The organism is Herbaspirillum autotrophicum (assembly GCF_001189915.1).
Classification (GTDB): Bacteria; Pseudomonadota; Gammaproteobacteria; order Burkholderiales; family Burkholderiaceae_D; genus Herbaspirillum; species Herbaspirillum autotrophicum.
The window spans coordinates 1-57,671 of the sequence record NZ_LFLS01000025.1 but is presented as its reverse complement, the minus strand read 5'-3'; the positions used below and the strand labels follow the sequence as shown (position 1 = coordinate 57,671).

The window sequence follows — 57,671 nt, the reverse complement described above, 5'->3', positions numbered from 1 at the left end:
GTGACAACGTCCCTGCAAGTTGCGCCGCAGAGGCTTCCAGTCCGCAGAATTGCAAATGTTCCAAGGCCTGCCGCCGCGCTTCGGCAAACGAGCCGGCACCACCGCCAAACAGTGCGGCGGCAGCCACGTTATCGAGCACCGACATGCGCGGAAATGGCTGTACGACCTGATAAGTACGTGCCACACCGGCACGTGCAATACGGTGCGGCGGCAAACGTGAAATATCGCGACCGTCCAGTTTGATGCTGCCGCCGGTGGAGCGCAATACACCGGTCATCAGATTGATCAGGGTGGTTTTACCGGCACCATTCGGACCGATCAGGCCAATCAGTTGACCGGCTTCAATATCCAGATCCAAATCGTTGATCGCAGTGACGCCGCCGAAGTGACGCGATACCCCGCGCAATTCCAGTAATGCACTCATCGCGCCGCTCCCTTCGACAACTTGCGCCGTACTATCTGCCACAGGCTGGTCAATCCGCCCGGCAGGCAAATCACCAGCAATACGATCAGGATGCCCAGCATGCCGCTGTGGAAATGCAGCAGATTGCGCCATACCACTTCTTCCACCGCGACAAAACTCAAAGCGCCGAGCAACGGCCCGACCAGGGTGCCGGCACCGCCCATCAATGCCATGACAATCGGTTTGACGGACAGCGTGACGTCGAACACATCGGTCGGGTCGATATAGTTGACCCACGATGCATAGATGGCGCCGGCGATACCGGGAAAGGCGCTCGACAATGTGAAGGCCACTGTTTTATGAATGCGGGCATTGACGCCGAGCGTGGCAGCAGCGGCCTCGTTCTGTGCGATACAGGCCAGCGCGAAACCGCTGCGACTGCGTACCAGCAGGAAGTTGGCAATGAATGCCGCCAAGGCACAAGCGCTCATGGCGACGAAATACACTTGCGCCTGATTCAGGACCGAACCTGACAACAAGGGTAAATTGAGTCCCATGCCGCCACCGGTCAGGTCCGGCGCATTCAGAATCAATTCGCGCAATACTTCAGCCACCACCACGGTAGCGATGGCGAAATAGTGACCGCGCAAGTGCAAGATCAGGGTGCCCAACAATGCCGCGAACAATCCCGCACCCAGACCGGCAACCAGCGCCGCCGGTGCCAAGGCCACGCCCCAGGTTTGCAACAGGCCGCCGATATAAGCGCCCAGTCCGAAAAATGCCGCAGTTGAAAATGAGGGATAGCCGGCGACACCGCCAATCATGTTCCATGAGTACGCCAGCGCTACGTACATCGCCAGCGTGGTCGCCAGTCGTAATGAGTAAGCGCCGCCATCCGCTGCCAATACCGTCGGCGCCAGCAATACCAGCGCGGCGACCGCCATCCACAGCGAATAACGCCGTACGTTGTTCCACACTGCGCTCATTCAAAACCTCGCTTGCCGAACATGCCATTGGGCTTGAAATACAGCAGCGCCAGCAATACGCAAAACGAAACCGTCGCCGTGTATTGCGGACCGAACCAAGCCGAGCCGAGGCTTTCAATCAGGCCGAACGCCAGACCGCCGGCAATCGCACCGGGCAAATTGCCGAGGCCGCCAAAGACGCAAATCGCAAATGACTTGCCGAGATAGCCGCCGGCCATCAATGGAGAGATCGGGAAGATCGCTGCCAGCAATGCCCCCGATACACCGGCCAGTGCAGCGGCAATTGCGAAACTGAGTGCATAGATATCGCGCACGCGAATACCCATCAGCGGTGCGGTAGCGATATCGGCGCGCACCGCAATGATGGCGCGTCCGAGCCGGGTCGAGCGCAACAACAGCCAGACCAGTATCACGCTGATCAGCGACATCGCTGTCGCAATCATGCGGTCCAGCGGCAGCATGATGCTGCCGAATTCGAGCACGCCCAACGGCGGATCGAACAGAATCTTGCGGTAGTCCGCGCGGAACAGCGTGATCATCGCGTCGTTCAGGATCAGGTCGAGACCAAAGGTCAGTGACAGCGTGATCAACACCGGTTTCCCCACCACCCGGTTGATCACCAGTCGTTGCGTGAAATAACCCAGCACGAAGGTGGCCAATCCCACCGGCACGGCCATCAGGAACGGATTGAGGCCATACTCGACATGCGCGAAATACGCCAGATACGCACCCAGCACGATCAGTGATCCGTGCAGGATGTTGATGATATTGAGGACACCCCACACCAGCGAAAAGCCGGCGGCGATACAACTGTACAGGCCGCCGAGCAGCAGCCCGTTGGCGATGATCTGCCAGTACATATGCTTAACGCAGGCCGAGACGGAAATCGGCAGTTTTGACTTCCGGTGGATAGACCACCGCTACCTTGCGATTCTGAATCTGGAATACCGGTGGTGTGTAGGAATTGGCGATGCCGGTCGGATCAAAACTCAGCGGGCCGAAGAAGGTGGCGAAGTTACCCTTGCGCAGTGCCGCCCGGACCTTTTCGTGGTCGATGCTGCCGGCGCGTTCAATCGCCAGTTGCAACAGCACGCCGACGCCGGCACCGGAAGCTTGTGTAAAGTCCGGATCGACCTTGTATTTGTCATGGAACAATTTGACGAAGCGTTCAGTGGAACCGAAGATATCGGTCGACTTGTAACGCAGTACCGAATGGAACCAGCTCGCCGTCGTGACATTCTCTGCCAGGTCGCCGGAAGCTGCGGCCCATTCCGAATAGGCCGGACCATTGATCATGGTCAGTGCAGGCGTGCTCACTTTTTGATCCGCCAGTTGCTTGCGCACCAGAATCAGATCATTGATATAGCCGGTGACGATGATCCAGTCCGGTTTGCTGCTGCGAATCTGGCTGATGGCAGCAGCGTGGTCCAGCGTGCCGATCTGGTAGCGTTCGAAATAGACCACTTCGAAGCCGCGCTTCTTGGCCGATTTCTCAAATTCATTTGCCAGCGACAGCGGATACAGATCATTGCGCGCCAGAATCGCGACACGCCGGATTTCCGGTCCCTTGGCGCGGACCAGCGTGGCAATCGGTTCGGTCAGGGTGCTGTTGTCGGTATAAATACCGAACAGATTCTTGTAGCCTTGATTGAATACTTCATAGGACGAGGCCGACGAGGCAATCATCGGTGTGCCGTATTTTTCAGCAACGGAGCTGACGGCCTTGGTCGCGCCCGAACCGAATGGCGAAAACAGAAAATCGACCTTGTCTTCAGCGATCAGTTTTTCCGCCAATTGCACGGCACGCGGTGTATTCGATTGGTAGTCGCCGAACACCAGTTCGACCTTGCGACGTTTGTCACCGACCTTGATGCCACCGGCTGCATTGACTTGCTCCAGCCACAAATCGTAACCCTGACGCAGCTTGGTGCCTTCCGGTGATAACGCGCCGGTGACCGGCAGCGGCGCACCGATGCGGATGACATCTGCCGCGGCTGCGGCAGCGCCATAACCGCTCAATGTTGCCGTCATTAATGCAAGGGCAGCGATCCGCTGCAAGGCACGACGCGAACGGTCGGCGAGGTGGAAAAAGCGTGCAGCGGAATTCATGATGGTGGCGGAAAGAGTAAAGGCGCGACTCTAGCGGATCATGCATGCGGAGGAAAAGAATATTTCCACGCTAACTTATCTGTTTTTTGCTGCACGCCGCAACGGGTCTGATGCGCGGACATCCTGACGTGCAGTCAAGCGACTGCACGTCATCTTCACTCAATGTTGCAACACTTCATGCAGCTTCTTGTTGTTCATGCCGAAACTGGCAATCATCACCAGACCGGCCAGCGCCAGAACGCTGCCGAGCCAGATCGTGGCCGAGATACCGAAGCCATCCACGATCACGCCGCCGCTGAACGAACCGAGCGCAATCGCAACCTGAACGATGCTGACGAACAGGGCCGATCCGGCTTCCGGCAAATCAGGCGACGACAATTGCAGCCAGATGCTCAGGCACAGCGGAATGGCACCGAAGGCGATACCCCATGCCAACACCATGACAGTGACGCCGGCCACCGATGCATGCAGCAGCGGCAACGAGAACAAGGCAACCATCAATACCGCGACAATCGAAAACAGCGAAGTTTGCAGGTGACGCGTGACGGTCGTCGAGATCGCCAGGTTGGAAACAAAGCCGACAAACCCGAAACCCAGCAACACTGTGGTGATCGCCGACAGACTGAAGCCGCTTTCGGCCAGGAATGGCGCGACATAGGTGTACGACGAAAAGTGCGCGCCGAACACCAGTGCCACCATCAACAGACTCTTGCGCGGATTGGAGCGACCCAACAAAGCGCGCATGTCACTGAAACGAATCGCTGCTTTTGACGGCAACGACGGCAACAACAAAACCTGTGCCGCCAAAGCGAATGCGGCCAGGGCGCCGGTCGCCATGAAGGAAACCCGCCATGATGACAACCCGCTGATGAAGGTCCCGAGTGGTACGCCGATCACGGTGGCAAAGGTGACGCCGCTCAAAATCATGGCGGTGGCTTTGGCAGCATGTTCCTGCTTCACCAGTCGTCCTGAGGTGGCCAGTGCCAGTGTCCAGAAACCACCGAGCGCCGCACCCAGTAAAGCGCGTCCCAACAGCATGATGCCGAAACCGGGCGCAAATGCCGAAACCAGATTGGATGCCAGCAACAATACCGACAACACCAGCAAGATCAGCCGCCGGTTGATGCGTCCGGCACCGAGCATCAAGCCCGGCGCCGAAATGGCGGCGATGATGCCGGGAATGGTAACCATCAATCCTGCGGTTCCCTGTGACACGTTCAGGTCCAACGCAATTTGCGGCAGCAGACCGACCGGCAAAAATTCGGTCGTCACAAATGCAAACGCGCCAATCGCCACCGACACGACCGATAACCACGAACGCAGCGGCGAAGCTCTGGAGACGACTTCATCTTCCCCTTCCAGCGGCAGTTCGGCCAAGCTGTCACCTGACGCGTTGAATGCAGACGGATTTTGTTCCATGTAAAACTCCTGTTGTAGATGCCAACCGGCACCGATTGCAGCGGTGCCGGCTCTATTCTGTAATTAATTTGAATACAGTTTAAGAAATAAAAAAAGACCCGATTCCCTCCCTGGATCCCTGGATCAAAAATACCCGTCGCTGAGAAATGGCCGCCTAGTGTCCGGCTCTGGGGTCAATCTTGTTGACCAGATCGGATAGCTTGCGCCCCTGCAAGGTTTTCAACACAGCCCCTTCAACATCTGCCATGACCGGATCGAGCACCTTTTCCATGCCGCAACTGACCGGACAGCAAAGGTCTTTCGAACGGGTGTTGCGTTTGAGTACCGGCCCGTCTTCCACTGCCTGATAGACGTCCGCCAGATTGATTGCCGACGCCGGCCGCGCCAGTTGCACGCCGCCGCCCTTGCCTTCCTTGGTCACCACCAGCCCCGCCTTGCCGAGCTTGCACAGCAACTCGCGCACAAAGGCGGGATTGGTATTGACGCTGGTGGCAATGGCACTGGACGGGAAATAAACCTCCCCACCCCGGGTCGCGTACTCGACGCTGACCAGAATATGTGCCGCCACCGCAAACCGACTGGATTTCATACTGTCGTTATACGCCTTACAGATAAGCGAATCAACTACATTGATTGCATATACTTATCTGATCAGCTGTGAACGATCAGTAGCTCATGAGACAAATTAGCTGTTTTGAAGTATATTTGTCCAGAAGCTGGTGAGACAAATATCAGAAGTTGTTAAGACAATTCTAAGCTTGTTGCACCAACTCTAGGAGGCGGCCATTGGGGCAATGCAGTTACTACCGGTGGATCGCCGAACTTATCTTCGCAAAACGAGCCTCGTATGTCAAAGGTCGATGCTGAACTCTTTCGGTTGCGGGCTGAAAATGACATGCTCCGAGCACTCATTTCCAAGCACGGAATTGCGATTCCACAACTAAATACAGTTTACGCAACCGCCAATACCCCCTCTACCGTCGCTAGCATCTTATCTCCGGAGGCGAAGATCAAGCTTTTCCGACGCCTTTTTCATGGAAGAGACGATGTCTACCCTGTACGCTGGGAAAGCAAAAAGACAGGTAAGCCAGGATATTCGCCTGTCTGCGCCAACGAGTGGCGCAATGGCGTATGCCAAAAACCTGTCATCAAGTGCAGCGAATGCACGAAAAGTCTCTTCGCGCCAGTCACCAACGAGGTCATCTCCAGTCACCTCAAAGGCAAAATTACTGCCGGTGTTTACCCTCTACTTGCCGATGACCGCTGTTATTTCCTAGCCATCGATTTCGATGATGCAGATTGGCGCGAAGACGCCAAGGCGGTACTGCAAACCTGCATAGAAAACGACCTCCCGGCAGCGCTGGAGATTTCGCGGTCCGGCGAGGGTGCGCATTTGTGGCTATTTTTTGCGAATCCAACCCCGGCCCGTGATGCCAGACGGCTCGGCACCGCATTGATAAGTGCAACTTGTGCTCGTACCCGGCAACTGAAGTTGGAATCGTATGATCGGCTATTTCCCAATCAGGACACAATGCCAAAGGGCGGCTTTGGCAATCTGATCGCGTTACCATTGCAAAAGCACCCTCGCGACCTTGGCCGTAGCGTTTTTGTTGATGCCAATCTGCAGCCATTGCCCGATCAATGGATATTCTTGGAAAGTATCAAGCCGCTTCCGCAAGTGCATATCGAAGCGATACTTAACAAATTGGTCGGTGATCGGCACCCTCTGGATATCGCTTACGCCGAAGTACCAGACGAGAATGCGGATACGCCATGGATAGCACCTGCCAAGCCCAATATCCAACTTACGGGCGTTATGCCAAGAGCCGTAATAGCCACGATTGCCGGCCAGATATTCATCGAAAAGGCAGGGCTGCCGCAAACGCTGATGAATCGCTTGGTCCGGTTAGCAGCATTCCAGAATCCCGATTTCTACAAAGCACAGGCCATGCGTATGTCCGCATGGGATAAACCACGCGTCATCGGTCGTGCCGAAAATCATCCAAAGCACATGGCACTACCGCGCGGCTGCATGAACGATGTCAGATCGCTACTTACCGCCAACAAAATCGATTTGCGGCTGGATGACGCTCGCTCAAAAGGCTGCGTCTTAAACGCCTCGTTTCAAGGTGTATTACGACCAGACCAGCAAGAGGCATTAGAGGCCGTTCTGCCGCACGATTTTGGCATGTTGGTCGCGCCGACAGCATTCGGGAAAACAGTGACTGCGGCAGCGATCATCGCTCGCAGGAAGGTCAGCACACTAGTGATCGTTCATCGCGCGGATCTCATGCGGCAATGGCAAGAACGCCTTGGAACTTTTGTTGTACTCGATGAGCAAAAAATCGGGTTGATCGGCGCGGGTAAGAAAAAAGCGACCGGATTGCTAGACATTGCCGTTATCCAAAGCTTGGCACGCCGGGAAGATCTGCCTGAACTATTCGGTCGATATGGGCAGATCATCGTCGATGAAGCCCACCATTTATCCGCGCAAACTTTCGAAGGTGTTTTGAAACAGGCCAATTCGCATTATGTACTTGGCCTCAGCGCAACACCGATTCGGAGTAATGGCCATCACCCTATCATGTTCATGCAGTGCGGCCCAGTCAGACACGTCGCGCAACGACCGGCACATGTTCCAGAACAACTGACGGTACGAGTTCATCATCTCCCGACGCCAACTATCCCGCCACATGCGAGCATTCAAGAGGTCATCCGGCTCCTGGCCGAGGACAGAGACAGAAATGCACGGATTGTTGCAGATGCAATTAGCGCACTCAATGATGGGAGAAAAGTATTGCTCTTGACCAAGCGTACCGAACATCTCGATTTGTTAAACGCCTATTTCACAAATGTCGATTACCCCTGCTTTATGCTCCATGGCCGTATGAAAGCAAAAGAACGACAATTAGTTATCAAGGCGTTGGCCGAACTGCCGCCGGACGCGCCACACATATTATTGGCCAGCGCCCAGTTGGTCGGCGAAGGATTTGACCATGCTCCGCTGGATACGTTGATATTGACGCTCCCAATCTCCTGGGCGGGAACCTTACAACAGTATGCGGGCCGCTTACATCGTGACCATGCAGACAAGACAGATATTTTGATTCACGATTACGCGGAATTGGATCACCCGCAACTCTCCCGGATGTGGGAGAAACGGCAGCGTGGATACAAAGCGATGGGATATAAGGTAGAAGTCGATCAGCAACAGCTTAGCTTTGGACGCGCATGAAAATTGCGCAGCCGACTTTGCGCAATGGTTATATCGAATAAAGTGGTTTTTTATACGGAAGGTATTTGTTATGCCAGTTCGTAAGATCCCAAAAAATCATCTGTCCGTGACAGGAAGTTTTGCCAGCCGGAAGAATGGAAAAATGGGTGGCTTCGAATCTATATTGGAAAAAGAGTACCTGCTACTTCTGGATTTCGACGACGAAGTCGAAAGGTTCGAGGAGCAACCCGTCAACATTCCGATACTTGGCATTGCCAGAGGATATACACCCGATGTACTGGTACATTTTCGTGCGGACTCGGAAACCGGCCATACCCGTCCACCATTGCTTACCGAAATCAAGCACTCAAGCGATTTAAAGAGGAACGCCGAGAAGTATGCTCCGAAGTTTGCAGCTGCAGATCAGTATGTCGCTGAGCGTGGCTGGGAATTTCGCACAACGACAGAAAAGGAGATTCGCACACCGCGCTTGACAAATCTCAAATTTTTGAGGGAGTACCGCAACGTCGAACCAGCAAATAAAGACTACGCGCAAGTCATTCAATTGGTAGACAGAGATGGTGGTACAACGTTACAAAGTTTACTCCGAGGCATAGCCGCCAACGACGACGAAAAGCTTTATTGGCTTCCCGTCATCTGGAATCTGATACTTACGCGGCGACTGATTACCAATCTGGATGTCGCATTCGACGACGATATTCTTGTCCATCTTGCATCATGAGCAAAAAAGAACCTACGCAGCTATGGCTTAAAGAAGGCGCGACGGTCTCCGACAACGGCCGTGAGTACATCATTTTGGCACTGGCAGACATTAACTTAGTCTTGGCTAAAGAAGTGGCGTCTGGCGAGAAGGTGCTGCTGAAGATTGGCGACATTGGTCCTCCAAAGAAAATCGAATCTCTACCGTCTACACAATCGCGCACGGAACCCAATTTATGGGAAATATCAGATGCGGATTGGCAAATTGCTGAAGAGCGTCGTCGTCACATCGAACCGTTACTCGCCGCACCGTCCCACCAGCGCGCCGGAGGAAAAGCCGACAAAATCGCGGTCGCAGCAGGCGTCAGCCGGCCAACCATCTATCGATGGGTCGCTGCGTTTCGCCAGACCGGATTACTATCCTCGCTATTACCCACCTCCGGTCTTAGAGGCGGCAGGGGGCAAAGCAGGCTGTCCCCCGAGGTCGAAGCCATCATCGCGGATTGTCTGGAAAATTTCCACGATACGGAGCAAAACGCATCGATAGCATCGACCGTCGAAGAAATCAGACGCCTATGTTCCAATGCACAACTCCGATTGCCAGCGCTGAATACCATTCGAGCGCGTATTGAGCGTACCAATGGACGTGAGCGCATCGCCCGTCGAAAAGGTGAAGCGGCAGCGCATGATCAATTTGATCCAATCAAGGGTGTCATTCCGGATACCGATTGGCCGCTGGCGTTGGTTCAAATCGACCACACACTACTGCCAGTCATTATCGTGGACGATGTATATCGCAAATCGATTCGCAGGGCATGGATCACCCTGGCCATTGACGTAAACAGTCGCGTTTGCCTGGGCATGTATCTATCTCTCGACGCACCATCCGCCATGTCAGCGGGCATGTGTATCTCCCATGCAATTATGCCGAAGGAACAATGGATGACCAGATTGGGTGTTACTTCTGCGGATTGGCCGTGCTGGGGTGTAATGGGCATACTCCACATGGATAACGCGCGCGAATTTCGAGGCGATATGCTGAAGGTAGCCTGTAACGAATACGATATCGATCTTCATTTGCGCCCGGTAAAGAAGCCACGCTACGGCGCGCACATTGAGCGGCTAATGGGGACCGTGTCGGAAGGACTCAAAACGGTCAAGGGTGCAACATTTTCAGGACCGGACGAAAAAGGAGTATACGACTCGGAAGGCAATGCATGCATGACCTTCAGCGAGTTGGAAAAATGGCTGGTGCTGTTTTTCGCGCGATACCATCGCAAGGTACACGCTGGCATCGGCACCACTCCGCTCACCAAGTGGCGAGAGGGATTGCTAGGCACCAAGGGGAAACCAGGTCGCGGATTACCGGCGCGACGCCTGGACGAGGAGAAGCTGCGTATCGATTTCATGCCATTCATCGAACGTACGGTCCAGAATTACGGCGTACTGATCGATGACGTCCACTATTATCACGATGTGCTGCGTCCGTGGATCAATACCCCTCACCCTGAATTTCCGCGCCATCGCCGCAAATTCCTGTTTCACCGTGACCCACGGGACATCAGTCAGTTGTATTTTTTCGATGAGATCGCCAGCCGCTATTTTGCCATTCCCTACCGCGATACTAGTCTGCCGCCAGTCAGCATCTGGGAGCTCCGTGAAGCGCATCGGCGGGCCGACGAAAAAGGCATTCCACACGAAAACGAGAAGGCAGTATTTGCTCTGCTCAACGAACAACGTGCGGTGGAGGCAGAAGCCGCAGAAAAGACTAAAGCGGCACGACGGGCACAGCAACGTAGAACTGAACATGAGAAAGCTCGCAAGGGCAAGGCAATAGAGTTGCCCAAGGTCGGCAACCCGACGCCTTCTGCGCTGCCTACCGCTGTGCGTGGCTACGACCCAGATGCGGTTCAGCCGCTGAATGACGACGACTGATGACTACTGATAATCCCTATCCACACTTGAACGATACGGCCCGCGCCTTGGCGGAGCGTAGCGACGAGGTACGAATTTTTTCGATCCGCGAGGGCTCGTGGCTGGGCTACAAAGATGCCAAGCGCATTTTGGCGCGCATGGAAGATCTGTTGGCTTATCCCAAGATCACCCGCATGCCAAATATGCTGCTGGTTGCACCGTCATTCAATGGAAAAACCTCGATCCTGAAACGTTTTCTGTCACTCCACCTGCCCGAAACGCATCCGGAAGGCGAAGTAACGATCTGCCCGGTAGTGATGGTAGAAGCACCGCCCAAGCCGGATATTTCAGATTTTTATACTCGTATCCTTGATGTACTGATGACGCCATATAAACCGACTGCATCGGTGTCGGAGAAATATTCCCAGATAAAGCGCTTATTCCGTCAAATGGAAGTGCATATGCTGATCGTGGATGAAATCCATCATCTAATCGCCGGCAGTCTGAACCGACAGCAAGAATTTCGTAACGCACTCAAAAGTCTCGGCAACGAAACGATGGTCACCATGGTAGCAGCGGGTATCGAGGATGCCTACAACGCCTTTAACACCGATCCGCAAATGTCCAGTCGTTTCACTCCGGAACATCTGCCAATATGGAGAGCAGACAATGAGTTCGGCTCACTGCTGGCAACACTGGAATTGCGCACACCACTTAAGCGCCCTTCGAACCTCAAAAACCCAAACATGATGCTCGCCATTCACATGCGCAGCGAGGGGACGCTAGGCGACATGTGTGATCTGGTCAAAGAACTAGCTGTGGATGCGATTCGTAGCAAGGTAGAGCATATTACTCTGGATCGGATCAATTCCTTGCCTTGGGTGCCGCCGTCAAAGCGTAAGCAATACCAGCGTCTCTGAATATCATGGCGAGTCCAACGTCATCGTTATGGCCGATTCACTATAAGCCCTTGCCTGACGAATTGCTTTCCTGCTGGCTTGTACGTCTGGCGCATGGGCACGGTTTGAAGGTGCAGACGTTTTGTAATCTGATTTATGGCAATCAGAGACAAGTTTGGAATCGAGACATTGATCGCCTGGCACCGCCATGGCTGTTGGACAAGTTAAGCAATAGAACCGGAACGCATCCGGACGTTACATTGAATACTACGTTGCGGGCTTACGAAGGGCTACTCTACAGAAAATTCAGGTTGTCCGGCATGTTGCAATGGATGCTCGCACTGAAGTTGTATCACCGTAAGCACGAGGGACATGGGCTGCAGTTCTGCCCAGCATGTTTGACCGAGGATCAGATTCCCTACTTCAGAAAACGCTGGCGAGTTGCATTCAATACTGTCTGTACACGGCACGGAACTATGCTTCTTGACCGCTGCCCTGCCTGCGGTGTTGCAGTTGCCGTTCACCGTATTGATATTGCGCGCCTGGATGTGCTGGAGACTACGCCTGTTTCGTATTGTCATGCGTGCGCATTCGATTTGCGAGATGCCCCAAATGTAGTGGCTATTTCATATGACAGGCAGGCATCCGAACTATTGCTCGATGCTAGTCGTGCACTAGACGCAACCGTGTCGAACAGCAATTGGGATTTTGGCCAATTTGCAGTCATGCATCAGCTATGCAGGCTTATGACCTCGCGATACAAGCATGTCAGACTTAGGGAATTTGTTTTGAGTCAGATCGGATTTCAGGATATTTCTCTTACTAAAGGGCATATTTCTTTCGAGATGCGCCCGACTATGGAACGTCACCACTTGGCCCAATTAGCAGCTTGGCTGCTTTCTGATATCGATCTTAGATTAGAGGCCGCTTGGCGAGCACGTGCGGTTCGATACAACGTACTGATGAAGGATTTTATTGATCCGCCAAGTTGGTACAGTTCGATTGTTGAGAAATTTTCAAATTGGCGCGATCAATCTTAAGTTGGCAATCTCCCTGCAAGTTCTATCCAAATTTGAGACTCATGAAAAACAAAGAAATTTTTACGCTCATTAGTATGGAAATACTTCTCCCCCTTCCAATTTCATCGATGAACATCCGAACTGTAGGTAACTGTAGGTTTTAGTTCTCGTTCCAAGGCGCTGGCATCAACACATTGCCTGTATTTGATTAAGAATTGGCGCAACGCCTTCAAATTTTGATCTGAACTGTGGCGAAGAGCCCGAGAATGTATCAAATAAGGGATGTTCCTCTCCAAGCCGTATAAAGAATTGAGGCGGATTAAAACCGTCGGCTATATCGCGAAGCGCGTCCAAGGACAAGGGTTGATCCAGCATCTCTGTGTCTTCAAGCACCAGTACGACACCCTCTTCCAATCCGTCGAGATATTCCAAAAATTCGCCCCTCGTTAAGCCCGATACTGCTCCAAATCTTCTCCACAATGCATTCGGCGTGGACTTATGCACGGCCGCGATTTTTGCACAGCCAACAATTGATCCAATAGGTAAGGTAACGTATACCCATACGATTGTTCCTGGAACAACATTCATAGAACGACGCCGCAGTTCAATCTGCTTTCGCCCCGAAAAAATGTTCCCTGCATGGCGTGGTGCCAGCGAAATCAAAATGTGTTCTGGGTTAATCACGTTCAAAAGCCTCAGATAAAATTTCTTGCAATTGTGGATCCGTTAGTGGACGTGTGGTAATCAACTGATTCGATTCACCACAGCCCATACGTCGAAGCGACGCCAATGGAACAGGTCGCGGCAATATAAAAATATTGTCGAATACTGTCACAGTTTTCATTTTCGACTTCCCGATTCGCTCCAAATTTTCCGCCGTAAGTACGGAGTGTTCAAGATCTGTAACATCCGCGTCGACCGGCCGGAGATATGCTTCGCGCACTCGTGCAATCGCGATCACTGCAGCGCGACCATGATTTTTTGTTGATTCATAAAACAGGATCAAGGTCCCTCTCTTAAAATGCCGCAATGTTCGAGGACCGCTTAAATAGTGGCGATCATGATATAGCGAAGCCGTCAAACGCGGTAGCAATGATGCTTGCGGTGAACTCCCTAGTAGTTCAGCGGCAAAGTCACTCTGAATCGGCGTCATTACTGCAGGCCTTCCCGGCAAGCAAAAAAGCGCCGGCGATAAAAGTGTTTCGAGTTCATCCAACGCTACATGCCTTTGATTCCCATTGGGCGTAAAAATTTGAATTTGTTGATCGATATTTCGAAAATGAGGCATGGTATCCGGCAATTTCAGCCCATCTTTTGCTGCCAATTTGGATTGGACCGAATTCCAAGTTTTCGCTGTCAGCACGCTGCCAAGAACAAGCTTGGTCAAACATTGCTGATCGGGCGTTCCACGAAATCCAAAGCCTGTAGCTAACTCGCGTACCTGAGACTGGTTTTGCGGAAGTTCGAGCTTGATATTCTGCGAATCCTGAGCTGTGATTTTCTCTAACAAATACATCAAAAGTATTCGTGTAGCGCTGAGAGACTGCGAACTTGACTCATCAACCGCGATACGAACTGTCGTAATCCCGGTTGCCCCTTTAGCCCCCCACGTCGCGTATCCGATAGGTATAGCACCACTCCAGACGGCACAACACGTCGCAATACGACCCGTAGCATCAATAGGAAGCCAGCCTGCCGCCATCGAGGATCCGGAAAGACCTACCTTGGACAAAAGCGTCCTAATAGACGGATCGTCTCCACGTGAGACCTCGAGCAGTGTTAGTGTAGCGGCCTCCGGCGTATTGAACGCTGTGTTCGCCGCCGGGTCGAGTCCATCGAGCTTGAATGCAGCAGGCGAAACAACCTCGATGCCATACTTTGACTTGATAGCGGGAGCTGCGGTAAGAATGGCACCGTCGTTCGTAATTAGTCCAGCGAGGTCATGTTCAATAACTGTCGCGACATGACGGAGATCGGAGTAGTCATTTGCACTTAGCTTGCCCTCGACGAATCTATCTGGGAAGACAAGTGTCGCCAGTTGTTCCAGTATGACCGCTGTTTCTTCGCCATCCGACAAAGGAAATGAGGGGTAGATATTGATATAAGCTTCCATCGGATCTGTACGTCCGACGTGCGCAGTTCTACGCAATTCCTCACGAACCTCCGTGCTGATCGCAAGCCGAAAAAAATTCGACCTCTCCGCTTGGAACAAGCTTGCAGCGCCATCGTGTAGGCGGCGGCGAGGAGCAACATCAAACAACACATTTAAATCAAGTAAGAACAACGGCAGAACGTCCGCTGCGGAGTTCACAAGCCCTAGGGGGTTATTTACGTCAATACCACTGGTCGGGAAAAGTTGAGGCGTCGCCAATTCATGACATCGAACAAGAATTTGTCGATTGCGTTGCACTCCGCCACGTTCGACGCGTTGCACATAAAATTCTTGTCGATGCCAAAATTGATTCGATTCGACCAAATCTTCCGCCACCCGCGCATAGATCGAAATGAAGCCTTGTTGTGTCGATTGCGCCTTAAGATGATCGACGAGCCTACCGGCAAGTCCTAATCGTCGGTATTCCTGAAGAATCAACATCTGCATGATGTGCGCCCGCGGAAAATGTGGCCGAAAAAGCAAGTGTCCGGCGTAACACTGCTCGACACCGCGCTTTTCAGTAAGAACAAGCAAGCGCTCTTGCCTTGCGAAACCTTCAATCACACTTGCCGGAAAAAAACCAAGTGCGTTACGATGGGCATCTGCTGCTTGCACCACCTGCGTCAAAAATGGAGCTACTTCGCTGTAACGGTCTACGATATCAAACTGCCTGTCGCTACCCACAATCATCACGTCTCCGTCCATTAGGTTATTTGCCATAATGAAATAGACGTAACCTAAATGCAATCGGAATCGTTGTTGTCTTGATCAGCTAGCTGTGTGAAGTTATGTCCTGATTATCTCGCTCACTTTGATGCTTCATTAATCTGTATATATAAACAGTATTTATACTCGGATTAAGCATGAACACAATATATTTATTTCCATATCGACCCTGTGTATTTATTGAAAATTCTGGCAGTGTGGATTGTCCAACGGGACTCGCCAACTACTTTTATCCTGACTTCATCGTTTGCCTGGAATATCCAGATGAGCAGTCTTCCGAGTCACACATGCTAGAAACCAAACATGATGCCAAGGATGCCAGCAAAAAAGCACAACACCGGCCGCAAAGCTATGGCAAGGTTTTGTTCGTCACGAAAGACAATACGCGCCTACGCATCGTCAACGACGATGGAAGTCTCGGAGCTGACTTCGACTGGGTCGATCTTACTCCGGCATGGCAATGGATCCCCGCCACTAGACATTGACCTCTATTCTCCAGCTCGGGTCAAAAGCAGGATTGTGTTCTAAACATGGGGCAACTTGGATAGAAGCTAACCAGCTAAGTAGCGCAGTTTTGCAGTTTTCGAAATCAACACCATTCGATCCCTTGGAGAGCAACAATCGATTTTGGTAGCCATCACATGGCCAAGGAATTAGCAACGCTGTTACCCTTGTCGTTCATGTTCGCTGACAACACGTTGACCGCATAGTTGGACCGAACGTGTTTCCTGAGAGACCGTTCGTCTACCTGCCTCGATAAGCTCCTCAGAATCAGATAACGCCGTAGGAGGCGGCTCGAGAGACGGCGGGGTTGCTGCTGCCCCCCTTCACCAGTTGGCTTTGATAGCTGATCCAAGCACTTCGCGATCGCCCAGGCGTTAACCCGACGCTCGGTGCGTTGTCTCGCTACGATCGGCACATCGGCCTCACTGGCATCCGGGTAACTGGAGAGACCGCGCGACTCCCTGTAGCGCTTGAGCATCGCCATCGCCGGCGCAGGTACCTGAACGTACCTGTCCGTCAGTACGTGGGCCTGCCGGATTTGAAGCTGCCAAGCACCGTCCAGAGCCTTGAAATCTGACATAACACTATCGGCCAGTTCTTGTGACGACAGCGCCATGCAGAAGATGAACTCCGCGATGAAGAACTGCCGGTCCAGTGGATCGCGAGATCCTGTCTTCGGCTGAGGGCGATCATGCCATTGCTGGCGCAGCATATCCCATTCGGAGAGTTCCTCCCATGACGGGAGCATTTGCGACATCCCATTCACACCGGCCCCAGGAATTTTTAGATCGCGGATCTGTGCGGTCTTTCGAAGGCCTTTGCGCTCCAATTCCGACAGCATTCGAAGGACTACGTCACGCGTGAAAGAAAGCGTGCGAACGCTTTTCGCACCCGGTCTTGTGGCCAAGGTCTCTCCCGCAGCAAAGGCGCGAAGGTAGCGTTCCAGGTGTGCTCGGCTGACAGATTCGAAGGTCAGTTTCTGTCCCAGAAGCCAAGCTTGCAAGCGGTCAAGTTCCCGCCGATATGCACGACAAGTGTTGGGCGAGCTCGAATAGCGTTCGACCCAGTTCATCAGGGTTTCAAGCGCACTTTTACTCTTGGTTGCCAAGTTCCAGGTCTCCTTCCATCAAGCCTTGTAGATCAAGCGGTCCGACGTCGATTTGTTGTTGCAGTTGCTCGTACAAATCCAGATCAGCGCCTGGAGCCTCCAATGAAAAGATCAGCGCAAAGCGGGCATTCGTCAGCGCGCGCTTCAGCTTGAGCCGTTCTCGCCACCAACCAATCACTGGATAGACCCCGAGAATGTTTCGTGTTGCCAGTTCAGCAGCGGTACCAGTCCATGTATCAGAGTGGACTGAGCCGAACGTTTGGAGTTTGGCACCCAAAGTCCAACCAGTATCTTGATTGGACTCAGGGATTTCCTCCGCGTCGTCCAACAGCGCATGATTGATACGGTGATTGAAGTCTTGTGCACTTTCATCCCATCGGCGCAGGGTGAACCTGAGTCCATGCGATGCGTAGCGGTATTTCTTTTCCCAACCGCGCTTACCCGGGCTGGGCTCAACGAAATAGGATAGCGTGACTTTCAGATGGACCGTCTGTTCACCGAGGCCTAGCAGTACGTCTTTCGGCCAAGGAAGTTCGAACAGACGCAGCTTGTTCATCTTGCCTCGGGATTTTTCAACCTTGTAGGGCTGCAGCGTAGCCTGTACCATTATCGTCACGCCATCGCGAACGCTATGCAGGGCTTTTTCTGGCGACACGACGCCAAAACCACATGTCTGCAACATCTTGCGCTTGGTGGCCTGCGAGTTGTCGGTGAGATAGCGGTTCTTCTGTGCTTGCGTCCAACTCGCGTGGTGAACAATCAGACCTCGAACGGTTTCGGGCCAGGCATCTGGGTATGCCACCATGATCTGGGCCGCTAAACGGGAGGCCAAAGCGGTGGCAGCGCTCGTCATGTTGAACGTCACCGTTGGACGATGTGCCCCCACTCTGCTTGTGGTCAGCATTTGTAATGTATGAGGTTGGCTGGTCTCTGTGCCTGTAGGATCAACGGCCAGATTTCCCCCCTCAAACAACACCTCAGGTTTTATCGGCCACTCACGGCTCCAACCGTGGGATGTGGAACTGAAAGGACTCAAGTCACCCCGTCCCGCCAGGGCCTGCCAACCTGCGTAGTCGGGCGATGCTGGGAGTGAAATTTTATCAGTGAAGGCTCCAATGGTTAGCGCATTCCACGCTTGGGCAGGCTGTTCAACCATGTAATTTCGGTTGGAAGCTGGATACGTCAACCACCTGTCGTCAGGCGCTACATTGCCGGCACTGATGGCGAAGAGGCGCCGATTCGTGGGGTCGTTCCCATCAACGACAGAATGGCCGAATGCTAATTGATCGATTGCTGCCGAATAAGCTGACGGTTCTCCAGATTCGTGCGAAGTAGTGGTAATGGCTTTGCAAATGACCCGACGACGGCGGGGAGCCGAAATTTCGCAGCGTGCAACTGCTTGCGCAATCACCTTGCCGAGCACCTCATGATCTCTCTCTACCTCGAAATTGGGAGGCGGTATGATCTTCACTGATTCGAGCCGGTGTTCGACCGGTTCTGCCTCAGGCTGTACTGCGGCGGTGTGAAGACATCCATAGAGGGCCAAGCCAGCCATCTTCGTACCGTGACCCTCATGGTCAGCTGTGCCCCAGTTGGCATTAACGGTGTGCATGTCGGCTACATTCAGCGCAGGCTCCAGCAGCGGATGGGTTCTCAAAATTCCAGTATCAAGCACGGAGACAACAACGTTGCTGTCCCCAGTGATCTGATCCTCAAGGGCTTCGATGATTGCATCTTGCTCATGCACGGTCATGCGCTCTGGAACGACAAGAGGCTCGTCTGCGCGCCGGATCTCGGCAATCATGTTCAGGATAATGAACGAGCGGGCCAGTTGTGCTTTTGTGCAGCGAGCATGCACGACCACTCGTTCGGGAAACTCAAGCCGCTGGACAGCAAGGTGTATCTCAAAGCGCTCGGCAGCGTAGTGGAACCGGTTATATACGGTTTGTGGCGTCAAGTTCTCGGAACGCAGCCAAAGCTCCCACCAGAGCAGCTCATTGTCGGCCGGAATTGGACCGATGTCGGTCCATAGCGCTTCGAACGCTGCGACCCCGATGGACTGAATACTTTGCGCTAACTCCTTGTTTCTTGGTTCGCGAGTCTTATCTGTCTCGCGATTGAGATAGTCGTCGATCTTCGTGATCAACGAGTTGATCTTGCCGTCAGGAACAAAACAGGTAGCGTACATTTTATTGTTCGCCTCGCGCACGTTCAGCAATTGAATATCGCCACGGCCAGAGTCAAGTCGCGGCAGCGCCAGTTCCAACTCAGGAAAACTTTCAAACTCCAAGATAATCCCGGGCGACGTAGGGATCTGTTGAGCGGCAATCTCACTCCGTCGCTCCACCAAGATAGGCAAGATGTCTTCCAAGGAACGCTTGAGCCGCCTCCCGTGCGTCTGCCGATCCACATTTGCAACCTCTAGGCCACCCATCGGGCCTCCGGGGCGTCGACGATATCCTTGTTCGATGGTCGAACGATCCCCCAGCCACAGATGTGGCAGACGTTCTATTTCCCCAGCCATATGCCCCCGCTACTAGATCTTAATTGTTGGTAAAGGTCTTCTTATCTTTAATGCGTTGTTTGATTGCTTTGATCAGAGCTTCGATTGTGATAGCGCGGCCACCGTTACCGATGATTTCTTTCAGGGCGTCGTCATAGGCACGCTTGCCATCGGCATAGCTGAGGCCAGCCGACAAAGGTCCGAGCAAATCCCATTCTAAAGAGCGATATTTCTTGGGAGTGCGCCGACGCATCAGTTCGATGAACTCATCGGCTGTTGGAAGCGCGAATTGGAGAATATCGTCGAATCGCCGGAAGAGCGCTTCGTCTAGAATCTTCGGATGGTTCGTGGCAGCGACGATGATGCTTTGAGAGCTGTCTTGCTCGACCATCTGCAGGAAGGCATTCAGGATCCGGCGTAGTTCGCCGATATCGTTGTTCGTCGCGCGCTGCTGCCCAATGGCGTCAAACTCATCGAAGAGATAAACGCCACGCACCTGTTGGATGCTGTCGAAAATCAGGCGCAGCTTGGCCGTGGCTTCACCCATGTAGCGGGTGAACAGGCTGTCCAGCCGCAGAGTAAATAAAGGAAGCGACAGGGCGCAGGCCAATGCCGCAGCGGTCATTGTTTTTCCCGTGCCCGGTGGGCCGATAAGTAGGACCTTCCGGCGTGCTTCAAGGCCATGTTCAGCCAAGAGAGCAGACTGACGCTGCTCGCGGAGGACTCTGTCCAGCCGCTCACGCGTATCAGACTCAAGAATGAGGTCGTCGAGCTGTATTTCAGGATAGGTTACATGAACCAGATCTGCCAACTCCCCCTTGGGTTGGCGAATCGGAGTCGGCTTGCGAGTTGCGCTGATGATGACTTCAGGGCTGCGGGCTTTGACATTATCGACCAGCTCTCGGATCTCTCCGGCCAGCTTCCCATGGCCAGCCTTGGCTTCTCGCGCAGCAATCTGCAGTGCGAGAGTCATGAACTGATTCTCGTCTGCGTCTTTGTAGGCGCGTAGCATCGCCTTGATTTGATCACCGTTAGCCATTTTCTTTTCCTTGGACTCGTCAACCCCGGACGACGAGCTTGATCAGATTTCTTCTTGAAGTTTAACGCCTAAAAAGGGTTACTGCTATATTAACACTGATATTTTAAATATCAGTGGTCAAAATCTAAAACGACGCGACAACATTCTCGTCACAGGTAAACCGCTCTCCGGATGATTGCGCTGAAAGAGAAATACTTATCGCCTCTAGCCGGGATCGCCTAGGACTTCATTTAGCTGGCCCTCAATATTCCGGCCCTCAACCCGCCAGAATTATGGAACGCGAGGGAGACTGTCGCTTAGTTCAATAACTTAATCCCGGCTTATGAATATTTTCTCAAGCATCGCATCAGAAATATTAAAACGATTCGCAAACTGGGATAGGAGTTCGCTCCAAACCAATGCATATAACCCAGTCCGTCCGATACGTTGACTTGCCATGCAACGACTCCGGTATCGCAATATTGCGATTTAGAAAACCAATTAGGAAAATTGATTTCAATCAACTACATCTGGCCGCTCTCGATAAGCAAACCGATTTGCTCTCGCGTCATAGAGAGCATGATGCTCCGGAAGGGCGTTTTTCTTATGGTATTCATAGTAAAGCAATTCATTGATGTTGCGATTGACTTGCTTCTGCACACACCACTTCGGTACTTGGTAGTCCAAAGCGTCAATGAACAAATCCCAATCGGTCTGAAAATCGAAGCAGATTTCTAAAGTCCCGTGTGCCGCATTGAGCACATCCAACCAGGACCTTAGTTTCTCCGCCAGTTCTTGCTTCGAATAGGTAGCATCAGGAAATTTACCCAACAATGGAAGGACCACTTCTCGCACGAAATCACTGCATTCGTCGTAAGGATAAGGTATCTCCGCATAGAATTCATCATCTGAATCCGCCGCCATACCGATGCTAATCAGATGCGGTCGCACAAAGTCTGTAAATTCAGTATCCAAGAAAATTTTCAAGAGTATCTCTCGTGAAATATGTTTTGCATCACATGCATCAGGATGTTTTCATCGTTACGAGGCATCAGTTACGGGCCACGGCCATCCTTGTCCGGCCTTACACCACTGAGTCTACGACAATGCTGCGTACGATGCTCCTCGTTGTTCGACTAGTGTTCATTTCCACTCGAACTGGATGACCACGAAACACCGAAATATGCAGCTCCCTCGCCGATTTTTTCGATCTTAGTGTCACGATTCCTAGAAATAAAATCTGCCGCTGCTCGCCGCAACGTATCTTGCAAGCTAGACTCGCCATCTGTTGGATAGGATTTCGAATAGACAGGATCTAATTCGATCGTCACGAGAACAATATTCGTTTTTTCGTTGATGACAGAGAAGGCCGCGACTCTTCTCTCTCGCAATTGATTGTTCCCGATCTCAACGAACAGGTTCAAATCGATTTCACCTTCTTCATCCGTTGACACCAAGATAGGGATCGTCCAACCGTCTTCGTCGCTCTCAGTTAAGAGCTCAACTTTGGAGTCCCTCAAAGTTTTCAACTCATCGACGATATCTTTAAGAAAGCCTGGTACGGGAAATTCAGTCTCTTTTTCCGTCTTGATTTGCAAATCAACTGAACGTACGCGTCGATCTGATCCCGTATCTCCAACTGCTGAGTTAGTGTCGTTTGCCGTCGTCGTGACAATGACTGCTCCGGTGGATGGTACTGACAAAACACGGTTTTTCCAGATTGTCTTTGTTGTCAGATCCGTAAAGCGCTGTACTACCCATATTGGATGAGCCTGCCGCGTGAATTTCTCAGATGCGTCTTTTTCCACAAGTTGTTGATCTGATGAACGTCGCGGCGGTTTAACTATCCGTGGTACTGGTGTTCCATTTTGCGCACTCTGCGTCTGCGCAATGCGCCGAGTTGTCACGTTGTATCTCAGAGAGCGGAATGGGAATGGATGCGAACATGAGCGAAGGCTATACACGAGGAACGTTGCCCGTGGCTGGCTAGAAAATGACAGCCACTTTCCAGATGCTGTCAGTGTGGTGACGCCTTCGAATGGGAAATGCGCCTGGGGATATATTTCCTGACGTGACACCGATGCTTTAAGAAGCGATGTGCCCACATTGACAGCGGTCCGCCAAGCATCGGAATCTAAATGCATACGGCCGATGTCAGCAGCTGATGCACCTGATATCCCTTCCGCTAACGCCAATGACAGCTGGCCATTGATCTTGCTGAAATGGGCTTTGCTATACAACGCTTCTCGGCTGAGCGGCGGTAGAAACAACTTGGTCAGCAAGTTGCTTGAGGATCCGAAATAGAAGCGAATCAATTCAATACAAGGAATGATCAATCTGCGCTCACCAGGCAAGTCAATCATCGTGCAGTAAGATTGTGTGGCTTGCATGTGCCAAGGATGCTCTCCTCTAGGTAGCAAGAAGCCATTCTCTTCCAAGTTGAGCCCAGCCTTGATCAAGCTGGTGGTCTCTGAATTAATCTCTAAATCGAGGAAGCTCTCAAGCTCATAGTCAGATGCAGTGTCCAACCGACCATCTCGCCAGATATCTCCAATACGAAGTAACGGCAGGGTTCCTACGGAAACCCATACCTTGCGTTGCTTGGCGACGAATGTGGATTCAGGATTGAGAAGAACCGAGTGGTCTTCACGGTAACGTTTATCGATCACACGAGACAGATGAAGGAGAACGGATGGCTGCTTACGTCGAATCATGCGGTTCGGGAAGGCAATCTCCCCGAACCAGTCGATACGCCAGCCATGCCCATCGGAGGGCAAGGCGGCGATCATCAATTCATTTGCATCTGCCATCTGCGGTCCAGCCCTAGGCGGAAAATGACAAAAATCCGCCAAGAGTTTTCACTCTTCGGAAGGGAAAGAATCAAGAGTCACCATTGTCTTCCAGTGATTTATCCTCTCCGAATTATCTCGCCACTATTGATTTTATCTCATCAACTTCTGGATTTTCTTACGAACTACTAATCGTCAACATCAGCCGATAACCCCGTGCGCCTGCTGATCGGCATGGTAAGAACTGCGCACCATGGCGCCGACGGCGGCGTGGACGAAACCCATCTTGTAGGCTTCTTCTTCATACATCTTGAAGGTGTCGGGATGCACGTAACGACGGACCGGCAAGTGATCGCCGCTTGGCATCAGATATTGACCGATGGTCAGCATGTCGACGTTGTGTGCCCGCATGTCGCGCATGACTTGCAATACTTCTTCATCGGTTTCGCCGAGACCGACCATGATGCCGGACTTGGTCGGGGTATTCGGGTGCAGATCCTTGAAGCGCTTGAGCAGGTTCAGCGAGTATTCGTAATCGGAACCGGGACGGGCTTCCTTGTACAGTCGCGGCGCGGTTTCGAGGTTGTGGTTCATGACATCCGGTGGCGCCATCTTCAGAATTTCCAGAGCGCGGTCCATACGGCCACGGAAGTCCGGTGTCAGAATTTCAATCCGGGTCGCTGGCGACAGTTCGCGTACGCGCTGGATGCAGGCGGCAAAATGGCCGGCGCCGCCATCGCGCAAATCGTCGCGGTCGACGCTGGTGATCACCACATAGCTGAGCTTGAGCTGAGCGATGGTCTTGGCCAGATTTTCGGGTTCATTGACATCGAGCGGATCGGGACGACCATGGCCAACGTCGCAGAACGGGCAACGCCGGGTGCACTTGTCACCCATGATCATGAAGGTGGCCGTGCCTTTGCCGAAACACTCGCCGATATTCGGGCAAGATGCTTCTTCACATACTGTCACCAGATTATTGGCGCGCAGGATGTCCTTGATTTCGTAGAAACGGGTGGTCGGCGAACCGGCCTTGACGCGAATCCAGTCGGGTTTCTTGAGCTTTTCCGCAGCCACGATCTTGATCGGTATCCACGCGGTCTTGCCGGCACCCTTTTGCTTGTCCAGCGGGTTGTGACGGGAAGCGGCGGCGGAGGATTCGGCCGGAGTGGCGACTGGAGTGATTTCGGTTGTCATAGTAGTGATGTTACGGTCATCCGGGACGACCGAAGTGCTCGATAAGTTGATTGGCCAGCAGCGATTGCACATCGCCCAGCACGGCAGCGGCGCCCAGGGTTTTCATGTCCACTGTCGCCAGACCTTCGTAACCGCAAGGGTTGATCCAGGAAAACGGGGTCAGATCCATGTCCACGTTGAGCGACACTCCATGATAGGTACAGCCGTTGCTACGGATTTTCAAGCCCAGCGCTGCGACTTTGGCACCTTGCCACACACCTTCGGTGACATAAATGCCCGGCGCGCCCTGCTTGCGTTCGCCTGCGAGATTATACGCCGCCAGCGTATCGATAACAGCCTGCTCGATTTTTTGCACAAACTCGCGCGCAAACAGGCGCGCGCCCGGCGCAGCGCGACGCAAATCCATGAGCAGATAAATGACCACCTGGCCAGGCCCGTGATATGTCACTTCGCCGCCACGGTCAGTTTGTACTATCGGAATGTCGTGCGGAGTCAGCACATGTGAGCGATCAGCCGCCAATCCCAGGGTAAATACCGGAGGATGCTCGACGATCCATAGCTGATCGGGTGTTTCTGCCGTACGTTGGTCGGTGAAGGCCCGCATGGCATCAAAACTGGTCTGGTACGACTCAGTGCCGCGCGTGATGATCTGAGGGGAAATTCGCATAGCGCCAAGTGTAACCAAAACTGCGCACTCGCGTTTGGTACGGGAAATTCCCGTTTGCTTGCGTCAATGGCTGGCATGGGAGTGAACAGTTGCTATCGGCGCTCTCGACTGTTGTTTTTATGGCATGCAACGTTGTTATCCGGCACTGACTATTGAGGGCAGATCCGGGTGGTAGTCATGGTCATTCGGCGGCGGCGGTCACGAACAAGGGGAAGTCTTGGCAAATCGCCCACGGGTACGGCCATTCTGCAACCAGTGCCCGTTCAATATGGCATTGAGCAAGGATGGCGGACGCAAGGGCTGGACTGCAATGCTGCCGGGACGGTTGCCGGTTTCCACCACGATGCGCTTGCCACCGCTGAACTCCATCTCCTCGCCGGGATTCAGCCAGTAGTCATCATCCACGCCTTCGGCAGTAATCCAGACCCGCCCCGATACCACTTGCAGGCGCACCATATTGCGTTCCCATAATGAAATTGCCTGACCGGCATCAATGTGCAGCATCTTCCTTGTGAATACTTTTTGCATGACGAAGCTCCTTAGAAGGCCCCTGCGGGCGGATTTGAGCAAGCACGTTGCTCGTATGTGTCTGATTTGCCTGTTTATTCTAGTCAGCGGTCACAACAATCCAAAACGATATATATTCCTCATTCTTGCTAATTTTCCTCACAAGCCATGGCTGACTACAGAAAATTGCCGCAACTCGCTGCGCTGCGGGCCTTCGAGGCGGCGGCACGGTATGGGAGCTTTTCGCGCGCGGCCGATGAGATCCATGTCACGCCGGGCGCAATCAGCCATCAGGTGCGCGCACTGGAAGAAGAACTGGGGGTGCAGTTGTTTGCCCGCAACGGCAAGCGCATTACCATTACTGACGCTGGCCAGCGTTTCGCCACCACGATCCGCAAGTCGCTGAGTGACATTGCCATCGCTGCAGAAACCCTGCAAATCCAGAGCCGGCAGAAACGGCTGGTGATTTCTGCCTCGCCCTCGTTCGCCTCGCGCTGGCTAGCGCCGCGCTTGTGGAAATTCATCAATTTGCATCCGGACATCGAAGTCGTATTGCAGTCGAGCAGCCAGTTAAGTGACCTGGCGCAAGAATTCATCGATGTCGGCCTGCGTTTCGGTCGCGGCCGGTATACCGGGCTGGCTTCCGAGAAACTGCTGGATGACTTTTACTATCCGGTCGCCAGCCCGGATTATCGTAGCGGCCGCCTGCCGCAAACGCCGCAACAATTGCACGACTGCAATTTACTGCGCATGGATGCGGCCGAATCCTGGCAACCGTGGTTTCAGGCTGCCGGACTGGATTTGCCGGAGCCGGCCGGCGGTCTGGTCATCGAAGATTCATCGTTGACCGTGCGGGCCGCTGTTGATGGCACCGGCATTGCGCTGACCCGGCACACCATTGCCTGGCAGGAAATTGCTGCGGGCAATCTGGTGCGCTTGTTCGATATTGCCGTCAAAAGTGACTTTTCCTACTATTTCGTGTGCATGCCGGAATCGCTCAACAAGGTGCAGATTCATCATTTTCGCAACTGGATCAAGGCCGAAATGAGCCAGTTCAAATCTGATAGTCGCTGGCCCGGCTGAGTCACATCGCCGCCAGTTGGCCCAAACCTCAAGCTGGCTCTGAAAAGCCGCTCTGTTCATCCACTCCCTTCGATAAATTTCCTCTATGTTGGACAGACCAACAGGGGGAACCATCGCCGGCGTTGAAACCCGTCTCGCGTACTCAGACGAGGACAGCCCGGAGATGTTGATTGAAGGGGAACATAATGAAAAACATGAAAATCGGCGTGCGTCTGGGAATTGGCTTTTGCATTATTTTGATGCTGATGGTGCTGATGCTGGGAATCAGTATCTGGCAAATGCAAAAAATCGACACTTCCGTCACACTGATGACGACGGAGTCGCTCAACGATGAGCGCGATGCCAACGAATGGCTGGCTGTCATCCGCGAGAGCGGCATCCGCACGCTGGCGATCATCAATCTGGATGACGCCAGGATGCAGAAAGTCTTTCAGTCAGAAATCGCGGCTGAAAGCAAACGCATCACGCCGATTCGCAAAAGAATCGAAGAAAACGTGACGCGGGAGGAAGAAAAGGCGCTCATGCTTGAAATCAATACCGTGCGTGATCGCTATCAAAAAACGCGCAGCGATATCTTCAAGCTCAAGGATGCCGGCAACGTGGCAGAAGCAAAACAGTTGGCAGACACCAATTTCCAACCGCAATTTTCCGCTTACACCAGTATCGTCGCCAAATTCCGCGATTCCAAACGCAACGAAATCAATGCTGCGGCCGCAGCCGTGCATGACAAATATCTCTCCAGTCGCACCATGCTGATCGGTCTCGGTGTCATCGAACTGGCGCTCGGCGGCTTCCTCGCCTGGTTGCTGACCATCGGCATCACGCGCCCGCTGACGCAGGCCGTCAGCATTGCCAAAACGGTCGCCGACGGCGACCTCAGTTCCGACTTCGGGCCGACCAGCAAGGACGAAACCGGGCAATTGCTGACCGCGCTAAAGGCGATGAATGACAACCTGCTCAAAATCGTGACGCAGGTGCGCGTCGGCACCGACACCATCAGCACCGCGTCCAGCGAAATTGCCAGCGGCAACCTGGATCTGTCGTCACGTACCGAACAACAGGCCGGTTCGCTGGAAGAAACGGCATCGGCCATGGAGCAACTGACTTCGACCGTGAAACAGAATGCCGATAATGCGCGTCAGGCCAACCAGCTGGCAGTGTCGGCGTCGGCGGTCGCCACTCAGGGCGGCGCTGTGGTTGCACAAGTCGTCGATACCATGCAGTCGATCAATGACTCTTCGCGCCGTATCGTCGACATCATCAGCGTCATCGATGGCATCGCATTTCAGACCAACATTCTGGCCTTGAATGCTGCGGTCGAAGCTGCCCGCGCCGGTGAGCAGGGGCGCGGCTTTGCGGTGGTGGCATCGGAAGTGCGCAGTCTGGCGCAACGCAGTGCGGCAGCGGCCAAGGAAATCAAGACCCTGATTGATGATTCGGTGGAAAAGGTTGGCAATGGCAGCAAGCTGGTGGAACAGGCTGGAGTCACGATGGATGAAGTGGTCAACAGCGTGCGCCGCGTGACCGATATCGTTGCTGAAATCAGCTCGGCCAGTCAGGAGCAGAGCTCTGGTATCAGTGAGGTCGGCCAGGCCATTACGCAAATGGATGAGAGCACGCAACAAAATGCGGCGCTGGTGGAACAAGCCGCAGCGGCGGCGCAATCAATGCAGGATCAGGCCAGCCGGCTGGCGCAGATTGTCAGCGTGTTCAAGCTCAATCGCGGCTGAGTCGCCCGGGCAGAAATACCGGCGCTGCGGCTGTTGCGCAGCGCCCGGCGATTACAGCACGAACTTGACCATTTCATGCGCAGACAGCGCACGATAAAGATTATCAAGTTGTTCACGGCTGGTAGCACGTACCGTGACCGTCAATGAAAGGTAATTGCCTTGCGACGACGGGCGTTTTTCCAGCTTGCCATTGTGGAAAGTCGGATCGTGCTGCACGATCATTTCCACGATCAGGTCTTCAAATTGTTCATGCTTGATCCCCACCACTTTGATAGGGAAATCGCTCGGGTATTCGATCAGGGATTCTTCTGGGGGGATAGTCATGATAGGCGGCCTTGAATGGAATGCTGACATTTTACGCCATGCGCCGCCCTCGTTCCGGATGCCTTGTCCGCATTACTGCGCGGCAAGACATCCGCATCGTTGTCAGAGCGCCGCTTTGGCTTCCTGATACGCGGCATACAGCCTGGCCCACACCGGTCCCGGTTTGCCGTTGCCGATAGTGCGGCCATCTACCGTGACCACCGGCAGGATTTCCTTGCTGGCCGACGACAACATCAATTCATCAGCACCGAATACCTCTTCCTGCGTGATGCGACGCGACTCCAGCTGGATATCCTTGGCCGCGCACAATTCTTCGATCAGGCCGTAGCGGATGCCTTCCAGAATCAGGTTGTCCTTCGGTGGCGCCAGCAATTTGCCATTCTTGACCACCCAGACGTTGGATGACGATGCTTCACTGAGGAAGCCATCGCGGAACTGGATCGCTTCCGTCACGCCCTCTTCTGCGGCGTGCTGCGCTGCCAGCACATTGCCGAGCAGCGACGTGGCCTTGATCTGACAATTCAGCCAGCGCTTGTCTTCCATGGTCACGCAAGCCACGCCGGCGGCGCGTACTTCTGCCGATGGCAGCACCATGGCATTGGTCATGATGAACACGGTTGGCGTCACGTCCTTCGGAAATGCATGGGCGCGTTTGGCAACCCCACGGGTGACCTGGATATAGATCATCTGGTCGCGCAAGTCATTGGCGCGTACCACGCGGTCAATCAATGCCAGCCATTCGTCAGCGCTATGCGGATTTGGAATACCGATCGTGGCCTGACTGCGAAACAGGCGTGCCAGATGTTGCGCACCGCGAAACGGTTTGCGGTCATACATGGGAATCACTTCGTAGACGCCGTCACCGAAAATGAAGCCGCGATCCAGTACGGATACCTTGGCTTCGGACACCGGAGTCAGTTCGCCGTTGAGGTAAACGATGGGTTCAGTCATGTTGCGCTTTCCTTTTGTCAGAGTGATTTCATTCTGGCACAAGCGCTGTCGGGTGGTTATGCAAAAAAAGTATGTCGGCTCACTGTTGCGGCGCCGATACCGGCCACGCCAGCATGGCAGCGGCGGCCACTGCCTTGAGCGCCTTGCGCGAAGTACCGTCGCGCGCCTGAATCGACATGCCCTGCAATACCGTGCCGTAAAACGTGGCCAGACCACGGACATCGGTACCGGCGGCCAGTTCACCCTCCTCTACCGCGCGCAACAGACGGCTTTTGATTTCTTCCGTTTTGGCAATCCGGTTCTCTTGCAGAAAGGCATCTACCGTTTCATTGGCGGCGCCGCATTTGGTCGCGGCCGTTACCACCAGGCAGCCACCGGTAGCGCCCAGATTCTGCGCCGCGCCGTTCAGCATCTTTTCGATTGCCACCCGGGCGGTGGTGTTGGCATTCAGTGCTGCCGCGCTGAAACTGCCTTCATTGGTCTGATAGTGACGAATCACTTCCTTGAACAACTCTTCCTTGCAGCCGAACGCCGCGTACAGGCTGGGCGCCGTAATTCCCATGGCCGAGGTCAGATCGGTCAGCGAAGTGCCTTCATAACCGTGACGACTAAACAGATCCTGTGCGCTCAACAGCGCTTGCTCGCGATCAAAGCTGCGTGGACGTCCGCGTTCTGCCATGTTGATTCTTTCTATATCGATTGCTATAAAAACCCTTGACAACGTTATTATGCCTGAACGAGTATTCTATATCGATCACTACGTAATTAAAATTTCATGACTCATTTACGCGGTCCGGCGGCGTTGCTGTCCGGCCAACCAATGCATCGTATTGCGTCTTCCGCTCACCTTTCCGCTGGCAGTTCATCATGACCCCACCTACTTCACGCGACAAAATACTGGTGCTGGCCGCCGTCTGCCTGGCAGGGCTGATGCTGCCATTCAGCTTTACCGGTCCGGCCGTCGCCACGCCCGCCATTGCGCGCGCGTTCGGCGGCAGTACCGTAGCCCTCAACTGGGTCGTCAATATTTTCATTCTGGCCTTCGGTAGTTGCGTCATGGCCGCCGGCGCCCTGGCGGATCAACTGGGACGCAAGCGCGTATTCCGTATCGGCGTGATCTGGTTCACGCTGGCCTCGCTGCTGATGAGTTTTGCGCCCAACCTGTTCACGCTGAATCTGCTGCGGGCCGTGCAAGGTGTCGCCGCCGCGGCCACCATGTCGGGCGGTGCCGCTGCACTGGCGCAGGAATTCGAAGGTCAGGCGCGTACCCGCGCATTCAGTTTGCTCGGTACTACCTTCGGCGTCGGTCTGGCATTCGGTCCGCTGTGGTCTGGCTATCTGATTGACTGGTTCGGCTGGCGCGCCGTGTTCGCCACCGATGTCGTGCTGGGCGCACTGGTGTTGATATTCGGTCTGCCGCACATGCGCGAAACCCGCAACCCGGATGCCGGTGGTCTCGACTGGCCGGGCACACTGACCTTCACCGGGGCCCTGCTGCTGCTGACCTGCGGCATCATGCAAGGACCGCAAAGTGGCTGGAGCAGCATCCCGGTGATCTTGCTGTTTGGCGGCTTCGTGATATTGCTGGGCTTGTTCATTACGATTGAATTGCGGGTTGCACGTCCCATGCTGGATTTGTCGCTGTTCCGCTATCCGCGTTTTGTCGGCGTGCAATCGCTGCCGATCGCCACCGCCTTTTGTTACGTGGTGTTGCTGATCACGCTGCCGATCCAGTTTGTCGGTATTGAAGGCTACGATGAAGTCAGTGCCGGACTGATGATGATTCCACTATCGGCACCGATCATGTTCGTGCCATTGATCGCCAGCATGCTGGCAAAAAAAATCCCGGCCGGACTGTTGGCGGGAATCGGTCTGTTGCTGGCAACAGTGGGCTTGTTATGGCTGTCGACCATCGACATCGGCACCCAGACCAACGCCATCATCTGGCCACTGTTGCTGATCGGTCTTGGTGCCGGTCTGCCGTGGGGCTTGATGGATGATTTGTCGGTCAGCGTGGTGCCCAAGGAACGCGCCGGCATGGCCACCGGTATTTTCACCACCATGCGCGTTGCCGGCGAAGCGATTGCCATCGCCATTACCGGCGCCATCGTCAGCGCCTTCAGCTGGTCATCGCTGCACACGCGACTGGCCGCGCCCGCTGATGCCGGTGCCTTGCGTGAACTCGCCAACCGGGTAGCCAGCGGCGACCTGACGCAACTGCCGCCGGGACTGGTCATGAACCATGCCGCGCTGGTCGGCGTGTATGCCGATGCCTATCATGCAACGTTGCTGATACTGGCGCTGGTCACCCTGATCGGTGCGTTGATTTCACTGAGCGTCCTGCGCCATCCTCATACCGCGCAGGACGATGCCGATGACGATGCCATGCAAACGATCAAAGCGACTGAGTGCTGAGAACAAAGGCTGCCGGATGCGGCTCGTCTGCCGCCGCTGCCGGTGCACGCGAGAAATGCCAGCGCTCCTGATGGTAGCGCGCCACTGTTTCACGGTGGGCAATGCTGACCACGGCGGCGTCCGGCAATTCTTGCAACAGCAGCGAGTACAACACGTCTTCGGTTTCACCATCCATGGCGCTGCTGGCTTCATCGAGAAATACCGCATCGGGCCGGCTCAGCAAGACCCGCACAAACGCCAGCCGCTGCTGCTCGCCCGGTGACAAACGCTTGCTCCAGTTGGCCGCAGTATCCAGCGAATCCTTGAGATGCGGTAAACGACACAAATCCAGATAGTGCCCGATTGCCTCATCGGTGTAAGCCTTCTCATCCGAGGGATAAGCGACCGCTGCGCGCAAGGTCCCGATCGGCAAATAACTGAGCTGCGGTACAAACATCAGTTTGCTGTCTTGCGGAATACGGATGGCGCCGCTGCCATAGGGCCAGATGCCGGCAATCGCGCGGAACAAGGTCGATTTGCCGCAACCCGATGGCCCGCTGACCAATACCCGCTGACCGCGATTGATGGTGCCGCTCAGGCCGCTGGTCAGTACCTTGCCATCGGGCAGCGCCAGATCCAGTTTTTCAATCTGCATGGCACTGACATTATCGCGTTCCACCACGATGTCGCTCGGTTGCCGCTGTGCCTGCTCCACCGCCTGATTGAAACCGGCCAGCCGGTTGATGCTGGCCTTCCAGTCTGCCAGCGTGGTAAAGGCATTGATAAACCACGACAAGGCATCCTGTACTTGCCCGAAAGCACTGGCAATCTGCATCACGACACCGAGTGAAATGACGCCGGCGAAATAACGCGGCGAACTGACCAGCAATGGAAAGATGATGGAAAACTGACCGTAGAAATTGACGGCAATATTGAGTCGCTTGGTGGTGTGCATGATGTCCCACCAGTTGCGCCGGATATCTTCGAAGCGCGTACCCAGTTGCCGGCGTTCCTGCGCTTCACCGCGATAGAACGCGATGCCTTCGGCATGTTCACGCACGCGTATCAGACCGAAACGGTAGTTCGCTTCAAAGCGCTCCTGATCAAAGTTCTGCTTCACCAGCGGTTTGCCGATCCACCAGATAATCCACGACCCGACGAATGCATAGGCAATCGCAAACCACACCATGTAACCGGGAATCGTCCATTGCTTGCCGAGCAGGGCAAACGCCACCGGTCCGCTCACGGTCCACAGGATGCCCACGAACGACACCAGCGTGACGGCGCTGGAAATGAACCCCAGCACCAGACTCAGGGCGTTGAAAGTGAGCGCCCGCAAATCTTCGGCAATCCGCTGATCCGGGTTATCGGCAATATGCCCTTGTTCCATCCGGTAGTAAGCCTGGTTGGCGAGCCAGGTCGCCATATACTTGTCAGTCATCCAGGCGCGCCAGCGAAATTGCAGCGACTGCACCAGATAACTGCGATAGATGGCGACCACGATATACGTGAATGCCAGATAGGTGAACTGCCACAGCAGCGCCTTGAAGACCGGGAAATTTTTCTGTTCCAGCGAGTCGTACAGATCGCGGTTCCAGTTGGTGATGCGCACGTTGATGTAGACCATGCCCAACACCAGTGCAATGATGACCGTGAGCAAACCCCACGCTTTCCATTTTTGTTCCGAACTCCAGAACGGTTTGATCAGACGCCAGACGGCGCGCCAGTTGGTATTGTTTTTGGCCTGGACTTTCATTCAACACTTTCTACGTTGTGCCAACAATTGCCGCCGGGCATTCAAGCGCGATTCCGCCTGTCCCGGATGAAATACAACAGTGCTCATTTGGACTATAACCCGATCAGAAAGTTGTATCTGTCCCCAATTCTCCGGCGGCGCCGTCAAAAAAATCCATTACCAGTTAAAATCCATGATTGTCGGCCAACACATGTCTATCCGACGTGGATTAAGCCGATCTTCTGGAGATCGCATGTTTCACCTGTTTGAAAAACTGATTCACCCCTACCCCGATAACAAACCATTGCCGCCACCACGCGGCTTCATGCAATTCATCTGGACCTGTACCAAGGGCGTGCGCGGCTATATTTTTGCCATGACGGCCCTGACCGCAATGATCGGCGCATTCGAAGCGATTCTGTTTGCCATGATGGGCCGGATTGTCGACTGGCTCGGCCATGTGCAGCCGTCCATGTTGTGGACGCAGGAACGCAGCAGCCTGTTGCTGCTGGCCGCCATCCTTGCCGCCAGTCCGATTCTGGTGGCCTTGCAAACCCTGTTCAAGCATCAGACGCTGGCCGGCGCCTTTCCGATGTTGCTGCGCTGGAATTTCCACCGCCTCATGCTGAATCAAAGCATGAGCTTCTATCAGGACGAATTCGCCGGCCGGGTCGCCGCCAAGGTAATGCAAACTGCACTGGCAGTGCGCGACGTCTGCATGATCATTGGCGACATTCTGGTGTTCGTGATGATTTACTTTGTCACGCTGGTGGCCGTGGTCGGTTCGTTCGATTTGTGGATGCTGGCACCATTCCTGAGCTGGCTGGTGTTGTATCTGGCGGCGCTGCGCTATTTCGTGCCGCGCTTGTCGAAGGTCGCCAAGAATCAGGCCGATGCACGTTCGCTGATGACCGGTCGCATTACGGATGCCTATACCAATATTGCTACCGTCAAACTGTTTTCGCATGCCGGTCGCGAAGCCGGTTACGCACGCAGTGCGATGAAGGACTTCCTGATCACCGTCAATCGTCAGATGCGTCTGGTCAGCGGTTTCGAAGTGGTCAATCATGTGCTCAACATGATGCTGATTTTGAGTACCGCCGGCATCGCTTTGTGGCTGTGGACGCAGGGCCAGCTCGGAATCGGCGCTGTCGCCGCCGCTACTGCGATGGCCTTGCGCCTCAACGGTATCGCCCATTGGGTGATGTGGGAAATGGCGTCGCTGTTCGAACAAGTCGGTACCGTGCAGGATGGTATCAATACCTTGTCGCGCGCCCACGATGTGAATGACCGCGCCGATGCGCAAGCCTTGCGGGTTAGCCGCGGCGATCTGCATTTCGATCACGTCAGTTTCGCGTATGGCGGCAAGCGTCCGGTCATCGATCAGATGACACTGCACATCCGTCCCGGCGAAAAGATCGGTCTGGTCGGACGTTCGGGTGCCGGCAAATCGACCATCGTCAATCTGTTGCTGCGTTTCTATGATGTCGAACAAGGCAAGATCCTGATCGATGGTCAGGATATCGCCCATGTCACGCAAGACAGTTTGCGCGCGCAAGTCGGCATGGTGACGCAAGATACCTCGTTGCTGCATCGTTCAGTGCGTGACAATATCTTGTACGGTCGCCCCGACGCCAGCGATGCCGACATGATCGCGGCCGCCAAGCGTGCCGAAGCGCATGAGTTCATCCTGACGCTGACAGATGCGCGCGGTCGTACCGGTTACGATGCGCATGTCGGCGAACGCGGCGTCAAGCTGTCAGGCGGCCAGCGCCAACGTATCGCCATTGCGCGCGTGATGCTCAAGGATGCACCGATCTTGTTGCTCGATGAAGCCACCAGCGCACTCGACTCGGAAGTCGAAGCCGCCATTCAGGCCAGTCTGTACAAGCTGATGGAAGGCAAGACCGTCGTCGCGATTGCGCACCGGCTGTCGACGATTGCCGCGATGGACCGCCTGATCGTGCTCGACAAGGGACGCATCGTGGAACAAGGCAGCCATGCCGAGTTGCTGGCGCATGATGGTTTGTATGCCCGCCTGTGGGCGCATCAGAGCGGTGGTTTCCTCGGCGAGGAAAGCGATGAGCCGGAAATGCTCAGCAACGCCTGATCAGGTTGTCGTGATTTGATGTCGCAGTACACCAGGCCGGGATGCCTACGCATCCCGGCCTTTTTTATCGCTGCTGCCACGGCACCAGCACGGCTTCCAGCCGGCGCATCGCCAGATCGAACAGATAAGCGATGATGCCGATCAGTGTGATGCCCATCAGCACAATATCGGTACGCAAAAAATTCGACGCGTTCAATACCAGTTGCCCGACACCGGCAGTCGCGGCAACCATTTCCGCCGCCACCAGCGTGGTCCAGCCGAAACCGATGGCAATCCGCAACCCGGTCAGGATATCCGGCAATGCCGCCGGCAAGATCACATGCGCGATCAATTGCCATTTGCTCGCGCCCATCGACAGCGCGGCGTGGATTTGTTCCGACAATACACCCGTGACGCCGGCTCGGGTTGCCACTGCAATCGGTGCAAAGCAGGCCAGATAGATCAGCAAGATTTTGGCGGTTTCATCGATGCCGAACCAGATCACGATCAGCGGCAAATAGGCCAGCGGCGGCAATGGCCGGTAGAACTCGAGCAACGGATCGAAGATGCCGCGCGCAATGCGGCTGGTCCCCATCAGCAAGCCAACCGGCACCGCCGTCAATGCTGCCAGCAAAAATGCGCCGAACACCCGCAACAGGCTCCAGCCCAGATGCTGCAACAGCGGCAGCCCACCTTGCACATTGCCGTTCCAGGCCTGGACACCGGCATTCCATACCGCCGATGGCGATGGCAAGAACAAGGGCTTGATCCAGCCCTGCGCCGTCACCCACCACCAGGCCACGATCAACGTGACGATGGTCAGCAGCGTAATACCCAGCGTTTTGCCGCTGCCCGGCCGTGGATGGACTACCGCAGCAGGTAGCTGCTGCCCGGCGGAGCCCGGCGTCGCGGCCACGAAATCCAGCGTATCCGGCCACGCCGATTCGAGCAGCGAACGTGAAATCAAGGTGGTGTCGCGACTCATGTGCTTCCCCTGTGAACCAGTTGCAACAGGCGTTCGCGCCAGGCAATGAATTCGGATGAGGATTTCACTGCGCGGGCATCGCCGTGCGCCAGATATTGCACCGAAAACGGCACCTCAAAAACGTGTTCGATGCGGCCCGGACGCGGGGACATCACGATCACTCTGGTCGCCAGAAACAAGGCCTCTTCAACGCTGTGCGTAATGAAAAATACGGTTTTCCCGGTACGCTGCCAAACCCGTACCAGCAACTCTTGAATCGACTCGCGGGTAAACGCATCCAGCGCCCCCATCGGCTCATCCATCAACAACACGCGCGGATCATTGGCCAGCGCGCGGGCAATCCCGACCCGTTGCTGCATGCCACCCGACAACTGATGCACCGGCGCCTGCGCATACGCTTCCAGCCCCAGCAATTGCAATTGCTGTTGCGCCACCCGATAGCGTTCGCTGCGGTTGCTGCCGCGAAACCGCAAACCGAGCGCCACGTTGTCGATCACATTGAGCCACGGCATCAAGGCATGGCGCTGAAACACCACGCCCCGTTCCGGACCCGGACCGTTGATCGCTTGCTGATCCAGCGAGGCGGCGCCGGTCGATGGCCGGATAAACCCGGCCAGACAATTCAGCAAGGTAGTCTTGCCGCACCCGGATGGTCCCAGCGCGACAACGAATTCGCCCGGCGCAATCGCCAGATTGACATCGGCCAATGCCGGCATATCGCCGGCAGCGCCGGCAAACCGTACCGACAAGCGGCTGATGTCGAGCCGGCCGCCGGCAACAGCGGTCGGTGTCACGGCCGCAGCCGCGAGCGTATTCAATGTGCTGCTGCTTTGCGTACCCATGCGGCATTTACTCCCACGGAATAATCCGGCAGGACTTGTTGAATCGTGCCCTGAGTTTTCAGGAACGCTGCGGTGGCCGCCAGCGACTTTGCCGCACCGCCGCCCAGCCACTGAGGCGACGCTTGCTGCGCCAGTGTCGGGAATTCGTACAGCGCCAGACTTGCCGGCACTTCTGCGGCTTCCGCGCCGGACAGTTTCGCCACCGACTTCACCTGCGCCGAATCGGCGTTCCATGCCGCTTTGTTGCGGCGATAATTGTCATCGCTGGCGGCCAGCACCTTGACCAGCTCGGTCAGGAAAACATCATGTTGTGCCGCGAATGATTTGCTGACGACGATCCCGTCGAACGTCGCCTTGCCGGTTTGCTGTGCGATCTGGCCTGAGGTCGTCAGTACCCGGCCACTTTTCTTGACGCGCGCCAGTACCGGGTCCCAGATAAATGTCGCGTCGATATCGCCGCGTTCCCATGCCGCCGCAATTTCGGGCGGTCGCATGTTGACCACCTTGACGCTGCGCGGATCAATACCGGCATGCTCCAGCGCCAGCAGCGTATGGAAATGCGAGGTCGACACAAACGGCACCGCGACACGTTTGCCGTTCAGGTCTGCCAACGACTTGACGCCGCTGCCGTTACGCGCCACCAGCGCTTCCGCGTCATTGATGTTATCGAGAATCCAGAACAACTGGATATCCAGCCCCTGCGACAAACCCGATGCAATCGGCGCTGATCCGGCTTCGCCGATCTGCACGGCGCCCGATGCCAGCGCACGGATCACGTCGGCACCGCTGGCCAGTTTGCGATAAGTAATCTTGTATCCGGTCTTTTGTTCCAACTGCTGCGTATCTTGCGCGTAACGCCATGGCACCACCATGTCCTGATAGGCAATGACGACTTCCTTGCTCTGCGCAAATGCGCCCGACAACACTGCCAATGCCGATGTAAAAAAGACCGCTGCGCGCAATATGTTTTTCATGGAATACGTACAGGAAATGGATGATCGGGCCAGTATAGAAGCGGCCTGGCAGCCCTGATACGAATGTTTTCAGCTATCCATATGCGCTGCGCACGAGATCCGGTGTATTCCTCCAAGACCGTTTTTGCCTGAACCGATAGTTACGCTCGGCGACATTTCCATGATTACCATGAAGTTGCATTTTGGAAACTTCATCCATTTGTTTCACTCCGGCTTGCCTGTCAGAACATGCGCAAAACGTCTTCCTCACCAAGGAGTACTCATGAGCATCAGCAGCATCGACCGCGCAGATACCCGCCTGAGCAATCGCATCGACGTTGTTCCGGTCTCACCAGGACATACCACGCCACGCGACAGCGATCAGGCAATCGAGCACAACGGCATTACCCAGAACACGATATCGCGCCCTCAAAAACGCGCCGTCGCCGCGAGCTTTGCCAACGCCATGTATAGCCCGGGCAGCAACGGCATTCATCCATTCACCATCACCGGCGACCGTTCCGGAGCGCTTTCGGAATCCAGCCTGACGGTGCAATTATTCACGGCAGATACGCAGATCAGACATCTGCTGCAACGACAGCCAGACTTCCACACCGTCACCGCCGCCACCTTCCGCTCGGCGCTCAATGCCGCGTTTCCCGCACTCGTGCTGCCGATCGACCTCGACGGTATTTACGTCACCACCTATGTGAATGAAATTGTTGAATTACCGGGGGACGACGCGGTTCCGCAACGCCGGCCAACTTCGTCAACGACACTCCGGCAGGCGCTGCAGAACGCCATCAGCAGCGGTCACGCGCCGCAATACAACGCGCCACAGACCGGTTTCTTCCATGCCGCAGGCAACGCCGTCAACAACCCTGCCGAGGTCGTTGCGGGTATGGATACGGAGTCAGGCGTCCCGGCCTTTTCCGCCATTCTGCAACACGTCGCCGACAACAGCCGCGCGACTTATCAAAAGAAATACAGGGATTTCTGGCGCCAGCCCGATGCCACCAGCGCCTCCCGTCAGACACCTCAGGCACAGTTGGTATCGGCCTACCAGCAGCAACGGCTGGCTGAAGCAACACTGCGTGTCGGCGACAATACCCTGAGCACCGCCGGCGAACAATTGATCAGGCGTGCTTACGCCGCCGACAATCCGGCCTCACGCCAAAACGGTCTCGGTATTTTTTCCGTGGCCATGCAGAGCGATACTGCACCGACAGCAATTCCATTGGCCGGCATATTCCTGCTTACCGGCAGCGCCAGTGAACCTCCCGATGCCACACCCGGCCCGGTGTTGCTGTCCATTCCGGGACAAGGCCTGATGGAATTTGCTTCATCCGCCCAGTACACGGAAACCTTGCAGCGATGGCTGGATGATCCCGCACAACGCGCCCTGCTGCTGCGTCATGTCGCCCGGCAGGACCGCGTGAGCCATGCCACGCCGTTCCAATACCACATCATCGACACACCGGTCGCTGCTGATCGTATTCAATCACTGCTGGAACAGCTGGACCTCGACATTACCGACGCCTTCGATACTGCACGCAGACAACGATGCACACCTGAGGCCTTGCTCAAGACAGCGACAGATTTAGGGCCGGCTTTCGATACGACCGGCATTCAAGAAACACGTCAGCAACTGCTGGCCAGACAATTTCTGAAAAATGCCTCGCCGCAGGACCGCACCAAATGGCTTCAGGAATTAAAGCAATATCAACTCGTTTTGCAGAAAATGCAGGCCAGCGGCTTGCCGCCGATGAGGCAATATCTGGATCCGGCCTTTCTGCATCAATACGCCAAAGCCGGAATTCAACAGCAACTGCTCGACGATCTGCAACTGTCACTTGATCCCGACGACATCAGCATCATTACTTCGGAACTGGTTGCACACGTTCCGCCCGAGCCGCTGCCCACTACCATGTCGTTGCAGACCACCACCCGCACGTTGACCGAACTGGCGATCGGCAACACTGCCCCGCTTGACGATGCGCATCGCGACAAGGTCACCGCCAGAGACAGCGATGGTTATCTGGTGCCGCAGCTGACGCACGATTATCTGACGCGCATGGTGCGCTGGCTGGATATCGGCAAGCACTATCAGGCCATGCTGCAAGCGCATTTACAGGACTCTGCCGAAGGCCGGGAGCGGGAACGGCAATATGCGCAATTTCTGGCGGCGCAATTGCAGCTCGATGCACGCGAGGCCATGATCCGCCGCGACATCAACGATGAAAGCAGAAACTGGGTCCATGCGGCACTAACGTCGCGGAACGCCGTCACCAATGGCCAGGTGGTACAGGCTCGCCAATTGCAGATCGGCGGCCATACGCTCAGCGGCATTCTGCTGTTTGCTACCAATCCGCCGCTGCCGCCACAACGGCTTTCACCGAACTACGGTGCATGGACCTGGCGCGCAGGTCAGGCAAACGCGGATACCGGCACCGCCAAAATCGTCGCCTATACGCCCGATGCACCGGATGGAATCCGCTTGCGCGAATTCGGCTGCCGTCTGGATATGCGCGATAGCTTTATCAACAACCCGGCAATGCGTGATTATCTGTTGCAGCATGTGGCACTCGATGGCCGGGACAAGGTGAGAAACATTCTGGAACAGCCAACTCCGCGCACCGATATCACAGACAACATCGTTGCCGGCAACTTCCTCGCGGCCTGCTATCGCACCCGGGTTAAACAGATCATCGCCGATGCCGATGCCCGCACCATCAGCAACGCAGAAGTGCAGCATCAGGCACGGCAAGACCATCTCAACATGGCACTCGATATTGCCGGCATTCTGCTGCCGGCAAAACTCACTGTTCCCCTCTCGCTGGGCCGGGCATTCCACTCCTTCCGCAACAGCCAGGAGGCCGCGCAACGCGGCGACAAGGAAGAGGCCTTGAGCGGATTCATCAATGCCATCGAACATCTGGGTGATGCCCTGACCGACGGGCTGATGGCACGCAAGCAGTTAAGCTCGGGTCTGCAACATTCTCAAAATGCCACGAGTGCGCCATCCCTTCCGCACAGTTCCGCAATCGATCTGAAACCGCTGCCCGGATCATCCTCACCTAACGCCGGCAATCTGGATACCCGCATCGCGAACCCGATGTCTGCCATGCCGGCACCTCCGCAATCCACCTTGAATGTACCGGCCGGCATGTCATCAGTAGAGATTGAGGGCAGCACTTTCTATTATTGGAATTCTGCCGATAACTTGGTCGCCTGGCGCGATCTGTTCGAGCGCGATCCGGCGCATCCGAACCAGCTCAGGTCCGCTGGTTACGGTGCGCCCGATGCCGGCAACGTCTGGAGAAAACTTGCCTTGCGCGGCGGTGGCGGCGGGCAAAGTCTGCCCGCGCGCATCACCGAGATTGCTCCCAACCGCGAGGTACAACGCCTGGTTCACCGGATTCCAGGACCGAATGACAGCATCGATTATTTTTCCGCTGAAATCGCCAACGGTGTCCGCCGGCTGACCTATGACTTTCTGGACAATGCGTTCAGTGATCCCGCCGGCCGCTGGGGCACCCGGTATTTTCCAAAGCACAATGCAATGCAGCGCTTGAACCCGGTGATAAAGCGGACCGTCAGCGATGCCGATCGGGAAGCAACGTTGAAAGCGCTGGGCATCAATCTGAGGCTGCCCCTCACCGCCCACCTGACCGAACCGTTAAATGCTGTGCCTATTCCACGTGTGATCCACAGCGTATGGGTCGGCGGAGAAATACCGCTGACGCGGCGGGCCGGCATTCTGGCCAGTCTGGAAAATAACGCCGTCAAGGCGGGCATCGGTCCCAATCCCTACCAAATGAAACTCTATTTATCCAATCACAATGCGGCCGCTTTCGAAAATAATCTCCGGGAGCTCCGCGACAAGGCGCCGACGGTGCAAGTAGTGGTGCTGGAGGATACAACGTTCTTTCAACAGTTCAGGCAAAGCAAATATTTTCACCAGTACATGGCGGCAATTGACGGCAACGGCGGCGCTGCCACCAACTATGCATCTGCCGCAGACGTCTTGCGCTATCGCCTGCTGCATCATGAGGGCGGACTTTATCTGGATTGCGACGATACCCTGACGACGGCGCCCGGCAGCATCGACATCAAGACCACACCGACCGGCCTGGCGCTTGACGAGCCGGTCTCCAATATTTTGCTGGGCATGGATATCCAGTACAACACCAGCATTTTCGGCAGCCAAAAAAACAACCCGACCCTGACGGCAATTTCGGAAGAAAGTTACCGGCGCTTTTCCCTGAATCGCAATCTGTATGCCGACCCGCGTCCCCGGCGTTTCACGCGCGAGCAATTGCGCCAGAAAACCCGCGCGGAGAACACCGCAAATGAAAAACTGCTCTATGCGTATATGCGGGATATTTCTTACGTCACCGGTCCCAATGTCTTCAATCGGGTAATTGGCGATCAATTGCCGGAAATGGGACAACTGCGCGAAGCCATCAAGCTGAAGGAACATACCTGGAATTTTCACCTTCCGGCCAGCATGCGCACCAATATCACGGCATGGGCAGAGACACGTTTGCCGCTGGGACAAATCAATATCATGGGCAATGCACACACGTGGGATGAAACCAGACGGTGACGCCGTCGCTCCGCTAACCCTCGGCAGCCATGACAGGCCGATACGTTCCTGCCACTTCCCGGAAAATCTCATGAGCAGAATCGAAACCAGTTGTACCGAGATCAATGTCCAGGAACTGCACCTGCGACAAACGGCCAGCAGCAACACGTCAACGCCGCCATCAGCAAACACCCGGCAAGGCTCGCAAGAGGTTGCCCCGGACAGCGCCATCCGCATCGGCGAACAAGGGATGCAGAAACGCGCCGCACCCGGCAGTATCGATCCGATGTATAACGCCAGCGGAAAGATGACAACGTCGTCAGCAGTACTCGCATTGACGACACAACTGGCGCAAGCGGATACCCGCGTCGGCCAATTGCTGCTTGCCCAGCCCGGCTTTCAGCCGGTAATTGCCAGTGCCTTCCGGGACGCGCTGACAGCGGCATTTCCGCAGGTCCGGCAACCACTCGATCCGGAACAGATCTACGTTACCGGATATGTCAATGCCACCGTGGTCCTGGACGGCGATAACCATGTTCCGGAGCGCCGGCCGACGTCCTCGGCAAGCTTGCGCCAGGTATTGCAGAATGCATTGAATACCGGGCGTATCCCGACCTATGACGTGGGACAAACCGGATTCTTTTATGCCGCCGGCAATGCCGTCAATAATCCCGCTGAAATCGTGCCCGGCATGGAGACCACGGCGCATGTAATGGCGTTTGAAAATGTCCTGCGCAACACGATCGAACGCCGTGCCGGTGAATATCAGAATGCCGTCAAAAAATATTGGGATCAGACCGACATCCTCAATCCCGCTCTTGGCTCGCCCAAAACCCGGCTGATCTCGGCGGTTCGCGAACAACGTCAGGCAGAAGCAGCACTGCGCGTTCACGAAGCAACCCTGTCGGTGACCGGAAAACAACTACTCGACCAGCTCGGCAGCGTTGATCAAGGCAGTGGCAACAAACCCGGTGCCTTCCGCATGGCGCTGCAGGAAAACGGCACGCCCGGCAAATTGCTCCTGAACGGCATGCTGCTGATCACGCGCAGCATCGCTGACCGCCCCGATACCACTTCCGGTCCGGTGTTGCTGATGGCGCCCGGACAAGGCTTGATGGAGTTTGCATCGGCCCAGGAATACCGAAACTTCATGCAGACCAGCCTGAACCAGCAAGATCAGCGCACGCAACTTTTCGAATACATCGACGATGAACAGCGCGCCCGGGCTGCTCGTCCCGGCCATACGATGTCCCTGCATTACGATGCGATTGTCGGGCCGCCGGCGGCCGAAACGGTTCAGTCGCTGCTGGACCGGCAGCAACGCGATATTGCCTTTGCCATCAGCAGCGGCCGGCAACCATCCGGCGCGCCCGATGCAGCACTGCGCCGCGCCGGCGATCTGCACGCCATGTTCGATATCACCAATATCAACGATACCCGCCATTTGCTGTTGGTCGAAGCATTTCTGAAAAAGGCCACTGCCGATGACATTGGAAAATGGCGTACCGAATTTCAGCAATATCAAGTCGCATTAAAAGCAATACGGACCAGCGGCCTGCCCTCCATGCGGCAATATCTTGATCCGGAATTTCTGAATACCTATGCCGCCAACAAGGTACGGGAACAGATAAAACACGACCTCGGATTTGATATCGATCCTGATCAGGTGACCGTCACGACGCAAATCTATATGGAGCACAAACCACCGATTCCCAACCCGACCACCATCCGGAAAATTCCCTTGCGTCAAACCCTGACGGCATTGTCGCTGGCAAATGCCAGCCAGCTTGGTGATGCCGGCTGGAACGAAATGACGGTCACGGATAGTGATGGCTATGCCGTGCCGCACATGACCCATGACTATCTGTGCCGCATGCTGCGCGCCGTCGATATCGGGCGCCACTACCAGGAGTTGTTGCAGGCGCATTTACTGGATTCCGCCGAGGGTACGGCCAGAGAAAAGCAATACATGCAATTTCTGGAGGCGCGCTTGCGACTGGACAGTCGTGAAGCAAAAATTCGCGGCGACATTAGTGACGACAGCATGCGCCAGGTAATGGCAGCACTGGGACCAACCCCCAGCGTGCACAACGGACAACCGCTGCAGGCACGCAGGCTGAGCGTCGGCGGCAACGCACTCGGCAATGTCCTGCTGTTCGGAACGCAGGCGCCGGTCCTGGTCAAACACGCTCCGCAATTGCTGCCGATCTCGCAAGCCTACAACCACAACAATATCCCGCCCGACACCCCGTTCCGCGACACCGGTATCGCCAAAGTCATTCTGTATATGCCGGATGCCCCGGATGGAAAACGCCTGCGAGAATTCGGCAGTCGCGAAGAAATGAAGCACAGCGTCATCCGCAACTCCGCCATGCGCGACTATCTGCGGCAGCATGCCAGAACGGACAGGCAAGCAACCGTAACAACCGGTCTGCGCAACGGCAATGTCGATGACGAGATCATTACCGGCAATTTCCTGCGCGCCGCTTACCGCATGCAGGCACGGCAAATCATTGAAGATGCCGATGCCAGAACCACCACCAACGCTGAAGAAGATCGCCAGAAGCGCTGGGACAGAATCAATCTGGCGCTCGATATCGCCGGGATTTTCCTGCCTCCGAAAATCACTATCCCGCTGTCGCTGATACGCGCGGCCATCTCGTTCTCCGATATCAATGAAGCGCTGCAGAACGATCACAAGGATGATGCCTGGCAGTCGTTTTTCGAAGGTTTGGCGCATCTGGGCAGCGCCTCACTGGACGGCGTAACGCAAGGAGGTACACCAGGCAGTACAAAATCATCCACAGCTCTTGGCCCACGCTTTCACAAATCCGCCCGCGACACCGGCGCTGCCCGCAACCGGGATCATCCCCAGCCAGCCCGGCCCGGAGCAAGTCCGGCGCCAGCATCAACGCCGCATTCCGGGGTCGCCTCCCTGGCAACGCCGGCCGGCATGACTGCTGTGCAAATCGATGGCCAGACCTGCTATTACTGGCAATCATCGAAAAACACCGTCGGCTACCGCGATCTGTTCCAGCGTGACCCGAACCATCCGGAGCAACTCCAGTCCGCCGGCTACGGCGCGGCGGACACCAACAATGTCTGGCACAAGATTTCACTGCGCGGCGGCGGCGGCAGCCAAAGCACAATGGGCCGGCTGGCGGGAAGAATGGCCGAACGGCCATTCAACGCCGAAGTGGCGCGCCTGATCCAGAAAGTGTCCAGTTCCAGCGATGGCGTCGAATATTTTTTTGCAACGATCGCGGGTCAAAACCGCCGACTCATTTATAACCTCGAAGAGAATGCGTTTACCGATGTCCTTCCATGGCAACAAACCCGCTATTTCCCGCGCTATAACGAAATGGTGCCGGTCAATCCGCAAGCCGTGCGGACCGTCACCGACAGCCAGCGCGAAGCGACCTTGCGGGCACTGGGCATTGATCTCAAGCTGCCGTTCAGATTGTCTGCCGCGGCGACGACGCCGGCAGCCAAACCGATCCCGCGCGTCGTTCACAGTATCTGGGTCGGTGCTGAAATTCCGGCGCCGCGCCGCGATACCATCCTCGCCAGCCTGGAAAACAATGCCGTCATGGCGCGCCAGGGCTCCCATCCATACGAAATGAAACTCTACCTGTCCAACCGCAATCGGGCCGCCTACGCCAGCAATCTTGCGCATATTCGCACCAAGGCGCCAAACGTGTCGGTGGTGGTGCTCGAAGACACGCCGTTCTATCAGCGTTTCCGACACAGCAAATACTTCAATCAATACCTCGCGGCAATCGACGGCAATGGCGGCGTTGCCACCAACTATGCATCCGCCGCTGACGTCCTGCGCTATCGCCTGCTGCATCATGAAGGCGGCTTGTATCTGGACTGCGACGATACGCTGACGGCGCCGCCCGGCAGCATTGAAATCAGAACTACGGCGAACGGCCTGGCATTGGATGATCCGGTCTCGAATCCGCTGTTGGGAATGGATACGCAATACAACACCAGCATCTTCGGAACACAAAAAAACAATCCGACGCTGCACGCGATTTCAGAAGAAAGCTACCGACGCTATCTGCAGTCGCCCGAGCTCTATGTCAATCCGCGCCCCAGACGCCTGACTGCGGCGCAACGCACGGAAGTGTCGTCCGATATCAATACCGCCAATGAGCGGCGGCTGTACGCTTACATGCGGAAAATTTTCCATGTCACTGGTCCCGATGTGTTCAACAAGGTGATCAATGAGCAGTTGCCGGACATGCGCCAATTGCGCGAAGCCGTCAAACTGAAAGCACATACCTGGAATTTCTCGCTGTCGCTGCCGATGCGAGTCCGCATCGAGGCGGCGGCGAATATGGCGCTGCCGCTCGGGCAAATCAATCAGATGGGTAACGCACATACCTGGCTGCAAACCCGGAGGTGAGCAGCGGCATTAAAAAAGGCCGCACAGTGCGCGGCCCCGGAGGAATTTATTGCTCGGCCATTTCGCCGCGCAAACGGGCAATCACGCCATCAAGTGCATCGAGGTCGGAGAAGTTGATGATCAACTGGCCCTTGTTCTTGGCGCCAGTCTTGATCGCCACCTGCGTTGCCAGCAAGTCGGACAGTTCTTCTTCCAGGCGTGAAATGTCGCGCGACTTTTCCTTGCCGCCCTTGCCGTGCGGTTTGTTGGTGGCAGCCTGTTCCACTGTCGTGCGCACCACCAGCTTCTCGGCTTCGCGTACCGACATGCGCTTGGCCACAACCTGATTGGCCAGATTGATCTGGGTCGCCGAGTCGACCGCCAGCAAGGCGCGGGCGTGGCCCATGTCGATATCGCCGGCCATCAGCATGGTCTGCACCGGCTTGGCCAGATTCAGCAAGCGCAGCAGATTGGAAACCGCGCTGCGCGAACGGCCAACCGCCACCGCGGCCTGTTCGTGCGTGAAATTGAAATCGGTGATCAGGCGGTGAATACCTTGCGCTTCTTCCAGCGGATTCAAATCCTCGCGCTGCATGTTTTCGATCAGCGCCATCGCCGCCGTGGTCTGGTCGTCGACATCCTTGACCAATACCGGCACTTCCGTCAGGCCGGCAATCTTGGCGGCACGGAAGCGACGTTCACCGGCGATGATTTCATAGCGGTCATGACCGTTGTGCGAAGCAATCGGGCGAATCAGGATCGGTTGCAGCAAACCCTGCTCCTTGATCGACGCCGCCAGCTCATTGAGCGCACCTTCATCCATGCGGCTGCGCGGCTGATATTTACCCGCCTGCAGATCGGTCACTGCCATCACCGACGGCGAGCCGGCGATCACCGGCACTTCTTCAGTAATGTCGGAGGAGCCACCCAACAGTGCTTCCAGTCCGCGGCCCAAGCCTTTTGATTTTTTCGTTGCCATGTCATTCATCCAGATATTGATATACAGCAGATTCGATCCGCACCCGGCCTGTGCCTCAACACAGGCCGACCGGCGCTGTTGTTACAGGGTTTTGATGCGCTCCACCATCTCGGCGCCAAACGCGATATACGCTTGCGCACCTTTGGAAGCCGCATCAAAGTTGACGCCCGGCATGCCATACGACGGCGCTTCCGCCAGCCGCACATTGCGTGGAATCACCGTCTTGAAAACCTTGTCGCCAAAATGCTGTTCGAGTTGGTCCGATACCTGTTGCGACAAGGTCATGCGCGGGTCGAACATGACCCGCAGCAGACCGATGATCTTGAGATCCGGATTCAGTTTGGCATGCACCTTCTTGATGGTATTGACCAGATCCGACAAACCTTCCAGCGCATAGTATTCGCACTGCATCGGAATGATCACGCCGTGTGCTGCGCACAAACCGTTGAGGGTCAGCAGCGACAGCGCCGGCGGGCAATCGATGAGGATGAAGTCATAATCATCGGCGACCGCTGCGAACGCATCCTTGAGGCGTTTTTCGCGGTTTTCCAGTTCCACCATTTCAACTTCGGCGCCGGCCAGTTCACGGTTGGCCGGCAGCACATCGAAACTGCCGGTTTCGGAAGTCTTGCGCACGCTCTTGATGTCAGCCATGCCGAGCAGCACTTCGTAGATTGAGCCTTCGAGGGTCGACTTGTTGATGCCGGCCCCCATGGTTGCATTGCCCTGCGGGTCCAGATCGGCCAGCAATACGCGCTGTTTGTGTTGCGCCAGTCCGGCAGCCAGGTTGACGGCAGTAGTGGTTTTACCGACACCGCCCTTTTGATTTGCAACGCAAAAAATTTTAGCCATAGGTGTTTTAGTTTGTCGTCAATTTGATGCCGAAGCCGATCAGGAAAATTCCTGCAGCGCGTGATGCCAGTGAAGCGATGGTGCGATTACGGGCCAGTCGTTTGGCGGCAGCATTTCCAGCCACCACCAGCAGGCTGCCATACAACAGCGTGCAAGTACAAATTACCGCGCCCATGGTCAGGAAGGTCAGGCTGCCGCGTTGCGTAGCCGGATCGATGAACACGGGAAAGAACGCCATGTAGAACACGATGGCCTTGGGGTTGATCAGCGTCACCAGAAAACCGCGACGGAAATCGGCGGCATTGGAAAACGGCACCAGCGCGCCACTGTCTTCGCCACGCGCCAACAACAGTCGCACACCAAGATAAGCCAGATAGGCCGCGCCCAGATACTGCATGCCCTTGAACAGCAGCGGGTTGGCATGCAGCAACGCCGCCACGCCAATCGCTGCCAGGAACATCAAGACGATGTCACCCAGCATCAGGCCGGCGATAGCCGCAAAGCCGCCGCGCAAACCATGCTTGGCCGAACATGTCAGCACGCAAAACGTGCCGGGTCCAGGCAACATCAGAAAGATGACGGTAGCGGCAATCAGTTGCCAGACATCGGTAATGCCGAGGGCGTGAAATGTGGCCAGCATGTTATTGCTCCTGTACCGTTTTGATCAGACGGGAAGTATCGAAGCCTTGCTTGGTCGCGTTATTGACTGCGGTCTCGTACTGCGCCGCCGACAGCGCCGGTGTGCGCGACAAAATCCACAGGTAATCACGCGCCGGCGTACCGACGGTGGCGACCGTATAGTCGGGATCGAGATCAATCACCCAGTAATCGCCCCACACCAGCGGGAACCACGATAACCAGGCCGGTGCAAAGCGCACCTGCAATTTGGCGTTGCTGCCGGTGTCGATCACGCGCGCCAGACCCTGTGCTTCATCGACGCTGCCGTCGGCGGTCTTGCAACGATTGATGACATCAATCGCGCCATCCTCGCGCGCACGATATTCGGCGCTGGTGTTGGCAACGCATTTCTTTTGAAAACTATTGGGGAATTTTGCGATTTCATACCATTTGCCGACATAGCGCTTGAGATCGACTGCGGGTACGGCGCTGACTTCTTGCGCGGTGACGGTTTGCAAACTGGCGATGGCCAGTATTGCACTCAGTACGAGTTTCTTCATCAGTGCCCTCTTTCTATAAAGATCAAATGGCGTTCGACGTCCAGACCCGGGACTTGCAACTGGCGGTTGCCGGTGACTTTCCAGCCAGCCGGCAAACGGGAAATTTCATCTGCGGGCAAGACGCCTTTCATGGCGATATAACGACCACCAGCTTGCAGCAGATGCTGCGACCAGTTGATGAAATCATTGAGTTCGGCAAAGGCGCGCGAAGTAATCACATCGAACAGTTGCTCAACTTGCAACTGTTCAACCCGCGCCGTATAGACCGATACATTGCTTAATTGCAACTCAGCCTTGGCTTGCGTCAGAAATGCGGTTTTCTTGTGGACCGTGTCGATCATGCTGATGCGCATGTCGGGCGCGGCCTGCTCGGCCCAGATAGCCAGCACGATGCCCGGCAAGCCGCCACCAGCACCGACATCGAGTACGTTGCGGGCGCCGCTGAATGCAGCTACCGCTGCCAGCGAGTCCAGCAGATGATGTGTCATCATCTGTTGCGGATCGCGCAATGCGGTCAGGTTATACACCTTGTTCCACTTCGCCATCAGCGCCAGATAGGCCAGCAGTTTTTCCTGCTGGGCCGGATTCAGATCGAGACCCAGCTCCAGTGCGCCGGTGCGCAAGGTCCCGGCCAACGTGTTGGTATTGATTGTTGCCATCGTCATCCTAGGCTGCCTGATGTTCGGACGCAGCAGTGTCCGGTCCATGCAGTTTCAAGCCGCCCTTTTTCAAATGCACCAGCAACAAGGACAAGGCCGCCGGCGTAACGCCGGAAATGCGCGAAGCCTGGCCCAGTGTTTCCGGCTTGTGTTTGTTGAGTTTTTGCCGCACTTCAATCGACAAGGCGCTGACTTCCATATAGTCCAGTGTCAGCGGCAGCTTCAGATTTTCATTGTGTTCGTGGCGTCCTACTTCCTTGGCCTGACGGTCGATATAGCCGGCGTACTTGACCTGGATTTCCACCTGTTCGCGTACCACCGGCTCATCCACGCCGGGACCGGCCAGCGCCTGACCTTCGTTACCGGTCAGCGTCATCAGTGTGGCGTAGTCAACATTCGGACGGCGCAACAGATCGACCAGATTGTATTCACGCTCAATGGCCTTGCCCAATACCCGTTCGGCCTCGACACTGCCGAGGATGCGCGGGTTGACCCAGGTCGACTTGAGCCGCTCCATTTCACGTGCAACCGCTTCGCGCTTGGTTTCGAACTGTGCCCACTGGGCATCGCTGACGCAACCGAGCTTGCGACCGATTTCGGTCAGACGGGCATCGGCATTGTCTTCACGCAGGCTCAGGCGGTACTCGGCACGGCTGGTGAACATGCGGTATGGCTCTTGCACGCCTTGCGTAATCAAGTCATCTACGAGCACGCCGAGATAGGCTTCATCGCGGCGTGGCGTCCAGGCCTCACGGCCTTGGGTCTGCAATGCCGCATTCAGTCCGGCCAGCATGCCTTGTGCTGCTGCTTCTTCGTAACCGGTGGTGCCATTGATCTGGCCGGCAAAGAATAAACCTTGAATGGTACGGGTCTCCAGCGAGGACTTCAGGCCGCGCGGATCGAAATAATCGTATTCGATGGCGTAGCCGGGGCGCAGGATATGGGCATTTTCCATGCCGCGCATCGAGCGCACCAGCGCCAGTTGCACGTCGAACGGCAAGCTGGTGGAGATGCCGTTTGGATAGAATTCGTTGGTGGTCAGCCCTTCCGGCTCCAGATAAATCTGGTGCGAATCCTTGTCGGCAAAGCGATGGATCTTATCTTCAATCGATGGGCAATAGCGTGGCCCCACCCCTTCGATGACGCCGGTGTACATCGGGCTGCGATCCAGACCGGAGCGGATGATGTCGTGCGTCTGTTGATTGGTATGGGTAATCCAGCATGGCATTTGCTGCGGATGCATGGCGGCATTACCCATGACCGAGAATACCGGGATCGGATCAAGGTCGCCCGGTTGCTCCTCGAGCACCGAAAAGTCGATGCTGCGGCCATCGATACGCGGTGGCGTACCGGTCTTCAGGCGCCCTTGCGGCAGCTTCAATTCCTTCAGCCGCGCCGACAACGAGATCGCCGGCGGATCACCGGCGCGTCCCGCCGAGTAGTTGCTCAAGCCAACGTGGATCTTACCGTCGAGGAAAGTACCGGCCGTCAGTACTACGGCATTGGCCTGGAAACGGATGCCGGCCTGGGTTACGGCGCCAATGACACGTTCGCCCTCGACCAGCAAATCATCCACCGCTTGCTGGAACAGCCACAGATTGGGCTGATTTTCCAGTCGCGAGCGGATCGCTTGCTTGTACAGGATGCGGTCGGCCTGGGCCCGGGTGGCACGTACTGCCGGTCCCTTGGAGGAGTTCAGGATGCGGAACTGGATGCCCGCCTCATCGGTAGCAATTGCCATCGCCCCACCCATCGCATCGACTTCCTTGACCAGATGCCCCTTGCCGATACCACCGATGGATGGATTGCAGGACATTTGACCGAGCGTTTCGATATTGTGCGTCAGCAGTAAAGTCTTTTGCCCCATGCGTGCAGAAGCAAGGGCCGCTTCGGTTCCGGCGTGACCGCCGCCGACAACGATGACATCAAATTGTGTAGGAAATAGCATAATGCGCCTCGTGGAGACGGTGAACAGAGGCGTGATTATAAAGTCTTTTTAAGGCAGGCATTGGGGCCTGTCTTATTTATTCGAATGTTTCACGTGAAACATGGAGCCGCAGCCCCATGTTTTTATCCAAATGATGATCCGATTGTTCCACGTGAAACAATCGTGACTAAAAGCTATTTGAAGAAGGCATCGTAACCGGTCTTCAAAATCAAGGCACTCACCACGAACAGGAATAACTTGCGCACAAAGTCGCTGCCATGTTTGATGGCGAGCCGGCTGCCAATCAACGAACCCGCGATATTGAAAATTGCCATCAACAAACCGAGTTGCCAGATAACGTGGCCACTATAGGAAAACCAGAATAATGCGGCGAGGTTGGTAGCAACGTTGACTACCTTGGATACGGCCGAGGCCGCCAGAAAATCATAGCCAAATACCCGCACAAACAAGAACACCAGGAAGCTGCCAGTACCAGGACCGAAAACGCCATCGTAAAATCCGACGCCCCCACCTATCAGTACCGCGAACCATTTTTCCCTGCTGCCCGAAAGCAATGGCGCATGGGTTTTGCCAAAGTCTTTTTTCTTGAGGGTATAGATAGCAACCGCGATCAGCACAAACGGCAAGGCCTTGCGGATCAGGTCGGTTGGAATATGGGTAACGGTATAAGCACCCAGAAAAGACAAGGCAAAAGCCGCAATTGCTGCAGGGGTAGCAGCACTCCACTGAATCCGGACTTTTTTTGCGAAATTGATGGCTGCGGCGGAGGTACCCATGACACTGGCGACTTTATTCGTACCAAACAAGGTGGCCGGCGCCATATTGGGGAAAACCGAGAACAAGGCAGGAATCAGTACCAGGCCACCGCCACCGACTACCGCATCAACCAACCCGGCGAGAAATGCAGCGGCACACAGAATGAAATAGTCAGGCATGGCAAACCACCCGTGACGACAACAGCAGACAGGAATACATCGGGAAAACTTTCGCGGAAATGGGGATAAAACAAGATAAGCAGCCGACTGAGATGACTGCCAGACAGGACGTCTATTTTACTCTTGGGCAGCGACGGCTTCAGGACAATTTCCCCGGCCTGCCCCACCACCAGGCAATGTATTTCGATAGCGGGCAGTGCCGGCAACAGAACAAGATTTTCGCGCCGGCACCGACCAACCGGCCATGCCTTGCGGCAAGTATTCAGCGCCAAGCGGCAGCATTGCTTTTAAATCAATGCTGCCGGCCGGGGACCAGACTCAGGCTTCTTCTTTATTGAATTCACAGAATCGCAACCGGTTACCGAACGGGTCGGCGATCTGCATCACCCGCCCCCAGCCTTCGGTGTCGACTCCCGGCTTGGCAAAGCGGTAGTTCTTTTGCGAGAGTTCGGCATGAAAGGCATCAATCTCTTCTACCGGGATGAATGCCGTCGATCCCGGCGTGCTGTCGCCGTGATGCTCGCTCAAGTGGATAATCAATCCAGACCGCGACACCTGAAGATACAAAGGGAAGTTGTCTTCGTACTGATGCTCCCAGTCCAGCGAGAAACCGAGGTAATCAAGATAAAACTCCTTGGCTTTTTCAACCGAGAAGATGCGAAAAACAGGAATGGCTGGCAACAGTTTCATGATGTGTGAGGTGAAGAGGTGATGTTGAATATTCTGCGGCCAAGTTATCATCGACTTATCCACAGCTTTATACATTGCTTTTATGACAATGAGCGAATGCTTTCACGACGGAAAAACATCATTCCCAACGCCGTTCAGTCAGGCCAATCGGTTTGAACGGATCGATCAAGGTACCCGCCACCATCGACGCCAGTAACTGCGGCGCCGGCGGCACGCGTGACAGGGTCGCCACGACCTTATCGCGAATCCAGGGGAACAGTGTCGAGTCGGACTGATAAAACGGCGTGAAGGCCGCTGACAAGCTCTGGAAAGTGCGTATATGCAAGCGACGTGAGGCGGCGTAACGCGGCAAGGCCGAGGCCAGGTCGGTACTGGTCGCCAGCGCATGGCTCAAGGCACGCGCGTCCAGCAATGCCATATTGGCGCCCTGCCCCAACTGCGGACTGGTCGAATGGGCGGCGTCCCCGATGATCGCCAGGTTGGGACCGAACGGCATCGGCAACGTGTGATGGCCATAACGCGCCAGCGTCATGTCATCGAAATCATTGATCTGTGCCAGATACGATTCACACTCCGGCCACAGGGAACAGACCTTCTCTTTCCAGCTTTCAATCCCGGCCGCGATCAAGGCCTCGACATGGTCCGGTTTGGTACTCCAGAAAAAAGCTTTCATTACGGGCTGGTCCGGCGCTGCCCTGCCGATCGGCAACAACCCGATCATCGTAGTTGCATTCTGGTAGCGCTGAATCAGCGCGTTATCGCCCGACCTGTCAGCGTCAGCACGCAACGAGGCCCAGAACGCACCGTACGTCAGCGGTTTCGGTTCACAACTGCGCAAGGCGTAGCGCTTGAGACGCGAGCGTGAACCGCTGGCATCAATCACCAGATCGAAGGTACCGAGCCGGCGCGCCTCTTTCGTGATCAGCCATGATTGCGCTACGGACGATTCCAGACCAACGATTTCCTGCCCGGTATCGATAGCGATGCCGGCCCGCTGTACGGCTTCAAACAGCACATGAAACAGCGCCGCCCGATGCACGGCAATACCATGACGGCCGCCTTTGATGGCGGCATAGCGCACATCGAGTACGGTGCGGCCGGAAGTTGCATCCGCGCCGAACAAGCGATCAATACGGCTGCCGAGTGCGGCGATGTCATCGAACAGGCCGAGATCGTCCAGCACCGTTAATCCGGTCGGCTGCAAAATCAAACCGGAGCCGACTGCTGACGGTTCGGCAAACCGCTCGAGCAGCGTCACGTGATGCCCTGCCCGATGCAGATACAAGGCAGCGGCAAGTCCGCCGGGACCGGCACCGGCGATGGCTATCTTAAGTGATGTCATGCGCATGGCATTGCCGTCGTCGCCGCCGCAAAATGAAAACTGAACACGAATGACTCTTTCTGTTTGTTAATGCGGACTCGCCCTCAACAAGGGCGAGTTCAGTTTCTACATCCCCTTTGCTGCAACCTCCGGGGGCATATCGGCAGCGAGCATTTTAAATTGCGCGCCCATAAAAAAACCGCCACACACAAATCGTTTTACCGATTTCTGTGCGGCGGCTGTTTAGCCGGACGCGGTTGCTTAATGCGGCGCGGAAGTCTTCTTGCCCGCCAGCGCCAGAATTTCGCCGACGATGCCGCGGCGGAACGCCAGTACACAAACAATGAAGATGAAGCCGGTAACGATGGTGACCGAATCGCCGAGCGTCGTGAACCACTCGATGTGCGTCACGCTGGCCAGCCAGTTGCCGATATCGCCGAGCTTGTTTTCCAGCATGATGATGATCACGGCGCCGACGATAGGACCGATGATGGTGCCCAGACCGCCGACCAGTGTCATCAACACCACCAGACCCGACATGCTCCAGTGCACGTCGGTCAGCGTTTCAAAGCCCAGCACCAGCGCCTTGGTCGATCCGGCCAGACCGGTCAGCGCGGCCGACAACACAAACGCCAGCAACTTGTAACGGTCAACGTCATAGCCCAGTGAAATGGCGCGCGGTTCGTTTTCCTTGATCGCCTTCAACACTTGCCCGAACGGGGAATGGATGGTGCGCACGATCAACACGAAACCGGCAATCGCAATCGCCAGCACCACGTAGTACAAGGTCAGATCGTTGCCCAGATCAATGAAGCCCAGCAGCTTGCCGCGCGGGATGCCTTGCAGACCGTCTTCGCCACCGGTGAACGGTGCCTGCAACGCCACGAAGTACAACATCTGCGCCAGCGCCAGCGTGATCATGGTGAAGTAAATCCCCTGCCGGCGAATCGCCAGCAGGCCCATCACCAGACCGATCAGCGCGCCGGTGACGGTACCCAGCACCAGACCCAGTTCAGTCGGCACGCCCCAGTTCTTGAGCGCATGTCCGGCCACATAACCGGCCGCACCAAAGAACGCCGCATGGCCGAACGACAGCAAGCCGGTATAGCCGATCAGCAAATTGAAGGCGCAGGCAAACAAGGCAAAACACAACATCTTCATCAAAAACACCGGATACAAACCGAACGGCAT

General features: G+C 55.4%; 46 protein-coding genes (1 of these 46 running past the window's edge). 12 read left to right on the top strand and 34 right to left on the bottom strand.

Features of this window, described 5'->3' with window-relative positions; genetic code table 11:
- From AKL27_RS18475 to AKL27_RS18450, 6 genes are all read right to left on the bottom strand, one after another.
- Positions 1 to 424 carry the 5' portion of an ABC transporter ATP-binding protein gene (locus AKL27_RS18475; protein ID WP_050464327.1) on the bottom strand. Its footprint begins 347 nt before the window's first position, so only the first 424 of its 771 coding nucleotides appear in the window; its start codon is at positions 422 to 424; its stop codon lies off the left edge, out of view.
- A complete protein-coding gene (locus AKL27_RS18470) occupies positions 421 to 1,389 on the bottom strand; it encodes a branched-chain amino acid ABC transporter permease (protein WP_198156015.1) in 969 nt (322 codons plus the stop codon). Before AKL27_RS18470 ends, AKL27_RS18475 begins: the two co-directional genes overlap by 4 nt.
- Positions 1,386 to 2,249, bottom strand: coding sequence for a branched-chain amino acid ABC transporter permease (locus tag AKL27_RS18465; RefSeq protein WP_050464326.1), 864 nt, complete (start codon positions 2,247 to 2,249; stop codon positions 1,386 to 1,388). Before AKL27_RS18465 ends, AKL27_RS18470 begins: the two co-directional genes overlap by 4 nt.
- Positions 2,250 to 2,253: 4 nt before the next feature.
- Positions 2,254 to 3,498, bottom strand: a complete 1,245-nt coding sequence (locus AKL27_RS18460; RefSeq protein WP_050464325.1) for an amino acid ABC transporter substrate-binding protein — start codon at positions 3,496 to 3,498, stop codon at positions 2,254 to 2,256.
- Between the two features lie 159 nt (positions 3,499 to 3,657).
- Complete coding sequence (locus tag AKL27_RS18455; protein WP_050464324.1) at positions 3,658 to 4,917, bottom strand: MFS transporter; 1,260 nt, start codon at positions 4,915 to 4,917, stop codon at positions 3,658 to 3,660.
- Positions 4,918 to 5,071: 154 nt separating this feature from the next.
- Complete coding sequence (locus AKL27_RS18450) at positions 5,072 to 5,506, bottom strand: RrF2 family transcriptional regulator (protein WP_050464323.1); 435 nt, start codon at positions 5,504 to 5,506, stop codon at positions 5,072 to 5,074.
- 258 nt (positions 5,507 to 5,764) lie between these two features.
- Here AKL27_RS18450 and AKL27_RS18445 point away from each other — a divergent pair, with 258 nt between their 5' ends.
- The 5 genes from AKL27_RS18445 (at position 5,765) to AKL27_RS18430 (ending at position 12,704) form a co-directional block, all read left to right on the top strand.
- Positions 5,765 to 8,152 carry a TOTE conflict system archaeo-eukaryotic primase domain-containing protein gene (locus AKL27_RS18445; protein ID WP_050464322.1) on the top strand — a complete coding sequence of 796 codons (2,388 nt, stop codon included), beginning with the start codon at positions 5,765 to 5,767 and terminating at the stop codon, positions 8,150 to 8,152.
- A 70-nt stretch (positions 8,153 to 8,222) separates the two neighbouring features.
- Positions 8,223 to 8,873: a TnsA endonuclease N-terminal domain-containing protein gene (locus AKL27_RS27260; protein WP_157057001.1), complete on the top strand. Its 651-nt coding sequence runs from the start codon at positions 8,223 to 8,225 to the stop codon at positions 8,871 to 8,873.
- Complete coding sequence (locus AKL27_RS18440; RefSeq protein ID WP_157057000.1) at positions 8,870 to 10,786, top strand: helix-turn-helix domain-containing protein; 1,917 nt, start codon at positions 8,870 to 8,872, stop codon at positions 10,784 to 10,786. The genes AKL27_RS27260 and AKL27_RS18440 overlap by 4 nt, the downstream gene beginning before the upstream one ends.
- Positions 10,786 to 11,685, top strand: coding sequence for a TniB family NTP-binding protein (locus AKL27_RS18435; protein ID WP_157056999.1), 900 nt, complete (start codon positions 10,786 to 10,788; stop codon positions 11,683 to 11,685). The genes AKL27_RS18440 and AKL27_RS18435 overlap by 1 nt, the downstream gene beginning before the upstream one ends.
- 5 nt (positions 11,686 to 11,690) lie before the next feature.
- Entirely contained in the window at positions 11,691 to 12,704 is a 1,014-nt protein-coding gene (locus AKL27_RS18430) for a TniQ family protein (RefSeq protein WP_083439148.1), read from the top strand.
- A 165-nt stretch (positions 12,705 to 12,869) separates the two neighbouring features.
- On the opposite strand, the gene AKL27_RS27840 is transcribed toward AKL27_RS18430, so the two are convergent.
- Complete coding sequence (locus AKL27_RS27840) at positions 12,870 to 13,367, bottom strand: hypothetical protein (RefSeq protein ID WP_157056998.1); 498 nt, start codon at positions 13,365 to 13,367, stop codon at positions 12,870 to 12,872.
- Positions 13,360 to 15,582: a GNAT family N-acetyltransferase gene (locus AKL27_RS18425; RefSeq protein WP_157056997.1), complete on the bottom strand. Its 2,223-nt coding sequence runs from the start codon at positions 15,580 to 15,582 to the stop codon at positions 13,360 to 13,362. Before AKL27_RS18425 ends, AKL27_RS27840 begins: the two co-directional genes overlap by 8 nt.
- 116 nt (positions 15,583 to 15,698) lie before the next feature.
- Here AKL27_RS18425 and AKL27_RS27835 point away from each other — a divergent pair, with 116 nt between their 5' ends.
- Positions 15,699 to 16,046: a hypothetical protein gene (locus AKL27_RS27835; protein ID WP_157056996.1), complete on the top strand. Its 348-nt coding sequence runs from the start codon at positions 15,699 to 15,701 to the stop codon at positions 16,044 to 16,046.
- Positions 16,047 to 16,198: 152 nt separating this feature from the next.
- Here the strand turns inward: AKL27_RS27835 and AKL27_RS18415 are convergent, their stop codons facing one another.
- The 8 genes from AKL27_RS18415 to AKL27_RS18380 form a co-directional block, all read right to left on the bottom strand.
- Entirely contained in the window at positions 16,199 to 17,173 is a 975-nt protein-coding gene (locus tag AKL27_RS18415; protein WP_157056995.1) for a site-specific integrase, read from the bottom strand.
- The gene (locus AKL27_RS18410) at positions 17,157 to 19,544 is read right to left on the bottom strand and encodes a S8 family peptidase (protein WP_198156014.1); all 2,388 of its coding nucleotides are present in this window, start codon (positions 19,542 to 19,544) and stop codon (positions 17,157 to 17,159) included. Before AKL27_RS18410 ends, AKL27_RS18415 begins: the two co-directional genes overlap by 17 nt.
- Before the next feature lie 172 nt (positions 19,545 to 19,716).
- On the bottom strand, positions 19,717 to 20,715 hold the full coding sequence (locus tag AKL27_RS18405; RefSeq protein ID WP_050464316.1) for an AAA family ATPase: 999 nt from the start codon (positions 20,713 to 20,715) through the stop codon (positions 19,717 to 19,719).
- Positions 20,716 to 21,210: 495 nt separating this feature from the next.
- Positions 21,211 to 21,681, bottom strand: a complete 471-nt coding sequence (locus AKL27_RS18400) for a 3'-5' exoribonuclease (protein WP_050464315.1) — start codon at positions 21,679 to 21,681, stop codon at positions 21,211 to 21,213.
- Between the two features lie 149 nt (positions 21,682 to 21,830).
- A complete protein-coding gene (locus AKL27_RS18395; protein WP_157056993.1) occupies positions 21,831 to 23,504 on the bottom strand; it encodes a hypothetical protein in 1,674 nt (557 codons plus the stop codon).
- A 180-nt stretch (positions 23,505 to 23,684) separates the two neighbouring features.
- On the bottom strand, positions 23,685 to 24,680 hold the full coding sequence (gene lipA / locus AKL27_RS18390; RefSeq protein ID WP_050464313.1) for a lipoyl synthase: 996 nt from the start codon (positions 24,678 to 24,680) through the stop codon (positions 23,685 to 23,687).
- 16 nt (positions 24,681 to 24,696) lie between these two features.
- On the bottom strand, positions 24,697 to 25,347 hold the full coding sequence (gene lipB, locus AKL27_RS18385) for a lipoyl(octanoyl) transferase LipB (RefSeq protein ID WP_050464312.1): 651 nt from the start codon (positions 25,345 to 25,347) through the stop codon (positions 24,697 to 24,699).
- A 198-nt stretch (positions 25,348 to 25,545) separates the two neighbouring features.
- Positions 25,546 to 25,875, bottom strand: a complete 330-nt coding sequence (locus AKL27_RS18380; RefSeq protein WP_083439145.1) for a DUF2917 domain-containing protein — start codon at positions 25,873 to 25,875, stop codon at positions 25,546 to 25,548.
- 147 nt (positions 25,876 to 26,022) lie between these two features.
- Here AKL27_RS18380 and gcvA point away from each other — a divergent pair, with 147 nt between their 5' ends.
- Both gcvA and AKL27_RS18370 read left to right on the top strand, forming a co-directional pair.
- Positions 26,023 to 26,937: a transcriptional regulator GcvA gene (gcvA, locus tag AKL27_RS18375; protein WP_050464310.1), complete on the top strand. Its 915-nt coding sequence runs from the start codon at positions 26,023 to 26,025 to the stop codon at positions 26,935 to 26,937.
- Between the two features lie 185 nt (positions 26,938 to 27,122).
- Positions 27,123 to 28,667 carry a methyl-accepting chemotaxis protein gene (locus tag AKL27_RS18370; RefSeq protein WP_050464309.1) on the top strand — a complete coding sequence of 515 codons (1,545 nt, stop codon included), beginning with the start codon at positions 27,123 to 27,125 and terminating at the stop codon, positions 28,665 to 28,667.
- A gap of 51 nt (positions 28,668 to 28,718) precedes the next feature.
- Here the strand turns inward: AKL27_RS18370 and AKL27_RS18365 are convergent, their stop codons facing one another.
- The 3 genes from AKL27_RS18365 to AKL27_RS18355 all read right to left on the bottom strand — a co-directional run bounded on the left by AKL27_RS18365 (position 28,719) and on the right by AKL27_RS18355 (position 30,621).
- Positions 28,719 to 28,991 (bottom strand): HP0495 family protein, encoded by a 273-nt coding sequence (locus AKL27_RS18365; RefSeq protein WP_083439144.1) that lies wholly within the window; start codon positions 28,989 to 28,991, stop codon positions 28,719 to 28,721.
- 102 nt (positions 28,992 to 29,093) lie between these two features.
- Positions 29,094 to 29,942 carry a D-amino acid aminotransferase gene (locus tag AKL27_RS18360; protein WP_050464307.1) on the bottom strand — a complete coding sequence of 283 codons (849 nt, stop codon included), beginning with the start codon at positions 29,940 to 29,942 and terminating at the stop codon, positions 29,094 to 29,096.
- Between the two features lie 79 nt (positions 29,943 to 30,021).
- On the bottom strand, positions 30,022 to 30,621 hold the full coding sequence (locus AKL27_RS18355; RefSeq protein WP_050464306.1) for a TetR/AcrR family transcriptional regulator: 600 nt from the start codon (positions 30,619 to 30,621) through the stop codon (positions 30,022 to 30,024).
- 188 nt (positions 30,622 to 30,809) lie between these two features.
- Here AKL27_RS18355 and AKL27_RS18350 point away from each other — a divergent pair, with 188 nt between their 5' ends.
- Positions 30,810 to 32,357, top strand: a complete 1,548-nt coding sequence (locus tag AKL27_RS18350; RefSeq protein ID WP_083439143.1) for an MFS transporter — start codon at positions 30,810 to 30,812, stop codon at positions 32,355 to 32,357.
- Here AKL27_RS18350 and AKL27_RS18345 read toward each other — a convergent pair.
- A complete protein-coding gene (locus AKL27_RS18345; protein ID WP_083439142.1) occupies positions 32,338 to 34,092 on the bottom strand; it encodes an ABC transporter ATP-binding protein/permease in 1,755 nt (584 codons plus the stop codon). The two genes, AKL27_RS18350 and AKL27_RS18345, sit on opposite strands and share 20 nt — an antisense overlap.
- Positions 34,093 to 34,324: 232 nt before the next feature.
- Here AKL27_RS18345 and AKL27_RS18340 point away from each other — a divergent pair, with 232 nt between their 5' ends.
- Entirely contained in the window at positions 34,325 to 36,181 is a 1,857-nt protein-coding gene (locus tag AKL27_RS18340) for an ABC transporter ATP-binding protein (protein ID WP_050464305.1), read from the top strand.
- Positions 36,182 to 36,245: 64 nt separating this feature from the next.
- Here AKL27_RS18340 and AKL27_RS18335 read toward each other — a convergent pair whose 3' ends face one another.
- From AKL27_RS18335 to tauA, 3 genes are all read right to left on the bottom strand, one after another.
- Entirely contained in the window at positions 36,246 to 37,145 is a 900-nt protein-coding gene (locus tag AKL27_RS18335) for an ABC transporter permease subunit (protein ID WP_050464304.1), read from the bottom strand.
- Positions 37,142 to 37,861 carry a taurine ABC transporter ATP-binding protein gene (locus tag AKL27_RS18330; RefSeq protein ID WP_050464359.1) on the bottom strand — a complete coding sequence of 240 codons (720 nt, stop codon included), beginning with the start codon at positions 37,859 to 37,861 and terminating at the stop codon, positions 37,142 to 37,144. The genes AKL27_RS18335 and AKL27_RS18330 overlap by 4 nt, the downstream gene beginning before the upstream one ends.
- A 98-nt stretch (positions 37,862 to 37,959) precedes the next feature.
- Positions 37,960 to 38,961, bottom strand: coding sequence for a taurine ABC transporter substrate-binding protein (gene tauA / locus AKL27_RS18325; protein ID WP_050464303.1), 1,002 nt, complete (start codon positions 38,959 to 38,961; stop codon positions 37,960 to 37,962).
- Positions 38,962 to 39,223: 262 nt separating this feature from the next.
- On the opposite strand from tauA, the gene AKL27_RS18320 reads away from it, so the two are divergent.
- Both AKL27_RS18320 and AKL27_RS18315 read left to right on the top strand, forming a co-directional pair.
- Entirely contained in the window at positions 39,224 to 43,549 is a 4,326-nt protein-coding gene (locus tag AKL27_RS18320; RefSeq protein ID WP_050464302.1) for a dermonecrotic toxin domain-containing protein, read from the top strand.
- 70 nt (positions 43,550 to 43,619) lie between these two features.
- Entirely contained in the window at positions 43,620 to 47,939 is a 4,320-nt protein-coding gene (locus AKL27_RS18315; RefSeq protein ID WP_050464301.1) for a dermonecrotic toxin domain-containing protein, read from the top strand.
- A gap of 46 nt (positions 47,940 to 47,985) precedes the next feature.
- Here AKL27_RS18315 and AKL27_RS18310 read toward each other — a convergent pair whose 3' ends face one another.
- The 11 genes from AKL27_RS18310 to AKL27_RS18265 all read right to left on the bottom strand — a co-directional run bounded on the left by AKL27_RS18310 (position 47,986) and on the right by AKL27_RS18265 (position 57,671).
- The gene (locus tag AKL27_RS18310) at positions 47,986 to 48,897 is read right to left on the bottom strand and encodes a ParB/RepB/Spo0J family partition protein (RefSeq protein ID WP_050464358.1); all 912 of its coding nucleotides are present in this window, start codon (positions 48,895 to 48,897) and stop codon (positions 47,986 to 47,988) included.
- Positions 48,898 to 48,978: 81 nt separating this feature from the next.
- Positions 48,979 to 49,749, bottom strand: a complete 771-nt coding sequence (locus AKL27_RS18305) for a ParA family protein (RefSeq protein ID WP_050464300.1) — start codon at positions 49,747 to 49,749, stop codon at positions 48,979 to 48,981.
- A gap of 7 nt (positions 49,750 to 49,756) precedes the next feature.
- Positions 49,757 to 50,389, bottom strand: a complete 633-nt coding sequence (gene leuE / locus AKL27_RS18300) for a leucine efflux protein LeuE (protein WP_050464299.1) — start codon at positions 50,387 to 50,389, stop codon at positions 49,757 to 49,759.
- A 1-nt stretch (position 50,390) separates the two neighbouring features.
- Positions 50,391 to 50,927: a lipocalin family protein gene (locus AKL27_RS18295; protein ID WP_050464298.1), complete on the bottom strand. Its 537-nt coding sequence runs from the start codon at positions 50,925 to 50,927 to the stop codon at positions 50,391 to 50,393.
- Positions 50,927 to 51,586 (bottom strand): 16S rRNA (guanine(527)-N(7))-methyltransferase RsmG, encoded by a 660-nt coding sequence (gene rsmG, locus AKL27_RS18290; protein WP_050464357.1) that lies wholly within the window; start codon positions 51,584 to 51,586, stop codon positions 50,927 to 50,929. The genes AKL27_RS18295 and rsmG overlap by 1 nt, the downstream gene beginning before the upstream one ends.
- A 7-nt stretch (positions 51,587 to 51,593) precedes the next feature.
- Positions 51,594 to 53,534, bottom strand: coding sequence for a tRNA uridine-5-carboxymethylaminomethyl(34) synthesis enzyme MnmG (gene mnmG, locus AKL27_RS18285; RefSeq protein WP_050464297.1), 1,941 nt, complete (start codon positions 53,532 to 53,534; stop codon positions 51,594 to 51,596).
- Between the two features lie 173 nt (positions 53,535 to 53,707).
- On the bottom strand, positions 53,708 to 54,469 hold the full coding sequence (locus tag AKL27_RS18280) for a sulfite exporter TauE/SafE family protein (protein WP_050464296.1): 762 nt from the start codon (positions 54,467 to 54,469) through the stop codon (positions 53,708 to 53,710).
- On the bottom strand, positions 54,409 to 54,741 hold the full coding sequence (locus AKL27_RS27830) for a hypothetical protein (RefSeq protein WP_157056992.1): 333 nt from the start codon (positions 54,739 to 54,741) through the stop codon (positions 54,409 to 54,411). Before AKL27_RS27830 ends, AKL27_RS18280 begins: the two co-directional genes overlap by 61 nt.
- Before the next feature lie 46 nt (positions 54,742 to 54,787).
- A complete protein-coding gene (locus AKL27_RS18275) occupies positions 54,788 to 55,159 on the bottom strand; it encodes a glyoxalase superfamily protein (protein WP_050464295.1) in 372 nt (123 codons plus the stop codon).
- A 118-nt stretch (positions 55,160 to 55,277) separates the two neighbouring features.
- Positions 55,278 to 56,501 (bottom strand): FAD-dependent oxidoreductase, encoded by a 1,224-nt coding sequence (locus AKL27_RS18270; RefSeq protein WP_050464356.1) that lies wholly within the window; start codon positions 56,499 to 56,501, stop codon positions 55,278 to 55,280.
- 240 nt (positions 56,502 to 56,741) lie between these two features.
- Positions 56,742 to 57,671: a branched-chain amino acid ABC transporter permease gene (locus AKL27_RS18265; protein WP_050464294.1), complete on the bottom strand. Its 930-nt coding sequence runs from the start codon at positions 57,669 to 57,671 to the stop codon at positions 56,742 to 56,744.

Coding starts and splice junctions, on each gene's coding strand:
- AKL27_RS18470 (WP_198156015.1), bottom strand. CDS start 1,389: ATGAGCGCAGTGTGGAACAACGTACGGCGTTATTCGCTGTGGATGGCG.
- AKL27_RS18465 (WP_050464326.1), bottom strand. CDS start 2,249: ATGTACTGGCAGATCATCGCCAACGGGCTGCTGCTCGGCGGCCTGTAC.
- AKL27_RS18460 (WP_050464325.1), bottom strand. CDS start 3,498: ATGAATTCCGCTGCACGCTTTTTCCACCTCGCCGACCGTTCGCGTCGT.
- AKL27_RS18455 (WP_050464324.1), bottom strand. CDS start 4,917: ATGGAACAAAATCCGTCTGCATTCAACGCGTCAGGTGACAGCTTGGCC.
- AKL27_RS18450 (WP_050464323.1), bottom strand. CDS start 5,506: ATGAAATCCAGTCGGTTTGCGGTGGCGGCACATATTCTGGTCAGCGTC.
- AKL27_RS18445 (WP_050464322.1), top strand. CDS start 5,765: ATGTCAAAGGTCGATGCTGAACTCTTTCGGTTGCGGGCTGAAAATGAC.
- AKL27_RS27260 (WP_157057001.1), top strand. CDS start 8,223: ATGCCAGTTCGTAAGATCCCAAAAAATCATCTGTCCGTGACAGGAAGT.
- AKL27_RS18440 (WP_157057000.1), top strand. CDS start 8,870: ATGAGCAAAAAAGAACCTACGCAGCTATGGCTTAAAGAAGGCGCGACG.
- AKL27_RS18435 (WP_157056999.1), top strand. CDS start 10,786: ATGACTACTGATAATCCCTATCCACACTTGAACGATACGGCCCGCGCC.
- AKL27_RS18430 (WP_083439148.1), top strand. CDS start 11,691: ATGGCGAGTCCAACGTCATCGTTATGGCCGATTCACTATAAGCCCTTG.
- AKL27_RS27835 (WP_157056996.1), top strand. CDS start 15,699: ATGAACACAATATATTTATTTCCATATCGACCCTGTGTATTTATTGAA.
- AKL27_RS18405 (WP_050464316.1), bottom strand. CDS start 20,715: ATGGCTAACGGTGATCAAATCAAGGCGATGCTACGCGCCTACAAAGAC.
- AKL27_RS18395 (WP_157056993.1), bottom strand. CDS start 23,504: ATGGCAGATGCAAATGAATTGATGATCGCCGCCTTGCCCTCCGATGGG.
- lipA (WP_050464313.1), bottom strand. CDS start 24,680: ATGACAACCGAAATCACTCCAGTCGCCACTCCGGCCGAATCCTCCGCC.
- lipB (WP_050464312.1), bottom strand. CDS start 25,347: ATGCGAATTTCCCCTCAGATCATCACGCGCGGCACTGAGTCGTACCAG.
- AKL27_RS18380 (WP_083439145.1), bottom strand. CDS start 25,875: ATGCAAAAAGTATTCACAAGGAAGATGCTGCACATTGATGCCGGTCAG.
- gcvA (WP_050464310.1), top strand. CDS start 26,023: ATGGCTGACTACAGAAAATTGCCGCAACTCGCTGCGCTGCGGGCCTTC.
- AKL27_RS18370 (WP_050464309.1), top strand. CDS start 27,123: ATGAAAAACATGAAAATCGGCGTGCGTCTGGGAATTGGCTTTTGCATT.
- AKL27_RS18365 (WP_083439144.1), bottom strand. CDS start 28,991: ATGACTATCCCCCCAGAAGAATCCCTGATCGAATACCCGAGCGATTTC.
- AKL27_RS18360 (WP_050464307.1), bottom strand. CDS start 29,942: ATGACTGAACCCATCGTTTACCTCAACGGCGAACTGACTCCGGTGTCC.
- AKL27_RS18355 (WP_050464306.1), bottom strand. CDS start 30,621: ATGGCAGAACGCGGACGTCCACGCAGCTTTGATCGCGAGCAAGCGCTG.
- AKL27_RS18350 (WP_083439143.1), top strand. CDS start 30,810: ATGACCCCACCTACTTCACGCGACAAAATACTGGTGCTGGCCGCCGTC.
- AKL27_RS18345 (WP_083439142.1), bottom strand. CDS start 34,092: ATGAAAGTCCAGGCCAAAAACAATACCAACTGGCGCGCCGTCTGGCGT.
- AKL27_RS18340 (WP_050464305.1), top strand. CDS start 34,325: ATGTTTCACCTGTTTGAAAAACTGATTCACCCCTACCCCGATAACAAA.
- AKL27_RS18335 (WP_050464304.1), bottom strand. CDS start 37,145: ATGAGTCGCGACACCACCTTGATTTCACGTTCGCTGCTCGAATCGGCG.
- AKL27_RS18330 (WP_050464359.1), bottom strand. CDS start 37,861: ATGCCGGCATTGGCCGATGTCAATCTGGCGATTGCGCCGGGCGAATTC.
- tauA (WP_050464303.1), bottom strand. CDS start 38,961: ATGAAAAACATATTGCGCGCAGCGGTCTTTTTTACATCGGCATTGGCA.
- AKL27_RS18320 (WP_050464302.1), top strand. CDS start 39,224: ATGAGCATCAGCAGCATCGACCGCGCAGATACCCGCCTGAGCAATCGC.
- AKL27_RS18315 (WP_050464301.1), top strand. CDS start 43,620: ATGAGCAGAATCGAAACCAGTTGTACCGAGATCAATGTCCAGGAACTG.
- AKL27_RS18310 (WP_050464358.1), bottom strand. CDS start 48,897: ATGGCAACGAAAAAATCAAAAGGCTTGGGCCGCGGACTGGAAGCACTG.
- AKL27_RS18305 (WP_050464300.1), bottom strand. CDS start 49,749: ATGGCTAAAATTTTTTGCGTTGCAAATCAAAAGGGCGGTGTCGGTAAA.
- leuE (WP_050464299.1), bottom strand. CDS start 50,389: ATGCTGGCCACATTTCACGCCCTCGGCATTACCGATGTCTGGCAACTG.
- AKL27_RS18295 (WP_050464298.1), bottom strand. CDS start 50,927: ATGAAGAAACTCGTACTGAGTGCAATACTGGCCATCGCCAGTTTGCAA.
- rsmG (WP_050464357.1), bottom strand. CDS start 51,586: ATGGCAACAATCAATACCAACACGTTGGCCGGGACCTTGCGCACCGGC.
- mnmG (WP_050464297.1), bottom strand. CDS start 53,534: ATGCTATTTCCTACACAATTTGATGTCATCGTTGTCGGCGGCGGTCAC.
- AKL27_RS18280 (WP_050464296.1), bottom strand. CDS start 54,469: ATGCCTGACTATTTCATTCTGTGTGCCGCTGCATTTCTCGCCGGGTTG.
- AKL27_RS18275 (WP_050464295.1), bottom strand. CDS start 55,159: ATGAAACTGTTGCCAGCCATTCCTGTTTTTCGCATCTTCTCGGTTGAA.
- AKL27_RS18270 (WP_050464356.1), bottom strand. CDS start 56,501: ATGACATCACTTAAGATAGCCATCGCCGGTGCCGGTCCCGGCGGACTT.
- AKL27_RS18265 (WP_050464294.1), bottom strand. CDS start 57,671: ATGCCGTTCGGTTTGTATCCGGTGTTTTTGATGAAGATGTTGTGTTTT.